Source organism: Ostreiculturibacter nitratireducens (genome assembly GCF_032670585.1).
In the GTDB taxonomy this organism is placed as follows: domain Bacteria; phylum Pseudomonadota; class Alphaproteobacteria; order Rhodobacterales; family Rhodobacteraceae; genus Ostreiculturibacter; species Ostreiculturibacter nitratireducens.
In genome coordinates, this window is record NZ_JAVQHL010000006.1 from 1 (window position 1) to 45,235 (window position 45,235).

General features: G+C 65.8%; 34 protein-coding genes and 2 pseudogenes. 22 read left to right on the forward strand and 14 right to left on the reverse strand.

All coding sequences use genetic code 11. The features are described from left to right. Both ABCN56_RS19070 and ABCN56_RS19075 read left to right on the forward strand, forming a co-directional pair. Positions 1-127, forward strand: a pseudogene (locus ABCN56_RS19070) (acyl-CoA dehydrogenase); the annotation flags it as partial. Continuing rightward, positions 124-1,284 carry a CaiB/BaiF CoA transferase family protein gene (locus ABCN56_RS19075; protein ID WP_343082463.1) on the forward strand — a complete coding sequence of 387 codons (1,161 nt, stop codon included), beginning with the start codon at positions 124-126 and terminating at the stop codon, positions 1,282-1,284. The pseudogene ABCN56_RS19070 and the gene ABCN56_RS19075, both read left to right, overlap by 4 nt. 27 nt (positions 1,285-1,311) lie before the next feature. Here the strand turns inward: ABCN56_RS19075 and ABCN56_RS19080 are convergent, their stop codons facing one another. Both ABCN56_RS19080 and ABCN56_RS19085 read right to left on the reverse strand, forming a co-directional pair. Then, entirely contained in the window at positions 1,312-2,361 is a 1,050-nt protein-coding gene (locus ABCN56_RS19080) for a permease (protein ID WP_343082431.1), read from the reverse strand. A 55-nt stretch (positions 2,362-2,416) separates the two neighbouring features. Further along, entirely contained in the window at positions 2,417-2,734 is a 318-nt protein-coding gene (locus ABCN56_RS19085; protein ID WP_343082432.1) for an ArsR/SmtB family transcription factor, read from the reverse strand. A 390-nt stretch (positions 2,735-3,124) separates the two neighbouring features. Between ABCN56_RS19085 and ABCN56_RS19090 the strand changes: the two genes are divergently transcribed. Continuing rightward, a complete protein-coding gene (locus ABCN56_RS19090) occupies positions 3,125-5,152 on the forward strand; it encodes an oxidoreductase (RefSeq protein ID WP_343082433.1) in 2,028 nt (675 codons plus the stop codon). Positions 5,153-5,261: 109 nt separating this feature from the next. On the opposite strand, the gene ABCN56_RS19095 is transcribed toward ABCN56_RS19090, so the two are convergent. Then, on the reverse strand, positions 5,262-5,738 hold the full coding sequence (locus ABCN56_RS19095) for an RrF2 family transcriptional regulator (protein ID WP_343082434.1): 477 nt from the start codon (positions 5,736-5,738) through the stop codon (positions 5,262-5,264). A 93-nt stretch (positions 5,739-5,831) separates the two neighbouring features. Between ABCN56_RS19095 and ABCN56_RS19100 the strand changes: the two genes are divergently transcribed. From ABCN56_RS19100 to ABCN56_RS19160, 13 genes are all read left to right on the forward strand, one after another. Further along, a complete protein-coding gene (locus tag ABCN56_RS19100) occupies positions 5,832-6,296 on the forward strand; it encodes a DUF2946 family protein (protein WP_343082435.1) in 465 nt (154 codons plus the stop codon). After that, entirely contained in the window at positions 6,296-8,545 is a 2,250-nt protein-coding gene (locus ABCN56_RS19105; RefSeq protein ID WP_343082436.1) for a 4Fe-4S binding protein, read from the forward strand. The genes ABCN56_RS19100 and ABCN56_RS19105 overlap by 1 nt, the downstream gene beginning before the upstream one ends. Before the next feature lie 11 nt (positions 8,546-8,556). Beyond that, complete coding sequence (gene nosZ / locus ABCN56_RS19110; RefSeq protein WP_343082437.1) at positions 8,557-10,482, forward strand: TAT-dependent nitrous-oxide reductase; 1,926 nt, start codon at positions 8,557-8,559, stop codon at positions 10,480-10,482. Continuing rightward, positions 10,482-11,813: a nitrous oxide reductase family maturation protein NosD gene (locus tag ABCN56_RS19115; RefSeq protein WP_343082464.1), complete on the forward strand. Its 1,332-nt coding sequence runs from the start codon at positions 10,482-10,484 to the stop codon at positions 11,811-11,813. The genes nosZ and ABCN56_RS19115 overlap by 1 nt, the downstream gene beginning before the upstream one ends. Beyond that, a complete protein-coding gene (locus ABCN56_RS19120) occupies positions 11,779-12,675 on the forward strand; it encodes an ABC transporter ATP-binding protein (RefSeq protein WP_343082438.1) in 897 nt (298 codons plus the stop codon). The genes ABCN56_RS19115 and ABCN56_RS19120 overlap by 35 nt, the downstream gene beginning before the upstream one ends. Beyond that, complete coding sequence (locus ABCN56_RS19125) at positions 12,672-13,493, forward strand: ABC transporter permease (protein ID WP_343082439.1); 822 nt, start codon at positions 12,672-12,674, stop codon at positions 13,491-13,493. Before ABCN56_RS19120 ends, ABCN56_RS19125 begins: the two co-directional genes overlap by 4 nt. After that, positions 13,490-14,056 (forward strand): nitrous oxide reductase accessory protein NosL, encoded by a 567-nt coding sequence (locus ABCN56_RS19130; RefSeq protein ID WP_343082440.1) that lies wholly within the window; start codon positions 13,490-13,492, stop codon positions 14,054-14,056. Before ABCN56_RS19125 ends, ABCN56_RS19130 begins: the two co-directional genes overlap by 4 nt. 3 nt (positions 14,057-14,059) lie before the next feature. Continuing rightward, positions 14,060-14,968 carry an FAD:protein FMN transferase gene (locus tag ABCN56_RS19135; protein ID WP_343082441.1) on the forward strand — a complete coding sequence of 303 codons (909 nt, stop codon included), beginning with the start codon at positions 14,060-14,062 and terminating at the stop codon, positions 14,966-14,968. A gap of 315 nt (positions 14,969-15,283) precedes the next feature. After that, positions 15,284-15,883 carry a TetR/AcrR family transcriptional regulator gene (locus ABCN56_RS19140; protein ID WP_343082442.1) on the forward strand — a complete coding sequence of 200 codons (600 nt, stop codon included), beginning with the start codon at positions 15,284-15,286 and terminating at the stop codon, positions 15,881-15,883. Between the two features lie 4 nt (positions 15,884-15,887). Beyond that, positions 15,888-17,036 (forward strand): efflux RND transporter periplasmic adaptor subunit, encoded by a 1,149-nt coding sequence (locus ABCN56_RS19145; protein ID WP_343082443.1) that lies wholly within the window; start codon positions 15,888-15,890, stop codon positions 17,034-17,036. Continuing rightward, the gene (locus tag ABCN56_RS19150) at positions 17,033-18,166 is read left to right on the forward strand and encodes an ABC transporter permease (protein ID WP_343082444.1); all 1,134 of its coding nucleotides are present in this window, start codon (positions 17,033-17,035) and stop codon (positions 18,164-18,166) included. Before ABCN56_RS19145 ends, ABCN56_RS19150 begins: the two co-directional genes overlap by 4 nt. A 2-nt stretch (positions 18,167-18,168) precedes the next feature. Then, entirely contained in the window at positions 18,169-18,861 is a 693-nt protein-coding gene (locus ABCN56_RS19155) for an ABC transporter ATP-binding protein (RefSeq protein WP_343082445.1), read from the forward strand. Between the two features lie 9 nt (positions 18,862-18,870). Then, the gene (locus tag ABCN56_RS19160) at positions 18,871-19,242 is read left to right on the forward strand and encodes a hypothetical protein (RefSeq protein WP_343082446.1); all 372 of its coding nucleotides are present in this window, start codon (positions 18,871-18,873) and stop codon (positions 19,240-19,242) included. Positions 19,243-19,456: 214 nt separating this feature from the next. On the opposite strand, the gene ABCN56_RS19165 is transcribed toward ABCN56_RS19160, so the two are convergent. The 5 genes from ABCN56_RS19165 to ABCN56_RS19185 form a co-directional block, all read right to left on the reverse strand. Continuing rightward, positions 19,457-20,128, reverse strand: a complete 672-nt coding sequence (locus tag ABCN56_RS19165; RefSeq protein ID WP_343082447.1) for a TetR/AcrR family transcriptional regulator — start codon at positions 20,126-20,128, stop codon at positions 19,457-19,459. A 216-nt stretch (positions 20,129-20,344) separates the two neighbouring features. After that, positions 20,345-21,898 (reverse strand): trimethylamine methyltransferase family protein, encoded by a 1,554-nt coding sequence (locus ABCN56_RS19170; RefSeq protein ID WP_343082448.1) that lies wholly within the window; start codon positions 21,896-21,898, stop codon positions 20,345-20,347. Then, on the reverse strand, positions 21,895-24,303 hold the full coding sequence (locus ABCN56_RS19175; protein ID WP_343082449.1) for a GcvT family protein: 2,409 nt from the start codon (positions 24,301-24,303) through the stop codon (positions 21,895-21,897). Before ABCN56_RS19175 ends, ABCN56_RS19170 begins: the two co-directional genes overlap by 4 nt. Before the next feature lie 490 nt (positions 24,304-24,793). Beyond that, a complete protein-coding gene (locus ABCN56_RS19180; protein WP_343082450.1) occupies positions 24,794-27,175 on the reverse strand; it encodes a YbcC family protein in 2,382 nt (793 codons plus the stop codon). A gap of 21 nt (positions 27,176-27,196) precedes the next feature. Then, positions 27,197-28,747 carry a proton-conducting transporter transmembrane domain-containing protein gene (locus ABCN56_RS19185; RefSeq protein WP_425466129.1) on the reverse strand — a complete coding sequence of 517 codons (1,551 nt, stop codon included), beginning with the start codon at positions 28,745-28,747 and terminating at the stop codon, positions 27,197-27,199. A 99-nt stretch (positions 28,748-28,846) separates the two neighbouring features. Between ABCN56_RS19185 and ABCN56_RS19190 the strand changes: the two genes are divergently transcribed. Further along, positions 28,847-29,719, forward strand: coding sequence for a LysR family transcriptional regulator (locus ABCN56_RS19190; protein WP_343082452.1), 873 nt, complete (start codon positions 28,847-28,849; stop codon positions 29,717-29,719). 835 nt (positions 29,720-30,554) lie between these two features. Here ABCN56_RS19190 and ABCN56_RS19195 read toward each other — a convergent pair. Beyond that, the gene (locus ABCN56_RS19195) at positions 30,555-31,481 is read right to left on the reverse strand and encodes a LysR substrate-binding domain-containing protein (RefSeq protein WP_343082453.1); all 927 of its coding nucleotides are present in this window, start codon (positions 31,479-31,481) and stop codon (positions 30,555-30,557) included. A gap of 159 nt (positions 31,482-31,640) precedes the next feature. Between ABCN56_RS19195 and ABCN56_RS19200 the strand changes: the two genes are divergently transcribed. After that, the gene (locus tag ABCN56_RS19200) at positions 31,641-32,957 is read left to right on the forward strand and encodes an NAD(P)/FAD-dependent oxidoreductase (protein WP_343082454.1); all 1,317 of its coding nucleotides are present in this window, start codon (positions 31,641-31,643) and stop codon (positions 32,955-32,957) included. Between the two features lie 11 nt (positions 32,958-32,968). Beyond that, positions 32,969-33,841, forward strand: coding sequence for a dihydrodipicolinate synthase family protein (locus ABCN56_RS19205; protein WP_343082455.1), 873 nt, complete (start codon positions 32,969-32,971; stop codon positions 33,839-33,841). Between the two features lie 482 nt (positions 33,842-34,323). Here ABCN56_RS19205 and ABCN56_RS19210 read toward each other — a convergent pair whose 3' ends face one another. Genes ABCN56_RS19210 through ABCN56_RS19230 form a run of 5 tightly spaced genes read right to left on the reverse strand, consistent with a single transcriptional unit; the run spans position 34,324 to position 41,034 of the window. Continuing rightward, positions 34,324-36,288, reverse strand: a complete 1,965-nt coding sequence (locus tag ABCN56_RS19210; RefSeq protein WP_343082456.1) for an oxidoreductase — start codon at positions 36,286-36,288, stop codon at positions 34,324-34,326. 27 nt (positions 36,289-36,315) lie between these two features. Further along, entirely contained in the window at positions 36,316-36,657 is a 342-nt protein-coding gene (locus ABCN56_RS19215; protein ID WP_343082457.1) for a cupin domain-containing protein, read from the reverse strand. A 4-nt stretch (positions 36,658-36,661) separates the two neighbouring features. Beyond that, a complete protein-coding gene (locus ABCN56_RS19220) occupies positions 36,662-38,110 on the reverse strand; it encodes a carnitine 3-dehydrogenase (RefSeq protein ID WP_343082458.1) in 1,449 nt (482 codons plus the stop codon). A gap of 1 nt (position 38,111) precedes the next feature. Beyond that, on the reverse strand, positions 38,112-40,205 hold the full coding sequence (locus ABCN56_RS19225; protein ID WP_343082459.1) for an acetate--CoA ligase family protein: 2,094 nt from the start codon (positions 40,203-40,205) through the stop codon (positions 38,112-38,114). Positions 40,206-40,209: 4 nt separating this feature from the next. After that, positions 40,210-41,034, reverse strand: coding sequence for an enoyl-CoA hydratase-related protein (locus ABCN56_RS19230; protein WP_343082460.1), 825 nt, complete (start codon positions 41,032-41,034; stop codon positions 40,210-40,212). Between the two features lie 124 nt (positions 41,035-41,158). Here ABCN56_RS19230 and ABCN56_RS19235 point away from each other — a divergent pair, with 124 nt between their 5' ends. From ABCN56_RS19235 to ABCN56_RS19245, 3 genes and pseudogenes are all read left to right on the forward strand, one after another. Further along, positions 41,159-42,103, forward strand: a complete 945-nt coding sequence (locus ABCN56_RS19235; protein WP_343082461.1) for a LysR substrate-binding domain-containing protein — start codon at positions 41,159-41,161, stop codon at positions 42,101-42,103. Between the two features lie 92 nt (positions 42,104-42,195). Further along, positions 42,196-43,372: pseudogene (locus ABCN56_RS19240) on the forward strand (IS3 family transposase). Positions 43,373-43,535: 163 nt separating this feature from the next. After that, positions 43,536-44,933: a phenylacetate--CoA ligase family protein gene (locus ABCN56_RS19245; protein ID WP_343082462.1), complete on the forward strand. Its 1,398-nt coding sequence runs from the start codon at positions 43,536-43,538 to the stop codon at positions 44,931-44,933. The last annotated feature ends 302 nt before the right edge of the window (positions 44,934-45,235 follow it).

Here is a 45,235-nt window from a genome sequence, read left to right on the forward strand (position 1 = left end):
CCAGGAGGACTTCCAGGTCATGCGCCACATGGCCAACCTCGAGACCGTCAACACCTACGAGGGCACGCACGACGTCCACGCCCTCATCCTCGGTCGAGCGATAACCGGCCTCCAGGCGTTCTTCTGATGGCTCCGCTTTCCGGACTGAAGGTTCTCGATCTGGCGCGCATCCTGGCCGGTCCTTGGGCCGGACAGACGCTGGCGGATCTGGGCGCCACGGTGATCAAGGTCGAGGCCCCGGGGGGCGATGACACGCGCACCTGGGGCCCGCCGTTCATCGAACGGGAAGAAGACCGGTCGGCCGCGTATTTCTACGCCTGCAACAGGGGAAAGAAGTCCGTGGCGGTGGACCTGGCGACAGCCGAAGGTCAGGAATTCGTCACGGGGCTCGCCGCCGAAGCGGACGTCCTGATCGAGAATTTCAAGGTCGGCGGACTGACGAAATACGGGCTCGACTACCCTACCCTCTCCAAACTGAACCCGGGCCTCGTCTATTGCTCGATCACCGGATTCGGCCAGGACGGTCCCTACGCTGACCGGCCGGGATACGATTACCTGATCCAGGGCATGTCCGGGCTGATGTCCATCACCGGCGCCCCGGACGGAGAGCCGCAGCGCGTCGGAGTCGCCGTCACCGATATCTTTTCGGGCCTCTACGCCGTCATCGGCATTCAGGCGGCGCTGGCGGAACGGGCGCGGACCGGCCGCGGGCAGCATGTCGACATCTCGCTTCTCGACAGCGCGACCGGCATCCTGGCGAACCAGGCGATGAACTATTTCGCCACCGGTGCGGCGCCCGTCCGCACGGGCAACGCGCATCCCAATATCGTGCCCTATCAGGTCTTTCCGGTCGCGGACGGCGACATGATCATCGCTGCGGGAAACGACGCGCAGTACCGGCGCCTGTGCGATGTGCTCGAAAGACCGGACCTGGCCGCGGATCCGCGCTACGCCTCGAATGCCGACCGCGTGGCCCGGCGCGACGAGCTTGTGGAACAGCTGGCGGCCGCGACACGGCACTGGCCCCGCGATGCGCTCATCGCCGCGCTCCAGGACGTCAAGGTTCCGGTCGGCCCGATCAATACGATCGCCCAGGTCTTCGACGACCAACAGATCGCGGCCCGAGGGCTGAGGATCCGGCCCCAAGGTGTCGACGGTGTGCGGTCGCCGCTCCGGTTTTCGGACAGTCAACTGATCCTCGAACGCACCGCCCCCAAGCTTGACGAGCATGGCGCCGAAGTGCGGGCGGCAGGCTTCGGCGAGACCGGGCAGCCCCAGGATTGACTGCAGCGGGCAGTCAACGCGATCCGCTCAGACGAACTGCCAGAGCTGGAACAGAAGCCCCGCCGCGAAGGCCCCCGAGAGCGAGAGCGCGATGTAAAGCGCAAAGACCGGCGGCCGTGCCAGAGCCCATACAGCCATGGCCGCGGGGATTGACGTGACGCCGCCCGCGACGAGGAAGGCCATGCCGGCACCCGGCGCCATGCCCTGCTCGATCAACCCGCCGACAAGCGGCAGCGCGGCGTAGCCGTTCAGATAGGCCGGGACGCCCACCAGCGTCGCCATGGCGATCGGCATCAGGCCGGTGCCGCCCAGCACGGCGGTGACCGTCTCGGCCGGGATCCAGGCCAGCATCAGGCTTTCGATGAGAAAGGCGAGCGTGAGCCACTTGGCAAGGAACAGCGTTGTCGTCCGGGCGGTCTTGGCGAACCTGGCGCGCCGTTCTGAATCGGTCCAGAAGCGCCAGGCCACGGGCTTCGGCGCGCGCACCCTGGCCCCGCCACAGCCGCCGTTCCCCACGCCCTCACGCAGTGGATCTGAGAGCGCCCCGCCACGTGCTAAGACATGCACCACGGTGCCGCCGAACACGCCCAGCCCGATGGCAGCGAGGGTCTTCGCCACGGCGAACTCGAGGTCGAGCACGCCCATTGTCAGCACGAACATCGAGGGGTCCATGATCGGCGACGCGAGCCAGAAGGCCATGACCGCCGACAGCGGCACGCCCATCGCCAGAAGCGCCGCGATCAACGGGATCACCCCGCAGGAGCAGAAGGGCGAGAGCCCGCCCGCCAGCGCCCCCAAGGCGATCATCAGCAGCGGCGCGCCGGTGAAGGCCTTGGCGATCAGGTTGTCCGCGCCCGTAGCGCCAGCCCAGGCGGCAATGGCGATCGAGAGCACGAGGTAGGGCGCGGTGTGCAGAAGCGCGGCGCCGGCGAAGCGCGCACTCTCGATCGCTTGCTGCAGGTCGAAGAGGGCGAGCAAGGCTAGGATGAGGGCCGAGGTCAGCCAGACGCGCTGATCCTTCCAGAGATTTCGCAGGATTGACCGCGGACCGAGGCTGGATACTGTCGTGTCGGTCATAACCAAACCTCCAGATTCGTGGTTGTTTCGGGGCGAGAGAAAGCTTGAGCGCGTCTCATGCCGCATCCTCCGATGGACGTGTTCCGATCCCGGCGCAGCATTCCGAGGTAAGGAAGCTCACGACGCGGTTCATGGCCGGGTAGTCTACCTTGTTGAAGACCTCGCGCCCCTGCTTCTCCTGCAGGACGAGCCCCGCATCGACCAGCGTCGAGAGGTGATGCGCCAGCGTCGAAGGGGCGAGCCCGAGATACTCGCCTATGTCGCTCACCCTCAATCCCTCGTCCCCGGCCTTCACCAACAGACGGAAGATCGACAGGCGGGCGTCGTGGCCGAGAGCGGCAAGTGCGCGGGCGTTGGGACTGGTCGTGGTCATGGGTACAAAATAACTACAAATCTGGTTTTGTCGAGTCATTTCTCCGCGAACTGGAACCGCAGTAGAGTCCCGTCGGAAGCTGCCACCGGCGGAACGATCGCCGGCGCCTCGACCGGCACTCCCACCGCCGTGGCGAGGGCCGCGCCTTCAGGCGAAGGCAAAGGTTGCCAAAACCCGCCCGCGCCGAGGAAACGCCGCTCGCCCAAGAGGCGGCGGGCCCGCCAGCCGGGCAGCCGTTGACCGTGCCTGGCGAGCAGACTCCCGGCTCGGGTCCGAGCGGAGTCTTACCGTCGCAACTTGACCGACCCATGTCGCACCGGCGCCTCCGGGCGCGGCGAACGCGCGCCAAACTCCACCAAGGCGTCAATGCGTCACCGCCCCGGAGCATCCATGGACCCCCTCCTCGAACCCTTTCAACTCCGCCACCTGACGATCCGGAACCGGATAATCAGCACGGCGCACGCGCCGAACTTCGTCGAGGACGGCCACCCGCGCGACCGCTATCGGCTCTACCATGAGGAGAAGGCGAAGGGCGGAATCGGGATGACGATGATCGGCGGCTCGACCAATATCGCCCCCGACAGCCCTTCGGTCTTCGGCCAGCTCTACGCGGGCGACGACAGCATAATCCCGTGGTTCCAGAAGCTGACCGAAGGCGTGAAATCCCACGGCGCGGCGGTGATGTGCCAGATCACCCACATGGGTCGTCGCACAGCCTGGGATGATGGCTACTGGCTGCCGGTCATCGGTCCTTCGGGGCGGCGGGAACGGGCGCATCGCGCCTTCCCCAAGGCGATGGAGGCGGAAGACATTGCCCGCGTCATCGACGATTTCGCCGCCGCCGCGCGGCGCTGCCAGGAGGGCGGCTTCGACGGGATCGAAATCCTGTCGCATTCTCACCTGCTGGGCCAGTTCCTCTCGCCATTGGTCAACGACCGGAAGGACGAATACGGCGGGCCTCTCGAAAACCGGCTCCGGCTCACGGTCGAGGTTCTGCGCGCAGTGCGAGCGGCGGTCGGGCCAGAGATCATCGTCGGACTGCGCCTCACCGGGGACGAGTTGTCCGAAGGCGGGCTTTCCGCGGACGATTGCGTCGCGGCGGCGCGGATGCTGGCGGAGGCGGGCGCAGTCGATTTCCTGAACGTGCTCGCAGGCGCTCCCTATGATGATCTGGGACTTGCCGGATGGGTGCCGCCGATGGGCATGCCGTCGGCGCCGCACCTGCCCATCGCGGGCCGAATCCGCCAGGCGACCGGACTTCCGGTCTTCCATGCCGGCGGCATCGCCGACATCGCCACCGCGCGGCACGCCGTGGCCGAGGGCCATGTCGACCTCGTCGGCATGACGCGCGCCCAAATGGCCGACCCGCACCTGGTCGCAAAACTCATGCGCGGCGATGACGAGCGCATCCGCCCCTGCGTCGGGCTTGGCTACTGTGTCGACCGCGTCAACCAGGGCAAGCCCGCCGTCTGCGGCCACAATGCCGCGACGGGACGCGAAGCGGTGCTGCCCCACGTGATCGGCAAAGCCGAAACACGGCGCAAGGTTGTAGTCGTCGGCGGCGGTCCCGGCGGGCTAGAAGCCGCGCGGGTAGCGGCGTCGCGTGGCCATGATGTCGTGCTTTTCGAGGCCGCCGACCGCCTCGGCGGCCAGCTGTTGCTCGCCGCCGAGGGCCGGGTGCGGCGTCAGGTTTTGGGCATTGCCGACTGGCTCATCGCCGAGGTCGCGCGGCTTGGCGTCGACGTCCGGCTCAACAGCTATGCCGAGGCCGAAGACGTGCTGGCCGAAGCGCCCGAAGCCGTCATCGTCGCGACCGGCGGCTGGCCTGAAGGCCCGGCGATCCCGGGCGGCGGTCTCACGGTGTCCAGCTGGGACATCCTTTCGGGCGCTGCCCGGCCGGAGGGTGAGGTGCTCCTGACGGACGAGGCGGGCGACCACCCCGCGGCGGTCACCGCCGATCATCTGGCCGAGGCCGGATGCGCCGTCGAATGGGTGACGCCGGACCGCACCCCGCTCCACGATCTCGGACCGACGACCTCGGCCGTGGCGCTTCGCCAACTCGCGCGGGACGGGGTGCGCTTCACCTGCCTCCACGAGCTGATCGCCGTTTCCGCCGAGGGCGCCCGCCGCCGCGCGACGCTTCGCCATGTGTTGACCGGAAAGACAGAGACCCGGCTGGTCGATCATGTCGTCGTCGAACAGGGCGTGGTCCCGAACGACGCTCTCTTTCATGCACTTAAGCCGGAAGCGTCCAACCTCGGCCAGCTTGACCATGCGGCCCTTATCGCCGGGCGCGATCCGTTCGTCCGCTGCAACCCGAAGGGCCGCTATCTCCTCGGCCGGATCGGCGATGCCGTGGCCGGCCGCAACATCCACGCTGCCGTCCTCGATGCGCTCCGCACCTGCAAGGAAATATGACGCGTCGCCGGAGCACCCCCGCCGAAGCTGCCCACCAACCGGGACAGCCCTGTCCCACCCCCGTCGAAGCCCGGACCAGCCGGCCGGAGATTCTTCGGGGGGACGGCGTTCAGGCTGACGCGGGTTTGGGAAGGATCGGACCGCGACGGGGCTGCACCTCCTCAGAATGGGCTGCGACGAACAGCCCCGGACGCACCAGCATATCCGCGAGCGTGTAGCGGTCGAAGACAGCGACGAAGGCCTGAAGCGCTTCGTTTGCCACCGGGGGAAGACGGCAAGCCCGGCTGAGAATGCACTGGTTTCCCGGCAGGAAGCATTCGAACAACCCGAAGTCGGGTTCGGTGAGGCGAATCACCGCACCCAGATTGATGTCTTCCGGTTCGCGACCCAATGCAATGCCACCAGTGCGGCCGCGGCTGGCCCTCAGATAGCCCGCACGCGACAGCGTGAGCACGACCTTCTTCGCATGGCTTAGCGATATCCCGAAGCGCTCCGCCGCCTCCTCGATGGTAAGGCGGTCCGTCCTCTCGCTGGCCGTCAGGAGAAGGATTCGCAGGGCGAAGTCTGTGAACTTGGTCAGGCGCATACGTTAGGTTGCCTCCGGAAGGTGCGCCGGAAGTTGGCGCTATTCTGGCCAGATGGACCACCCTTTGCCCGTGTGTCGAACGGTCCGGTCTCGATGCCAATCTGGGGCGAAAAAAGATCATTTTGTTTGACCCATATCAAGGTGGCCGACGCGGAGAAAGAACAGTTTCCGCGCATGTATCGCAGAATCTGCCATCTCCTGACCTTCCTGCTCCTCGCGTCGAGCCTGACGCTGTCGGGGCTGGCCGAGGCCGTGGCCGGCGTGGAGATGAATGCGTTCGCAAACTCGACCACGAAGGTGGTCCTCTGTTCGGGCGACGGGGCAATCACGATTACGATCGACGATCAGGGCAACCCCGTTGAGGATGAGCCGCAGCATGAGTGCAGAACCTGTGCGTTCTGTCTTTCGCTCGGCGCCGCCGCCCTGACGCCAGGCGAGGCACACCCGTCCGTTCCCGCTTCATTCCGCCATTACGTCTGGCCCGCACGGCGCCCGATGTTGCACGTCCGCACCTGGTCCTCACATCCGGCGCGGGCTCCCCCGAGAAAGTCTGATTGATGTTCCTGTCCAAGTCTCCTCGACTGCCTGACCTGCCGAGCTGGCGCCACGTCCTCCCCTCCGTCTGGCTCTTCGCAATTGCCCTCGTGATCGCCCTCTGCCCGCCGCCGGCTGCGGCACAAGGGCGCGAACCCGAAATCCTGCATTTTCTTGATGAGGTTCCGGCCGGACAGCTCGTCGCCGGGGCCGAAGGCTATGGTCCGATCCGGGAAGACGTGCCGGTCGCGCCCGTCCTCAAGGGGCGCGACGTCATAGGCTGGGCCTTCATCACCACCGATTTCGTCGGCACCACAGGCTATTCGGGCAAGCCGATCCACACGATGGTGGCGGTGGACAGCGACGCCAGGATCATCGGCGTCAACCTCGTCAAGCATTCGGAACCCATCGTCCTGATCGGCATTCCCGATGCGAAGATGAAGGCGTTGGCGGCGGACTACGTGGGTCTGGACCTGGTGGCCGAAGCGCAGAGCGGCGGCACGGCGCACGAGCTCGATATCATTTCGGGCGCGACGGTCACGGTGATGGTGATCGACGATTCCGTCGTCCGGTCCGGGTTGAAAGTGGCCCGGGCGCTGGGGCTCGGGGGCCTTGCGCAAGAGGCGGCCGCGAGCGGCCCGACCTTCGAGATCGACCCCGAAGCACAGGCGGCCGCCGACTGGATGACACTTGAAGGCGACGGGACCCTGCGCCGCCTTTCTCTGGACGTGGGGCAGGTAAACGCGGCCTTCGCGGCGATGGACGACAGCCGGGGCGCCGAAAGGCCCCTGAGCGAGGCGCCCGAAACCACCTTCATCGAGATGCAGACGGCGCTGGTTTCGGTGCCCGCGATCGGCAAGGCCCTTCTGGGCGAGGCCGAGTACGCGAACCTCGCCAACTGGCTTGGCGAAGGCGAACACGCGATCCTGGTGGTCGGGCGCGGGCTCTATTCCTTCAAGGGATCGGGCTACGTGCGCGGCGGCATCTTTGACCGCATCGTTCTGATCCAGGACGACGTGTCCGTGCGCTTCCGGGACCGCGGGCACAAGCGGGTCGTCTCACTGGCGGCCGAGGGCGCACCCGCCTTCACCGAGGCCGATCTGTTCAAGATCCCGGCCGATGCGGGTTTCGATCCCTCGCAACCGTTCAGGCTGCAACTCCTCGTCCAGCGCGAGGTCGGCGCGATCGAGAAGCTCTTCACCACCTTCGACCTGGCCTACCAGCTGCCGCAAAGCTATCTCCGCGCCGTCGCCCAGCCCCAGGCTGCGGAGGCCCCCGGTGCCGCGGTCGCGGTGGCCGAACAGGAGGAGGGCGCAGCCCAGCAGGCCCTGTGGCGGCGCATCTGGGAGGACAAGACCACCCAGATCTCCGGCCTGGCCGCGATGCTCCTGGTCCTGACGGCGGTGTTCTTCTTCCAGGGCTACGCAACACGGAACGAGAAGTTCCTGTTCTGGTTCCGCATCGGGTTCCTGTCCGTGACGCTGGTCTTCCTGGGCTGGTACGCCAACGCGCAGCTTTCCGTCGTGAACCTGATGGCGCTGTTCGGCGCGCTGGTTTCGGGGTTCAGCTGGCAGGCATTCCTGCTGGACCCGCTGACCTTCATCCTCTGGTTCTCCGTCGCCGCGGCGCTCCTGTTCTGGGGACGCGGGGCGTATTGCGGCTGGCTCTGCCCCTTCGGCGCCTTGCAGGAACTCCTGAACCGCTTCGCCAAGGCCCTGCGCATTCCGCAGTGGACGCTGCCCTGGGGGCTGCACGAACGGCTCTGGCCGGTGAAGTACATGATCTTCCTCGGCCTCTTCGGCGTATCGCTGATGAGCATCGAGCAGGCGGAACACCTGGCCGAAGTCGAACCGTTCAAGACGGCGATCGTCCTGAAATTCGTGCGCGCCTGGCCCTTCGTCGCCTACGCGGCGGCTCTCCTGATCGCGGGACTGTTCGTCGAGCGCTTCTATTGCCGCTACCTCTGCCCGCTGGGTGCGGCGCTGGCCATTCCCGCGCGGCTGAGAATGTTCGACTGGCTCAAACGCTACCGTGAGTGCGGAAACCCGTGCCAGACCTGTTCGAACCAATGCATGGTCCAGGCCATTCATCCCACGGGCGAGATCAACCCGAACGAGTGCCTGAACTGCCTGCATTGCCAAGTGCTCTACCAGTCCAAATCCATTTGCCCCGTCGTCATCAAGAAGATGAAGCGGCGCGAAGCGGTTGCCGCCGGCCCAATCCGTGATGTCGGCGCGCATCCGAACCTGACCAAACCACAACCCTCCAACTGAAAGGAAATCCCATGTCACAGGGACAGAAAACTGGGATCAGCCGCCGGGGTCTTCTCGGGGCAACAGCGGGCGGCGCGGCGCTGGCCGGCGCTCTCGGCGGTGGGCGTCTTGCGCTGACCGGCGGGGCCGTCGGGGCCGCGACACTGGCCGGCACGTCGGTCGCCCGCGCAGCCGAGGCGGCGGCCGTCGCACCCGGCCAGCTTGACGAATACTATGGCTTCTGGTCGTCCGGCCAGACCGGCGAGATGCGCATTCTCGGCATCCCGTCGATGCGGGAGCTGATGCGCGTGCCGGTGTTCAACATCTGCTCGGCCACCGGCTGGGGGATCACCAATGAATCGAAGAAGATCCTCACCGAGGGCCTGACCGAGAAGACGAAGGAATACCTCGCCGCGAACGGCCTGGAATTCCCGCGCAACGGCGACCTGCACCACGTCCACATGTCCTTCACCGAGGGCAAGTACGACGGCCGCTTCCTCTTCATGAACGACAAGGCCAACACCCGCGTCGCGCGCGTGCGCTGCGACGTGATGAAGCCCGACAAGATCATCGAGATCCCGAACGCCAAGGGCATTCACGGTCTGCGTCCGCAGAAATGGCCGCGCACCAACTACGTCTTTGCCAACGGCGAGGATGAGGTGCCGATCGTGAACGACGGCCAGGTGCTCGACGATCCGTCGCAGTACGTGAACTTCTACACCGCCATCAACGCGGACGACATGACCATCGCCTGGCAGGTGATGGTGACGGGCAACCTCGACAACACCGACGCCGACTACGACGGCAAATACGCCTTCTCCACCTCCTACAACTCGGAGATGGGGATGAACCTCGCCGACATGACGGCAGCCGACATGGACCACGTGGTCGTCTTCAACATCGCCGAGATCGAGAAGGGCATCGAGGCGGGCGACTTCCAGGAACTGAACGGCGTGAAGGTGATCGACGGGCGCAAGGGCTCGGAGAAGAACTACGTCCGCTACATTCCGATCCCGAACAACCCGCACGGCTGCAACATGGCGCCGGACCGGGTGCACCTGTGCATCGGGGGCAAGCTCTCGCCGACTGTCAGCGTGATCGACGTCAGGAAGCTCGACGCGGTGTTCTACGAGGGCGCCGAGCCGCGCTCGGCCGTGGTGGCCGAACCCGAGCTCGGGCTTGGGCCGCTTCACACCTGTTTCGACGGGCAGGGCAACGCCTACACGACGCTCTTCCTCGACAGCCAGGTGGTGAAGTGGAACCTCGACAAGGCCGTCGCCGGCGAGGACCCGATCCTGTCGAAGACCGACGTCCACTACCAGCCGGGCCACAACTCGACGGCGGAGGGCGAGACGCTCGACGCGGCGGCGAAGTACTACATCTCGATGAACAAGTTCTCGAAGGACCGGTTCCTGAACGTCGGCCCCCTGAAGCCCGAGAACGAGCAGCTCTTCGTCATCGACGGCGACAACCTCGTGCTCGCGCATGACGGCCCGACCTTCGCCGAGCCGCACGACTCGATCCTCGTCCATGCCTCGAAGGTGAACCCGCTGTCGGTCTGGAACCGTCAGGACCCGATGTGGGCCGAGGCGCGCAAGCAGGCCGAGGCTGACGGGGTGGACCTCGACGACTGGCAGGATACGGTGATCCGCGACGGCAACAAGGTCAGGGTCTACATGTCGAGCCAGGCGCCGCAGTTCGCGCTCGAAAGCTTCACGGTGACGCAGGGCGACGAGGTCACGGTGATCGTCACGAACCTCGACGACATCGACGACCTGACCCACGGCTTCACCATGGGCAACCACGGCGTGGCGATGGAGGTCGGTCCGCAAGCGACCGCCTCGGTCACGTTCACCGCGGCGCAGCCCGGCGTCTACTGGTACTATTGCCAGTGGTTCTGCCACGCTCTCCACATGGAGATGCGCGGACGCATGTTCGTGGAACCGAAAGGCGCATGATGATGGCACGCCTGCCCCTGATCCTCGGCCTTCTTCTAGCCCTGCCTGCCGGGGCGGAGGAATTGCGCGTGGTGCCGGGGGCAGGCACCTTGCAGACGGCCATCGCCGGGGCTTCCCCCGGCGATGTGCTGATACTTGAAGGTGGGGCCTATCTCGGCGCCGTCACGATCGACCGCAGCCTGACGCTGGAAGGGCGACGCGGAGCCGAGATCGACGCACTTGGCCAAGGCACCGTCATCACCATCACGGCCGACGATGTGGTCGTCCGCGGGCTGACCGTGACGGGATCCGGCGAAAACGGCGAGGCGCTCGACGCCGGCATCAAGATCGTCAAGGGCGCTGATCGCGCCCTGATCGAGGGCAACCGGCTGGTCGAGAACCTGCACGGCGTGGACGTGCACGGCGGGCTCGATGCGGTCGTGCGGGGCAACTCGATCACCGGCACGCAGAACCCGCGCATGAACGACCGCGGCAACGGCATCTATGTCTGGAACTCCCCCGGCACGCTGGTCGAGGACAACGAGGTCCGCTACGGGCGGGACGGCATCTTCTCGAACGCGTCGAGGGACGGGACATACCGAAACAACCTGTTCCGCGATCTGCGCTTCGCGGTTCATTACATGTATACGAACAACTCCGAGGTCTCGGGGAACGTGAGCATCGGCAACCACCTGGGGTTTGCCCTGATGTTCTCGGACCGGATCGTCCTGAAGGACAACCTGAGCCTGGGCGACCGGGGCCAGGGGGTCATGCTGAACTATGCCAACAACGCGGATGTCGCGGGCAACCTCGTCCGGGGCGGGGCCGAGAAGTGCCTGTTCATCTACAACGCACACAAGAACCTGATCTGGAACAACCGGTTCGAAGGGTGCGACATCGGCATCCATTTCACCGCAGGTTCGGAACGCAACGTCCTGACGGAAAACGCCTTCATCGGGAACCGGACCCAAGTGAAATACGTCGGCACCCGCAACATCGAATGGAGCTTCGAAGGCAAGGGCAACTTCTGGTCCGACCACCCGGCCTTCGACCTGGACGGGGACGGGATTGCCGACAGCCAGTTCCGGCCTAATGACCTGATGGACCACATTCTCTGGTCGCAGCCAGCGGCCAGTCTTCTCCTTGGGGCGCCCGCCGTCCAGCTGATCCGCTGGAGCCAGGCGAACTTCCCCGCAACTCTTCCCGGCGGCGTGATCGACAGCCACCCGCTCATGACTCCAAATGTAATCCCAGTTCCCGCCGAACTCGCCGCCATGGAGGCGGAGGTCGCAGGGCGGTGGGACGAGGAAGGATACGATGACATCGACGTTGACGATATCGCGGCTCACTAAGTCCTATCAGGGCGTCAACGCCCTGTCGGACGTCTCGCTCGCGGTTGCCCCGGGCGAGCGGGTGGCGCTGCTGGGCCATAACGGCGCCGGGAAATCGACGATGATGAAGGTCATCCTCGGCCTGATCCCCTATGACTCCGGCGAGGTCTCGGTGACGGGAGCGGCGCCGGGAAGTGGCGAGGCGCGCCGGAAGGTCGCCTATCTGCCGGAAAACGTGGCCTTCCATCCCGCGCTGACGGGGCTGGAGCAGATCCGCCACTACCTCGCGCTGCGCGGCGAAAGCGCATCGCTGGCCATGGGACTGCTGGAACGCGTGGGCCTGGCCCATGCCGCCAAACGTCGGATAGGAACCTATTCCAAGGGCATGCGCCAACGCGTCGGCCTGGCGCAGGCGCTGATCGGGCAACCGCGCCTTCTGGTTCTCGACGAACCGACGAGCGGCCTTGACCCCGTTTCCCGGCGGGACTTCTACGCGCTTCTGGACGAACTCGTCGCCGAAGGCGCCGCGATCCTCTTGTCCTCCCACGCACTGACCGAGGTTGAGGCCCGGACCGACCGGATCGCGATCCTCTCCCGTGGGCGTCTGGTGGCCGAGGGGCCGCTGGCGGATTTGCGCCGGAAGGCGGCCCTGCCGGTGACGATGACCGTTACCGCGCGTAATGGCTACGCGCCCCAGATCGCCGCCGCGCTTCCGCGTGGCATCCAGGCGGGACCGACCCTGCGCCTGACCTGCGCGCAAGAGGAGAAACTCGCGGTCCTCGGCACGATCACCGGCTTTGGCGACAAGGTCGCTGACCTCGAGGTTCAGCCGCCGAGCCTCGAGGACATCTACACCCATTTCAGCCGGAGGGACGGGCAATGAACCGCATCCTGGCCACCACTGCATCCGAATTCCGGATCGCGCTGCGCAACCGATGGGTAGCGATCGCCGTCATCCTGATGGCGTTGTTCTCGCTGGTCCTGTCCGCCGCGGGTTCTGCCCCGACCGGGGCGGTGGGGGCCGACCGGCTTTCGGTGACAGTGGCCTCGCTCACATCGCTGTCGGTCTACCTCGTGCCGCTGGTGGCGCTTCTGATGTCCTTCGATGCCGTTGCCGGCGAGGTCGAACGCGGCACGCTGCCGCTGCTTCTCACCTATCCGGTGTCGCGCGGCGAAGTCCTTCTGGGCAAGCTCTTCGCGCATCTGGCGATCCTGGCGCTGGCCGTGGCCGTGGGCTACGGCATCGCGGCCGGGGCCGCGATCGCGGTCGACCCCGGCGCGGCCGGGGGACTGCCCGCGCTGTGGCGGCTGTCGTGGTCGTCCGTTCTTCTTGGCGCGACATTCCTCGGTGCAGGCTATGCCCTGTCGTCGCTTGCGCGACGGCCGTCGGGGGCAGCGGGATTGGCGATCGGACTGTGGCTCGGCCTTGTCGTCCTCTACGACATCGGCCTTCTCGCCGCGGTCGTGGCCGACGACGGCGGGGCTTTCACGACCGACGTCTTTCCGCTTGCACTGCTGGCCAACCCCGCCGATGCCTTTCGGCTGTTCAACCTGTCGGCCTCAGAGGCGACGGCCGCCGCCGCCGGCGTCGGAGGGGCAGCCGGGGTCATTCCGGTCTGGCAATCCATGCTGTCGGTCCTGATCTGGCCCTTCGCGGCCCTTGGGCTCGCCACCCTCGCCTTCCGGAGGGTCACGCCATGAAACGCGCGATCGCACTCATACTTCTTCTCGCCGCGTGCAAGGAGGAAGCCGCCCAGCTTCCCGACCCGGTGCCGCTGACGGCGGACGCTCTGGGCCACTACTGCCAGATGAACCTTCTGGAACATCCGGGCCCCAAGGCGCAGGTGCATCTTGAGGGCCTTCCTGGCGCGCCGCTGTTCTTCTCGCAGGTGCGCGACGCCGTCGCCTATGCCCGGATGCCGGAACAAAGCCACGCCATCGTCGGCATCTACGTAAACGACATGGGGGCTGCGCCGAGCTGGGAAGACACAGGCGCCGGCAACTGGATTGCCGCGGGCGAGGCCCACTACGTCGTCGGTTCGCGCCGCATCGGCGGCATGGGCGCGCCTGAAATGGTGCCATTCGCCGATCCCGATAAGGCCGCGGCTTTCGCCGCCGAACACGGGGGCAAGGTCATGCGATTGTCGGCGATTCCAGACGCCGAAGTGCTGACCCCTGTGAACCTTGAAAGCGATGCCGTCGCACCTGGCGATGGCGATTTCGAAGAACGCTTGCGCGCCCTGACGCGCGAGACCGGAGGTTAGACGATGCTCACTCGCCGACGTTTCCTGGCCATTTCCGCTGCCGCGGTGGGGATGGCGCCTGTTGCCCGCGCCGAGACTCTCCATGTCTGGCAGGGCACCGCCCTCGGCGCACGCGCGACGATCCGGCTGGCGCATCCCGAGGCCCAGGCGATCACCGCCCGTGCCATGGCCGAGATAGACCGGCTGGAGAATGTCTTCAGCCTCTATCGCGAGGGCTCGGCCCTGTCGCGCCTGAACGCCGAGGGGCGGCTTGCGGCCCCGCCATTCGAATTGCTGCAGTGCCTTTCGCTTGCCGGGACGGTGCATGAGGCGACGGGCGGGCTTTTCGATGCGACCGTTCAGCCGCTGTGGGCGCTTCACGCCGAAGCGGCCGTGGAGGGGCGTGCCCCCAGCGAAGACGAAGTTGCCGGAACGATGGCCCGGACCGGCTGGCGCGGCGTCGGATTGGACAGCGGCGCCATCACCCTTCGACCGGGAATGGCGATCACGCTGAACGGCATCGCCCAGGGCTACATTGCCGACCGGGTCGCGGCCCTGCTGTCAGGCGAGGGGCTGACGGACGTGCTCATAGACACGGGCGAGCTTCGCGCCCTCGGAGGGCAGCCCCAGGGTGGGGACTGGCCGGTGCAGTTGGCAGGCGGGGGCAGTCTCGGCCTAAGAGGCAGGGCGCTCGCGACCTCAGCGCCACTTGGCACGGTCTTTGACCGCGAAGGGCGGCTTGGGCATATACTCGACCCGCGCATCGGCCGCCCGGTTGCGCCGCGCTGGCAATCCGTCAGTGTTTCGGCCCCCTCCGCCGCCGTGGCAGACGCCTTGTCCACAGCGGCATGCCTGGCCGAAGACCGGAACCGTCTTTCCGAGATGATCTCCTTCTTCCAGTCGGCACGCCTTGAGGCCGCCGTCGAAGTCTGAGCGCTGCCTTCCAGCCTTGCTTTGGAAAGCCCCTTCAGACGGGCAAGCGACTTTCTCGACGTCCTCGGATGACCTTGCGAGGCCCCCTGCCCGCGGCGCGCACCTTTCTTGGAGGTTGCTCGCCCCTTCCTGTTGCCTTCGGGGTTAACGCGAGCGTGTGACCCGCTTCCGAAAAAAAACGCGCCACCCCTTCTGTCGACTTGGGAGGCGGCATGATCGTCGCTTGGCCGGTCGAACCGGTGACGCTTCAGGGCGATTGACTGTGCAGCGGCGGCCCGTTAAGTAAGTAAGCACTCACTTACTAGAGAATGAGTCGTGCGAAAACCAGCTGACATTCGAAAGGCCGAGATCGTTCGGACGGTTCTTGATCTGGCCGACCGGATAGGTCCGGACCGGGTTACAACGAATGCAGTCGCCCAGGCCATCGGCGTGACGCAGGCGGCACTGTTCCGGCACTTCCCGTCGAAGGCCGCACTGTGGGAGGCCGTCGCCGAACAGGTGTCCGATCAGTTGGGCGAGGCGTGGAATGTCGCGCTCCGTTCGACAGACGCGCCGGTTGAGCGGCTGCGGGCGCTCGTCGGCGCACAACTGGCCCAGATCAAATCCACGCCAGCAATGCCAATGCTCCTGTTTTCGCGAGAGCTGAACGTGGAGAACGACCAGCTTCGCCGGCTGTTCCGAGACCGTCTGGGTGCCTTCCACGCTGTTCTGGCAACGGAAATCGGACAAGCCCAGCAGCTTGGCGCGGTGCGGCGGGATATCGAACCTGCGGACGCCGCGGTGCTGCTGTCCTCTCTCGTTCAGGGAGTGGCGATCCGCTGGTCGCTTGGCTCGCGCGAGTTCGCGCTGGTCGAGGAAGGGTTGCGGCTTCTCGACGTGCAACTGCAGCTCCTGGTTGGCGAAACGAAGGAATAGAACGATGCGACGGGGCTTGATCTTTGGCGGCGCAGCCGTTGTGGCGATCGGGATTGGGGCACTGTTCCTGTCGGAGCGGCCGCTCGTGGTTTCGATCGTCGAGCCGGAGAGCGACACTGTGCTGCGGATCTACGGCCTCGGAACAGTCGAGGCCCGGATCCTCAGCAAGGTCGGGTTCGAAGTGGGCGCGATGCTGACCGAGTTGTCGGTCGATGACGGAGACGCGGTCGTCCGGGGGCAGGACCTGGCGGCGCTGCATCCCGCCGAGCAGGAGGCGCGGGTCGCCCGAGCCGAGGCGGCGCTCGCGGCAAACGCGGCGAACCTGGCGAAGGCGGAGGCCGCAGTGTTGCGGGCCCGCGCCGTGCTGGCTCAGCGCGAGGCCGCGAACAGGCGGCAGCAGGATCTGGTCAGGCAGGACGTCGCCTCGATCCAGCGCGCCGAAGAGGCGCAGCGGGACGTCGACGTGGCCCGCGCCGACCTCGCGGTCTCCGAGGCGGAGGTGGAAGTGATCCGCGCCCAGGGGGCCGATGCGGCGGCGGCGCTGAGGCTCGAGAAAACGCTGCTTGCTCATCACAGCCTGACCGCGCCCTACGATGCCCTGGTCGTGGCCCGCCACGCCGAGGCGGGGGCCGTGGTGAAGGCGGGCGATCCGATCTTCACGCTCATCGATCCAGAGACGATCTGGATTCAAGCCTATGTCGACGAGGAACGCGCAGGCCAGTTGGCACTTGGCCAGCCGGGCACGATCCGCCTCCGCTCGCGCCCGGGAGATGAATTCCACGGCACCGTCTCCCGGATCGGGCTGGAAAGCGACCGGGTGAACGAGGAACGCCGGGTCTGGCTGACCTGCGGCGATTGCCCTTCCGAGATGTTCCTGGGCGAGCAGGCCGAGGTGCGGATCACCACCGGCACCCGGGAGAGAGCGCTCATGGTGCCAGAGGTGGCGATCGCGGGCTTCGACGGCCATCTGGGCAAGGTCTGGACGGTGCAGGACGGGCGGCTGCACGAGGTCGAACTGACCTTCGGCGCTCGGGATGACCGCGGCCGGGTCGAGGTCACGGGCGGCCTGCCCGACGGCGCCACCGTGGTCGCAGCCCCGCCCAAGGGCGCGGATGAGGGACGTCTTGCCCGAATGGCAGAGCCCGCATCATGAACCTCGCGCTCAAGGACATCCGCCACGGGTTGTTCCGCTTCGTGCTGACCTGTTTCGGCCTTGGCCTCCTGATGACGGTCGTGCTGGCGATGATCGGCATCTACAATGGCCTGGTAGCGGACGCGCTGGCCATCGTGAAGGCCCCGGGCGCCGATGTCTGGGTGGTCGAATCCGGAACGCAGGGCCCCTTCGCCGAAGCCTCTTCCATTCCGGCGGACACGCGCGACGCGGTGGCACGCATGCCGGGCGTCGCGGCGGTGGGCGCGATCACCTATCAGACCGTCGAGGCAAGCCACGGGGGCGACACGCCCAGGCTCTACGTCATTGGCCACGAGCCCGGACGCCCGGGCGGGCCAAGGACCATCGCAGAGGGACGCGGGATCGGAGCCAGTCACTTCGAGATGGTGGCCGACCGCAAGGCCGGCCTTCGGATCGGTGACACCATCCGTCTCGGGCGCGACAGGTTCACCGTGGTCGGGCTGGTCGAGGAGGCGATGAATTCGGGCGGCGATCCGGCGGTCTACGTCACGCTCGCAGACGCCATCAAGCTCCAGACCGACCTCGACCCGGCGGCGGCGCGGGTGCAGGCCGCGCGCGGCGGCGCCCCGAAGTCAGGAGAGAACGTGGCCGCCGTGATCGCGCGGGTGGAGCCGGGCGCGGACGTCGAGCTTCTGACCGCAACCGTGCGCCAGTGGAAACACCTCGCGGCGCTGACGCAGGCCGAGCAGGAGAACCTTCTCGTCGCTTCCGTCGTGGACCGTGCCAGGCGGCAGATCGGCCTTTTCCTCGGAATCCTGCTGTCCGTCAGCGCCGTGGTGATCGCGCTGATCATCTACACGATGACGATGGAGAAGCTGAAGCAGATCGCCACGCTGAAACTGATCGGCGCGCCGGACCGCACCATCGTCGGGCTGATCGTGCAGCAGGCGCTGATCCTTGGAGCGTCTGGCTGGGGGATCGGCCTCGCGCTGATCCTCCTGGTGAAGGACAATTTCCCGCGCCGCGTGTTGCTGGAGCCGTTCAACGCCCTCGTGCTTGCAGGGATCATCGTCGTGGTTTGTCTCGCCGCGTCCGCCCTCGGAGTGCGCGCGGCCCTGAAGGTCGATCCGGCGACCGCCCTTGGGAGCTGAGCATGGCACTGGGTGACCTCCTGATCGACCTGCAGAGCGTCGCCAAGCACTACGGCGAAGGAGAGACCCGCGTCGACGCGCTGCGTGGGGTGGACCTTCAGGTCAGGGCCGGCGAGGTGATCGCGCTTCTGGGGCCGTCGGGGTCGGGCAAGACGACGCTGCTGAACATCATCGGCTGCATCCTCGATCCGTCGTCCGGCCGCGTGAAGCTGGAGAATGAACCTGTATTCGACGGACGCTGGCTCCGCCGTGATCTGCGAAAGCTGCGGCTGGACAAGATCGGCTTCATCTTCCAGGCGCATAACCTGCTGCCCTTCCTCACGGCCGAGGAAAACGTCTCGGTGGTCCTCGACCTGGCGGGCTGGCCGTTGGACAAGGGGCAGAAGCGGGCGCTGGAACTCCTCGATTACCTGGAGGTCGCCCATCGATCCCGGGAAAAACCCGCCCATCTGTCAGGCGGAGAGGCGCAGCGCGTGGCGATCGCCCGGGCGCTGGCGAACCGCCCCCGCATCATCCTGGCGGACGAACCCACGGCAGCCCTCGACAGCAAGCGCGCGCAGTTGGTGATGGACCTCCTGCGCAAGCTCGCCGAAGAGCAGGAGGCGTGCATCGTCACCGTCACCCATGACGAGAAGATATTCGACCGTTTCGACCGGCTGATCCATCTGCGCGATGGGCGGCTTCTGGATAGCTGAGAGGAACCCATGACACCTGCAACATCGCGTTCAATGAAGATCGCCGCCATCGTGGCGATTGTGTTCGGAGCCCTGACGGTCGTTTCGGGCGGCCGCGCCCTGTTCGGAGGGGCCGACATGGGCGATGTCGTGCCCTTCGTGCTGTGGTTCAACTTTGGCGCGGGCTTTGCCTATGTGCTGGCGGGGTTTGGCCTCTGGCGCGGAGCGGCATGGGGGCGAGTTCTGTCGCTGGGCATCCTGCTGGCCACCGCGGCCGTGTTCCTTGCCTTCCTCTGGCACGTCCTGCAGGGCGGTGCCTACGAGTTGCGGACGATGGGCGCCATGATCCTGCGCACCGCGGTCTGGACGGCCATTGCCGTCATAGCCTTGCGCGCGGCCTGACCCGCGAACCACCGGCGGGTTCATGCCTCTCCGCCGCTCAGCAGGACCGCTTCGACTACCGACCGATCCTGCGAAACCGTCCTACTGACTGCCGAAGTCTGTTTGTGACTCCTTCGGACCCGTCTCTCTTTCGGGGCGTTTCCTGGTCCTGCGACAGGCTCAGCAGGCATCCATCAGGGAGGACCGCTTTTCATTGGGGCCATCGATTATCGCCTCACGTCCCACTCTGCTGCCGGGCGTAAGCGTAGAACGCCGCCACCTCCTGCGGCCGCGGTTTCACGCCGGTGAAGGCATGGAGATAGCCTTCGACCCGCTCCAGCCGCTCCTCCAGCGGTTCGGCGAGATCGAGCGCGTAGTAGCCGATCTGCTGGTAATACAGAACCCGGGCGCGAACCTCGGCCTCGTAGGGGTCGTATCCGAACCGCTCGAACATCGCGGTGATCGCACGGGTGCGGGCCGCGTCGCTGCGGTCGATCACGCGGCGCACCGAACCGTCGCGGCGCGCCCATTCGCGCACTGCGAAGTCGAGCTGATAGTTGAAGCCGTCGGGCGCGATGAAGCACCGGAACAGGTTGCAGACGGCGGCGGTGATCGTATCCGCGGGCATGGTGCAGTGCTTCAGCAGAATGCCGGTGTTCGTCGCCTCCCAATCGGCGAGCAACTGTTCGAGCAGATCCTTGCGGCTCTTGAAGTACCAGTAGAAGCTGGAGCGGGAAACGCCGAGGCGGGTGCCGATCGTGAGAACCTTGACTTCGGACACACCGTCACTGACCAGCAGGTCCCGCGCGACATTGAGCCAATCCTCGCGGGTGGCCTTGACGTTGCCCGAAAGAGAGTCAGCGGAGTGCTCTGCGGCCGGCGCGACCGGTTTGACCTTGTCCGTCATTGCTGTTTGCCTTCCAGGGTCTTCCGCAGCCTGCGGGCCACGACATCGGACCGGCGCGGCGACAGCGAAAGGTGGCGAAGCCGGGAAGTTCCGCGGAAACGCCCCTTCCAGGCGAGATCGGCAACCGACTTGCGCAAAGATGGCGCGGCGATGCGATGGGCCGTTGCCGTGGGACCGAAGCTCGGACGGACGATCATGGACACCTCCGAAGGCCAGTCAGCTGTCCGGCGGTGCGCCGCCTTCGGCACTGCGCCGGGCGATGAATTCGTCGAGAGCGGCGACGCGGTCGGGCTGCACGGAGGCCGGCGGCTGATGCTCGTCGACGACACGCTGCCAGATGCCGGTCGCGCGCTCCGACGCGTCGAGCGCCCCGCGCTCGGTCCAGGTGCCGAAGTTCGACCAGTCGGCGACGACCGGTTCGTAGAAGGCGGAAGAATACCGCTCCATCGTATGGGCGCAGCCGAAGAAGTGGCCGCCGGGCTGGACTTCGGCCAGCGCGTCGAAGGCGATCTCGGCGTCCTCGGCGGGTGTCTCGGCGCAGAGTTCGGCGAAGATCTGGACCATCTCCATGTCGGTCATGAACTTTTCGTAGGAGACCGTCAGCCCGCCCTCGATCCAGCCCGCGGCGTGGATCACGACCGTGGCCCCGGCGAGCACGGCGCCCCAGGTGCTCATCTGCGTTTCGTGTGCCGCCTGCGCGTCGTTGATGTTGGCGGCGCAGCCCGCGGCATTGCGCCAGGGCAGGCCGAGAAGGCGGGCGAGCTGGCCCGAGCCTAGGCTCGCCTTGACCTGCTCGGGCGTGCCGAAGGCGGGCGCGCCCGATTTCATGTCGACGTTCGAGGCGAAGGCCCCGTACAGCACCGGCGCGCCGGGCCGGGCGAGCTGGGTCAGCGTGATCCCCGCGAGCGCCTCGGCATGACTGAGCGTCAGCGCGCCCGCGACCGTGACCGGCGCCATCGCCCCCATCAGGCAGAAGGGCGTCACGATCGAGGGCTGGCCGGCCCGCGCGAAGTCGGTCAACCCCTGCGCCATCGGCACGTCGATCTGGCGGGGCGAGTTGGTGTTGATGATCGTGTAGCAGTGCGGCGCGGCCCGGAACTCGTCCTCCGACAAACCGCGCACGATGCGCAGCATCTCGAAGCAGTCCGCCACCTGCTGCGTTCCGCGCGAGAATATGAAGGGGATCTTGTCCGACAGCGTCAGCTGCGCGCGGGTGAAGGCATAGTGGCGGACAGCGGCGTCCACGTCCTGCGGCTCCACGCCCGGGCTCAGCATCTGGATCGCGTCGAAATGCTGAACCATCTTCGTGAGTTCGATCACGTCACGGAGCTTGCCCGGCCGGCGGCCGCGCAAATGGTCCGTAACGTTCGGCGCGCCGGCGCCCGACTGGAAACTGAGGGTACCGAGTTCCATCAGAAGGTCGCGCTTGGGAACAGCGCCATGCAGCGTGAAGGACCGGGGTGCGGAAGTCAGCGCGGCCTCGACGATGTCGCGGCCGATGAAGACCATCCGGCTGCCCTCGTCGATCCGTGCTCCCGCCGCCTTGTAGAGCGCGCGAGCCTCGGGAAGCAGGACCTTGATGCCGAGTTCCTCCAGCACCCGAAGCGCGGTGTCGTGGATCGCGGCAACCCGGTCGTCGGTGAAGACCGGGACGGGCGGGAACGGATTGCGCAGACTGTGGTAGTTCACCGGCCGCGCGGGAGCGTCTCCGGCCGGGGCCCCGCCCCGTCGGCGGCGCGTGCGGACGCCCGTCTCGTTCTGCATAGTCATCCGCGCATCGCCTTTCCTTCCGGGTCATAGGGGGATGGCGCGATGACCGCCGCCCTGCGCTCCTGTCCGACGACATGGACGGTGAGTTCCGTGCCCACAGAAGCAACGCCGCGATCGACCATCGCCATGGCGAGCGACTTGCCCACCGTGTGCCCGTATCCGCCTGAAGTGACGAAGCCCACCCGCTTGCCGTCCTTCCAGATCGGCTCGTACCCGCTCGCATCGGCGTCCGTCGCAGCGACGTCGAGCGTCACGAGCACCTGATCCGGCCCGCCGCCGTCTCGTTCCTTCAGCGCAGCCTTCCGGCCCACGAATCCGCCCTTGTCCCAGGCGATCCAGCGGTCCATTCCGGTCTGACCGGGCGTATAGCCCTGGGTGAATTCGCGCGACCAGATGCCGAAACTCTTTTCCAGCCTGAGGCTCAGGAGCGCGTTGAAGCCGTACTCGCGGATTCCGGACCCCTCGCCTGCTTCCAGCAACGCCCGGCGCAGCGCGATGTGTTCGGCGGCGGAGCAGTGGATCTCGTAGCCGAGTTCGCCCGCGACCGAGAGTCGGCCAACCTTCGCGCGGATCAGGCCGATGTCGTAGGTCCCGCAGCCCATGAAGGGCAGATCGCCGATCGGACCGTCAGTCAGCTTTTCCATCACCTTGCGGGAATTCGGGCCGGCGAGGCTGAAACCGACCACGGCGTCGGAGATGTCGCGGAGGTCCACGCCATCCATCATGTGGTCATGGAACCAGCGCATATGCCACTCGCGCAGGTAGTAGCTGCCCATGATCCACCAGGTGCCATCGCCCCAGTTGAAGACCGTCAGGTCGCCCTTGAGGCGACCGGTCTCGCTCAGCATCGGGGCCAGCCGGGCGCGGCCCGGCGCCGGCAGCTTCGAGGCCATGACATGGTCGAGCCATGCCTCGGCCCCGGGCCCCGACACCTCAAAGCGCGAGAAGCCCGAGATATCCAGAAGCCCCACCGCCTCGCGCACGGCCCTGCATTCCTCGGCCACGATGCCGAAGGCATTCGAACGCTTGAGCGTCGGCTTTTCCACAAAATCCGGCGAGGGCGCGAAGTAAAGAGGGACTTCCAGCCCGAAACTCACGCCCCAGCGGCAGCCGGCCCCGGTCATCGCATCGTGCGCGGGCGCCATCTTCAAAGGCCGTCCGGCGGGGAGCTGTTCGTTCGGATAGGTCATCACGAAACGGCGGGTGTAGAACTGCCCCGTCGTCTCCTTGATGTACTGCCTGTTCTCGGCAAACGGGCCATAGCGGGCGACGTCCATGCCGAAGACGTCAGCCTCCGGCTCGCCATGGATCATCCATTCGGCAAGCGACTTGCCCACGCCGCCGCCCTGGAGGAAGCCCGCCATGACCGCGCAGGCGCACCAATAGCCGCGCTTGCCGCGCACCGGCCCGACGAGCGGGTTGCCGTCGGGCGAGAAGGTGAAGGCACCATTGACCCAGTTGCGGACGCCCGCCCTCTGCAGCACCGGGTAACGTTCGAACCCGAGTGTCAGTTCCCTCGCGATCCGATCCGGTTCCTCCTGCAGAAGCTCGATGCCGTAGTTCCACGGCGCCCCGTCCATCATCCAGTGCTTGTGGTCGATCTCGTAGATGCCAAGCAACATCCCCTTCTGGTCCTGCCGCATGTAGGTGAAGCCCTCGAGATCGACGACGAGCGGCAATTCGCGGTCGAGCGCGGCAACCTCCGGGATCGTCTCGGTCAGAAGGTAGTGATGCGCGAGCGGCGAGACTGGCAGTTCGATCCCCGCCATGCGGCCGACCTGCTTGGCCCAGAGACCGGCGGCGTTGACCACGTGTTCGCAGGTGATCGTGCCCTTTTCGGTCACGACCCGCCAGCCGTCGTCCGTCTGGTGCAGTTCCAGCACACGGTTGTGCTCGATGATCTCGGCGCCGTTCTTCCTGGCCGCCCCGGCATAGGCGTGCACCGTGCCGGTCGTATCGACATAGCCTTCGCGTTCCGCCCACATTCCGCCGAGGATGCCCTCCGTCGACATGACGGGGCAGAGCTTGCCCGCCTCCTCGGCCGAAATCAGGTGCACGTCCTCGATCCCGATCGACTGGAAGATGCGGTAGGCCGATTGCAGCCATTCCCAGCGGTCGGGGGTGCCCGCGAGCGTCATGCCGCCCGTCATATGCATGCCGACCGACTGGCCCGACTCCTTCTCGATCTGCGACAGAAGGTCGATCGTATAGGCCTGGAGCGCCGCGATGTTGGGATCGGCGTTCAGCGCGTGAAAACCGCCTGCGGCGTGCCAGCTCGAACCCGCAGTCAGGACCGACCGCTCGATCAGGCAGACGTCCGACCAGCCGAACTTGGCCAGATGATAGAGAACCGAGCAGCCGACCACGCCACCGCCGATCACCACGACACGGTAATGAGATTTCACGTCCACACCTCCCGCAACGGATTTTCGTCAAAAGCTACATATTGGCCGTCGGGACGTCTAGACAGTTTTGTCCAGTCGCCGGCAAGCTGCCGCCTGAACCGGTCGCGGTGCATCCGGATCTCTTCGGCATCTACCGTCAGAAGGTGAAGGCGCTGTCCCGGTCGTTCGATCGGGACGACACGCTCCGAAGCGGTGGATACCCGCTGCGGCATGACCGGGAAGGTCTTCGATTACCCCAACACAAACGGCAACCCCCCGGAGTTTCACGTCAACTCGGGGCGATGCTGCCGCTGCGCGGCGGGGTTCATTTGGCCGCGTATCGGTCTGGATCAGGACAGGCCCATCGGCGGTGGCCGCTCGCGAACGTGCCGAAACGGTCCGCGTCAATCGCCTCGCGCGCCGTCGGCGCGATGCCAAGCCGGGCAAGGGGCGGAAGCGATCGCCGCCGCCTTGCCTTGCATCGCGCCAGACACGACCCTTACGAGCAGGGTCATGCCGCAAGATCGGTTGCTTCGCCGCCCCCTTCCCAGATCAGGCCAGGGCGGTAGCGGGCCGTGACGCGCCCGTCCCGCAGTGCGAAAAGGTGCAGCCAGCCGTGGTCGAACAACTCGCGCACCGTATCGTGCTTGCGAAGCACCCCGGCAATCGCTTCGGCAGGCGCCTCAACCATCACCGAGAGGCGCAGTGGATCATGCGCCGGCGCGACGCCATCATGGACGGTCTGCCAAGGCAGACCGGGGCGCAGAAGGCCACCGTTCCCCTCGACCACGCCAATCCCGCCCACGACGTTGTGGATCAGCTTGTTGCCGCCGCCGAAGACGCGCGGGGCGACGGTCGAGCCGTAGTATTGCAGGCTGATCCAGCTGGCCACGACGACCGGCGCGGTCAGGATCAGTTCCAGCGTGGCAAAGCCCTTGTCCGCCGTCCAGTCGTAGCTGTGGAGGAAGGCGCGGCCCTTCAGGTCGCGGCCCGCCGTGGCGGTGCGTGGGGCGGCGATGAAGGCGGCACAGCCCGCGAGGCCCCATTCGGGGCGCACCTCTGCCCAGTCGACCGCGCGGCGGAACAGGCTGTCGCCGGTCGCGCCGGGCAGGCGCCGGGCCCGTTCGGCCCGCGCGATACTGCCCGCAGCGGCAAGCCAATCCTTCGCTCGGTCAAGGTCGGTGGCATGGCCCGACGCCGCCGAGTCGGGATAAAGGGTGACCTCATCAGTGACCGTGTCATGGAGGCCCGCGACGAACAGCGTGTCCTCGGGCAGATGGATGCCCTGCGCAGGCAGGCCCGCACGCGTCTCTGGGTCGTTCAACAGCGATGCAAGCAGCCGGGATGACACTTCGCCCGTCTGCCCGCTGCAGGCCCCACAATGATAGGCGCTTTCGTGCGGATTGTTGGTGACTTGGGCACCGTGGCCGACCAGCAGCACCAGCCGCGCGTGACCGGCTGTCATGCTCATCGCGCGAAGAACGGCCGCGGCGGTCTGTGCCTTCTGGTCGGCGGTCAGCCCCCCTTCGATCTGTGGCGGCGGCGCGGGTTTCAGCCCTCGCGGACCAAGCGCGAGTGCGTCGCGCACAAGCTTCACGCCATAGGCAGGCCCCGCCGCCTCGACAAAGGCAAAGGACGAAACGGCGGCCTGCCGGAACCGCCCCCAGGCCCGGGTGGCGCGGGCGGCGATGCGGGTGGATGCCTCGGACGCCGCGTCCGTATGGCTGGTCGAGACCAGCGCGGGGTTCAGCAGCGCAGGCAGATGCGCCTGCATCTCGTCGCTGCCTTGCGGGCGGTGGGCCACCGGCAGGCCGAAGAACCCGGCGAAGCCAAAGGTATCGATCCCCCCATCCTGCGCCTCAAGCGCGCGGCGCATCACCTCGGACCGTACGTCGATGCAAAAGGCTGCCTGAAGATCGGGCCGGTCGGCGCGCGGCGCAGACCCTGTAAGGGCGGCGGCCAACCGGCGCTGATGGGCGCGTTCTGCAGCATCCTGCAGAATGGCGTCGATCACCTGGTCGGGCGTGGGGCTGACCGGGGCCGCATGGGCGGCGATGGTCGCCTGCCATTCCCCGGTTACCTGCGGGCAATGCGCCAAGAGCGCCTCCTCCCAGATCAGGCGGATCGCCAGCAGGTCGGTCAGCGTCGTGTCGCTGCCGCCTGCAAGCTCGGCCCGCCAAAGAAGCCAGCGCGCGTGCTGCGGCCAGCCACCCAGGTCGACCAGCAGCCGGTGAAAGGCGGTCTCGGCCGCCTCTGCGCTCAGCCCCAGCCGTTCGGCCGCCCGCAGCACGGCGCGGTCGGCGGTGTCGGGCGCCTCGGCCACATGGGCGCAGAAGCCCCCGAGCCCCGCGATCTCCGGCGTCAGGTCATGGGTCGCCCATTCCCGCCAGGCGGCGAAAGCGCCGTGCCCCGGCCGCGGCGTCCAAAGCGCCTGCCCGCGGTCGAAATGCCCCGCGGCCCACAGGCCGAAACTGCGCGCGATGACGGCGGCCCAGTCGGTGCCGGTCGCTGATGCCACCAGCGCGGCGACGGTCGGCAGCGCCGCGGGCGACGGGCTTTCGGCGTGAAGCCTTGCCTTCAGCATCGCAAGGTCAATGGGTTTGAGCGGCGAGGACGAGGCGATCAGGGCAGCGGCGAGGTCGTCGTCTGTGATCTCGCCCGCCGCGACCCTGGTGGCGATCTCGGCCCGCGGCCGCGTCAGACGCACGCCAGCCACCCGGCAAAGGCGCGCCGCCGCGTGGGCAAGATCCTCGCCCGTGTGACCGAGGAAGGGGTTCACCGCCACGGTCGCATCCAGCGGGAAGGCTGGCGGGATCGCGCGCGATGCGGCTTCGGCGGCGTGCAGGAGCCCCGTCACCCGGGCCGGCGCGATCTGCGTGTGTTTCAGAAACATGGGCGTCGTCTCCTATCGGGATCAGGTTCTGGTCGAGGCGCGGAAACCGCCGGTCATCCGGTCGAACATCGCGTTCAGGTAAAGGCCATTGGCCAGATGCACCCTCAGGCCGGCGGTCGAGGGATGGTGCGCCCAAAGCGGGAAAAGGGCCTGCGCTACCGCCACCACTCCAAAGGACAGGACAGCAAGCACGATCAGCGCCCATTCCAAGGGTCCGGGGACCGGGGCGGCGGGCAGCGAAGGCCCCCAGACGGCGTTTGCGACGACCTGGAAGCCGAAGTGGGCGAGCGCCGCAGCGAGCGAGGCCCGCACGGTACGCCGGGTCAGCGCGCCCGGCGCCGCATCGGCCAGCCCCTGGGCAATCAGATAGGACACACCGAAGATCAGCATCGCGCCAAGCGCCAGCGCCTGCGGCGACTTCTCTCCCACAGCCAGGGTGAAGGCCATGGCGACCGAAGTGTAGAGCGCAAGCGCAAGCGCAAAGGACCGCGCCACGGCCCCCAGCCCCGGCACGGCGACCGGCCCGGGCTTGCGAATGGCGTTGACCGCCCGGACCGCGTTGCCCGAGGCGAGGAAGGCATGCGCCTTGTAAAGCGAATGCGCTGCGATATGCAGCAGCGCCAGCGCCCAAAGGCCCAGCCCGCACTGCAGCAGCATGAACCCCATCTGTGCGACCGTGGACCAGGCGAGCGCCGTCTTGACCGCGCTTTGCGTCAGCATTACCACGCCGCCGAACAGCGCCGTCAGCCCGCCCAGCATCACCAGCGCGGCCATCGCCCCGGGGCTTTGCTGAACAAGGCCCGAAAGCGTGATCAGAAGCACGCCGCCCGAGTTGATGATGCCTGCGTGCAGCAGAGCCGAAACCGGCGTCGGCGCCTCCATCACCTCGGTCAGCCAGCCGTGCAGCGGGAAGGCCGCGGTCTTGAGCGCCGCCGCCAGCACCACGAGGACCACCGCCCCTTGCGCCGCGGCCGGAAATGCCTGCGCCGAAGCCGCGTTCAGCATGGCGATGTCGAGCGAGCCGTAGGCCTGCCACAGGAGTGCCCCTGCAAGCACAAGCGCCACATCGCCCGCGCCCCAGACGCGGGTGAATTTCGTCGCCGCGCGCCGCGCCTCGGCCCGATCGGGGTAAAACAGAAGAAGCTGCCGCAAGAGGAGGCCCGTCGCGACAAAGCCCGCGACCAGAACCGGCAGGCTACCCGCCTGCACCAGCACCAGAACCGCCGCGACGGCGGCCAATGCAAGCCCGTGGAAAGCGCCTTCGCGCCCCTCGCCGTCAAGATAGCGCCGCGCATAGCGCACGACGACCCAGCCGACGAAGGACACCAGAAGTGCGAGCGTCAGGCTGATGGCATCAAGCCGAAAGGACAGCAGCCCGACCGCCACGGGCCCCTGCGACCCGACGAACAGGAACTGCACCAGCCCCGCCAGGGCAAGGCTCATGCCGGCCAGCGCCGCCGCCTCGGCAAATGCGGGCAGGCGGCCCGGGCGTCTCCCGGGACGCCTCAGGAACAGGGCAGAAGCTGCGAGGAGGATGAAAGGGACGAAAAGGCTCAGCGGAAGGGTTGACATGGCTGGCACCGGGTCTGGGACGATTGCCCGTGATCTATCGATTGAAAAGCATCCAAAAAATTACATATATTATGCGTAATCGTTCACCCCGATAGAACAATGTCCCAGTTGAACCTGCACCACCTTCGTCTGTTCCGGGCCGTGGCCAGCGACGGCACGCTGACCGGGGCCGCGCGGCGGCTGAACCTGTCGCAATCGGCGCTGTCGACGCAGTTACGCACGCTCGAAGCATCGCTGGGCCATGACCTGTTCGAGCGGCGGGGACGCGGTCTCGTGCTTACCGAGGCAGGGCGGATTGCGCTCGACCATGCCGAAACGATCTTCCGCACAGCCGAGGACCTGACCGCGACGCTCCGAGAGACCGGTCGCACGCGGCGTGCGCTGCGGGTGGGCGCCCTTGGCACGCTGTCTCGGAACTTCCAGATGCAGTTCCTGCGCCCGCTGCTGGGGCGCGAGGATGTCGAGGTCATCCTTCGCTCGGGCTCTCAGGACGAACTGTTGCGCGGGCTGGAAGGGCTTGCGCTGGACGTTGTTCTGACGAACCTTGCACCCGCTCGGGACGCGGCCAGCCCCTGGCTGATCCACCGGATCGACGAACAGCCCGTGGGCCTGATCGGAACACCCGCCCGTGTGGGAGTGTCGGCACGGCCTCTCTCGGAACTGCTCTCAACTGAACCCCTGATCCTTCCCACGCGCGAAACCGCCCTTCGCGCGGCCTTCGATGCGCTTGCTGCGCGGCTTGGCATGACCCCGATCGTCGCCGCAGAGGTCGATGACATGGCGATGATCCGACTGCTGGCTCGGGCGGACGCGGGTCTTGCCATCATTCCGCCAATCGTGGTGCGCGACGAACTCGCCGCCGGCCTGCTTGTCGAGGCCGCGACGCTGAACGGCATAAGCGAGACGTTCGTCGCAGTCACGCTACAGCGGCGTTTCCCCAATCCCCTGCTTTCCGAGGTGCTGGGGCGTTGAGGGTGATGCAGTTATGGCCATACCGGGCCGCTTTTCCGGCCACGCCTACCGTAGCGCCAAGACCTGTCATGCACAAAGATCGAAACCGAACAACTCGATCGGGGCAGGCCATCCATCTTGACCGCCAATCAACCCTTTCTGGCTTGGCACCGGACAACGGCGGGCAACGGATTTGGGAAGCCTTTGGGAACGGGTAACTTGCTACAGACAAAAGATTTATCACCGATCTTCCGTTTGAGGCGACCCGTGCCTAGAGTGCCGGAAGATCCACGATGAAGCTTGGGGGGCTTTTGCCTGGGCTCATATTTGGCGCATTGTTCATGAGCGGCTTTCCACGGCGCAACCAACAGCCCACAACGTATCTCTTACCGATCTCCCGCACGCCGGTTAGCCCGCCCAGGCAAACACCGCGCGCCCGTCTATCGAACCCTCCCCCGTCCCTGCACCGGCAGCAGCCTCCACCCTGACGGGAAAGTGTTATGTAATCGACGGCGATACGATACAGATCGGCGAAGTCAGATTGCGCATGGCTGGTATCGACGCACCCGAGCTTGAGCACCCGTGAGAGTCACCTTTGAGCGTGGCCTAATACGTGAGTGACTACGACAGTTGACGACCGTCCGCGTGACGGGCGGAATTGTGGAACCCAGCCGAACGTCCAGGTTTCTTGCCTGCCGAAGGAGCCGCGAATGGCGCTTCTCTCTGTTTGGCGTCGGCGTCGAGTTCGGCCCTCACCGGTCATTCGCATAAGGCGTGGAGTTGCAGTGCAGCGTTCCCGAACCCGCCGTTTGCGCGTTGCGCAGGCTTCTTGTGTCGTCAATGACGACTGTGCGGACTAACGCCCTTGCCCTTCGCGCAGGGCCGCCGTCCGCAACATGAACCACGCGACCAGAGTTCCCAGTTCCTCGGTCAGCGCCGCTCCGGGTGCGGCGATCAGGAAAAAGGCGCTTCCGGTCCTGATCTCGACCGGCAGCGGGCGCACGAGCAGGCCGTTCTGCACCAGCAGCGCCGAGGACAGGCTCCAGCCAAGGGCGAGGCCCTCTCCGGCAAGCGCGGCCTGAAGCGTCAGCTGGTAGTCATTGAACATCATGTCCGGCTGGGTTTCTTCCGTTTGAACGCCGACGCGGGCAAGCCATTCGGCCCAGTTCATGCGTTTGCGGAAGCGGTCGAATGCGTGTAGCTGCCGATGCCCCGTCAGATCGAACACGGTGTCGATCGGCGGTTTGTCGGCCAGATAGGTCGGAGAGCAGACCGGAAAGACGACCTCGTCGCACAGATACCAGCTGTTCGGGCGCTGAAAACCCCGGTCGCGGATCCAGATCGTCATGTCGATCTCGGAATCGGGTTCGATGTCGCGGTCGGTTGTGACGACCTTGATCTTCAGGCTCGGGTGGTCTTGCTGCAACTGGTATAGCTGCGGCATCAGCCAATGTGCCGCGACGGAGGTCGAAGCGGCAAAGGTCAGATAGCGGGTGCCTGCCGAGGCCAACGTCCTGAGGCTGTCTTCCATGCGCCGGAAGCCGAAGCGCACGCCGTCGTAAAGCAGCCGGCCAGCCTCGGTCAGCTGCACGCCGCGGTTTTCACGGATGAACAGCTGCGCCCCGCAATGACGTTCCAGTGCCTTGATCGATTGCGACACGCTGGGTTGCGTCACGTTCAGTTCCACCGCCGCATTCTTGAAATTCAGATGCCGCGCAGCCGCCTCGAAGACGAAGAGTGAGTGCGGAGAGGGGATCAGCGATCGCAGCTTTGACATAACCATGATTTATGTCAGCGGTATTCTTTCCCGTCTACAGCGATGCCCCACGTTGTGGTTGTCTCTGTCGGGTACGATGTTCCGGGGGGTGAGCCCTGCGGCAGTCGATGGATGGCAAAAGCGACGATGGCTCAATCCTTGCGCGGTGCGCCCCAGGCGCGCATCATGATCGACCCTCCGGTGCAAGAGCCGACAGACTCAGGCTGGTACGTCACCTCGGGGCCAGACCTGCCGCTGGTGCCGCATCGGGGTGAAACGCGGTGCGAGTGCCTCGTAATCGGGGCAGGTTGGATGGGTCTGCATGCCGCTCGGCGCTACGCCGAACTTTCCCCCGACCGTTCCGTCGTGCTGGTCGATGCCGGGCGCATCGGGAACAACGCGTCCGGCCGGTGCATGGGCTTTGCCATCGATCTGGCGCACAATCCGCGCAAGCATGATTTCGTGGAGGACATCCAGGGGAACAGGGATGAACTGCTGACCAACCTCGATGGCAACGCCTACCTGCGGTCGGCGGTCGAGGAACTGGGTGTCGATTGCGACTGGGATCCGCAGGGCAAGTATCACAGCGCGGCCACGGATCACGGCGTGGTGGATCTGGTCAGTTTTTCCAGGGCGCTGGACGTAATGGGCCAGAAATATCGTTGGGTCGAGCGTGACGAGATGCAGGCCATGACCGGCAGCAAGCACTATATCAAGGCGCTGCACCACCCCGGAACGATCCTGATCCAGCCGGCCAAGTATCTGAAGAACCTGACCCGTATCCTGCCGAAGAACGTGACGGTCCACGAGAACACCGTGATCAGCACCGCAAGTTTCGGAGACCGGGAGCATGTGTTCGAAACCCCTTCGGGCGTGATCCGCGCGAAGCAGGTCATCATCTGTGCCGCGGGCTACCTCACGCGCTTCGGCTTCTACGGCCAGACCGCCATTCCGGTTTATACCTTCGCCAGTATGACCCGGCCCTTGACCGAAAGCGAGCTGGCCCGGGCGGGAAGTCAGGCGGCCTATGGCCTGATCCCGGCCAACAGCTTTGGCACCACCGTGCGGCGCACAGCCGACAACCGCCTGTTCCTGCGGAATGTCTATTCCTACGCCCCGAACTTCAAGACGACGCGGCTTGACGTCGAGCGTGCGCGCGAACAGCAGAAGATCGCGTTCCAGCGCCGCTGGCCGGAGCTTGCCCCGATGGGCTTCGAGATCAGCTGGGGCGGTCTGCTGACGCTGGCGCAGAACGGCGGGATGGTCTTTGGCGAACTCGCCGCTAACGTCTATGGCGCGGCGTTCTGCAACGGCACCGGCGTCTCGCGCGGGACCGCTTTCGGCAAGGCTGTGGCGGAACTGGCGCTTGGCCGGTCCTCGCCCGTCATCGACCTCCTCAAGCGCCGCACCCCGCCGTCGCGCGCCTATCCCGAAATCATCACCTCCAGCGGCGTGCGCCTCGTCACCGGCTGGCGCTTCAGACGCGCCGGGCACGAAGTCTGAAAGGAACCGAAATGGCCGATCTCAAGGGCGTCAACCTAGCCATGCAGACCCCCTTCGACGGCGAAGGGGCAATCGACTTCGCCACCTATGAAAAGCTGATCGAGGACTATATCGCCGCCGGCGTGCAGGGGCTGGTCTTAGGTGCAGGAACCGGCCAGCATCCCTACCTGACAGAGGCCGAATGCACCCGCCTCTACGAGACCGGCATCCGCCAGGTGGCCGGCCGGGTCAACGTGATCTGCCAGACTTCGGCCTTGAACATGGACGAGGTGATCCGCCGGTCGCAACATGCCGAGAGGGCCGGGGCCGATGCGCTGATGATCCTGCCGCCCTATCTGGAAGGGCCCGCGGATGATGACGGTCTTTACGACTTCTACCGCGAACTCGACGCGGCGGTTGGGATCGACATCGTCGGCTACAATATCCCTCAGGCGACCGGGATCGCGGTCTCGGTCCCCTTGCTCGAAAGGCTGAAGGGGCTCAGGAACTATCGCTGGATCAAGGACAGCGCGGGTGATTTCACCACCCACCAGGAATACCTCCAGACCGGCATCGACGTGCTGAACGGCTGCGACACCACCACGTTCGCGGCCCTGATGGCAGGGACAAAGGGCGTCATTTGGGGCGCGGCCAACTACATGCCGCGCGAAGCCGCGGAACTTTTCAGCCTGATCACCGCTCGTGAATTCGAAGCGGCGCTGGTCCTGTGGCAAAAGATGCTCCCGTCGCTCCTGTTCATCTGGCGCAACCCATATGTGCCTGCCGTCCTGCGGGCTGCCCAATTGCGCGGATTTGGCACCGGCAACGTGCGCCGCCCCCTCCACAGGCTGACGGCTGCCCAGGACGCCGCCCTGCAAAAGGCGCTGGAGCCGCTCATGGGCTGATACTCTGCCGTGGCTGCCGCTGGCTGCCTTCAATCCGCGGCGCTCCGGCACCCCGAAAACGCCAAGGACGGCCCAATTCTGCCGTTCAGGATCCGATCCAGCGCCGCGGCGCGGCGTCGCCAGAGCGGCCATCTGCGCGTCGCGCAGCATTTCTGATCAGTGGAGGTCGGCTCAGCGGGACGAAGTCAACGTTCACCGCAGCCATTCCAACGGCAGTTGTCGACGCCTTCCCAACGTCGACCTTTGGAGGCGCGGGGCGGGAAACCGTCTTTCGCCGCGGAACGCTCGAATAGCCGAATTCAGGCAAACTCTACGCGCCATGTGGGCTTGCAGAAGCCGTTCCGGGCCATTCTGAGAAGCTGATGCATTGCCCGATGTGGCGCCGTGACGAGTGCAGCCGCCACAATGCAGAGGCGGCCGTCGCCAGTTACTCATGTGCAGCAAAAGAAACTCGAAAGAAATTCTGCGCCTTTCTTGCTGGTTCAGATCGACCAGGCCGCCCGCAAGCCTTCCAGAACGGCCTCCTCGCAACTGCGCGGCATCTGACAATCGCCGATGGCAATCAACTGGCCTTCGAAATCGCCCAGCCCATCCTGAAGTGCAGTATCCGGGGAGTGTCCCTGAGCCAGGACCAGCGTGGCGACGTCCTCAATGATCATCGCCTCGCCACTGGCCGTATGCTGCAGATACACATTGTCCTCGTCGCGGCCGAATAGCCGGGCATACGGAATGATCTCGACGCCAAGCGCGTGCAGACGCGCGGCGTTGGCGTCGCGCACGTACGATTGCAGCAGTTCACCGGCAAAGAGACCGTTGACCGCCAGGCGTACGTGGCACCCCCTCTCGGCGAGGAGTTCAGCAATGCCCATGCCGATCCAGTCACCCTTCCAGTCCGCAACCACGACGGAACCGCCGGTATTGACGCCACCCTGCAGGACTTGCCAGGCATCAACAACCTGGCCCTTGCCGTCGTAGTGGAACTGCGAGGGCCAAAGCGGCGTGGCGCCGGTGGCGAGGATCACAACTTCGGGTGAAGCTTTCTCGATCAGTTCCCGGTCGACACGACTCCGGGTGAGGACCTGCGCTCCGGACTGCTCAAGTTCGTTCTGCAGATTGGTGATGATGCCGCCGAATTCGCCGCGGCGTGGCAAGAGCTGGGCCAGCCGCGCCTGGCCGCCAAGCTGCGCTTCGGCCTCATGAAGCGTCACTTCGTGGCCGCGCAAAGCCGCCACAGCCGCAGTCTTCATTCCACCGGGACCTCCGCCGATGACCATGACCTTTCGGCGCGTGGAGGCCGGGCGAAGCGTGCCAAAGCTCAGTTCACGCCCTGATTCCGGATGCTGGATGCAGGAGATCGCGTGCCCCTTGTGGAAGTGTCCGATGCAGGCCTGGTTGCAGCCGATGCACGCGCGAATGTCGTCGAACCTTCCGGCCTGCGCCTTGGCGGGCATCTGCGGATCACAGATCAGCGCGCGCGTCATGCCGCACATGTCTGCAGCCCCCGAGGCCACGATCCGCTCGGCTTCCTGGGGCTGGTTGATCCGTCCGGTCACGATGACGGGGACTGCCACCGCCTTTTTCACCCGCGCGGCGAACGGTGCGACATAGCCAGGTTCCAAGTACATCGGCGGAACGATATGAACCGCGCCGCCGAGGGACGCGGACGATCCGGCCACGACCGAAACATAGTCGATCTTGTCGGCCAGGGATCTGATGGCATCCAGCGAGATGTCTGGAGTCAGTCCGCCTTCATGCATCTCGTCGCCGGAAATGCGCAAACCGACGACGAATTCGGGTGAAGTGGCGGCGCGTGCCGCCTCGATGGCCTCCTGCAGAAAGCGCCGCCGGTTCTCGTCGCTGCCGCCATAGTCATCCTCGCGCCGGTTGACGGCGGGGTTGAGGAACTGCGCCGGAAGGTATCCGTGGCTGGCCACGATTTCGACCCCGTCGACCCCGGCGCGCTGCAGGCGTGCGGCGGTGGCACCATAACCCGCGACGATCTCGCGGATCACACCCAAAGTCAGGGCACGCGGAATGACGTGGAAGCGTTCGCTGGGCGAAACCGACGGCGCCCAGGCGACTGGCGCGGTGCCGTCCAGGCTTTCGGTCATTTCGCGCCCCGGATGGAACAGCTGGACAAACAGCGTCGCCCCTTCCGCATGGACCGCATCGGCCAGTTTAGCGAAGCCTTCGATGCAGCCTTCATCCGCCCCCATCAGGACGTGGTTGGTATAGCGCGCGCTTTCATGAACGCCCGTCACCTGACACACGATCAGCCCGACACCTCCTGCAGCGCGCGCGCGGTGATAGGCCACCAGCCGGTCGTTGACGGTGCCATCGGTCGGCATGGTCGTGTCGTGACCGGTCGAAACGATGCGGTTCCTCACCGTGACCCCGCCGATCGACAGCGGCTGGAACAGGTTGGGAAAGGCGGGTTGCGCGGTCATGGGACCTCCGAAGGGGCGGGGCGTTGTTCAGCCGGCGTTCCAGTTCACGGGATAGAGCGCGTAGAACACTTTCGCGCCGTCGCCCTCGTAGCGCAGCGGGGTATTCTTGGGCAGCCAGATCACGTCGCCGGGCCCCATATCGTACGTGCGACCACCGATCACCAGACGGAACGCACCCTCAAGCACGACGATCAGCTCGTCATAGAGGATTGTCCATTCGATCGAGCACGCGTCGAAGGTGGCCACCCCTGCGCCCATACTGGTGCTGGTCTCCGTTCCGACAAGGCGGGCAATCCGTGCCACGCCGGGCGGGCCGCCATAGGGTTCAAAGGTCATGTCGGCGGCACGGAACAAGCTGACTTCGTTCATTTCGCTATCCTTTTGTCTGTTCGCCGATCGCGCGCCCGGCCCCGTCAGGGCGCGGCAGGTGGGCATGGGCATGCTCCAGCCTCTCCAGGGCCGCCGCGACATGCGGGAGTGGCTCGCAAACCTTGCGGGTGGTCAGGTCGACATGGAGGATCATCATCTCGACCGTTGCCGCCAACGCACCTGCCGGTCCCTCGAAGCGGTGAAAGAGGTGCGTCTTCTTGCCCGTGCCGCGAAGCACCTGGGTCCGAACGACGATCTCGTCGCCGGCGTGCAGTTCCGCCAGATAGCGCACATGCGTTTCCGCGGTGAAGTGGCTGTTGCCGCCTGCGATGTATTCGGCCGTCACGCCGCAGCTTTCGGTCAGCGCATCCGCCGCATTCGAAGCCACTTCGACGTAATGTGCCTCGTTCATATGGCCATTGGCGTCGATCCAGCTGGGTGGGATCACCCGCCTGGCGGTGACGCGCAGGTCGCCGCCCTGCGGAATCGAAAGCTCCGCCTCTTGCTCGCGGATCGGGCGGCCCGCGCCGACATTGCGCTGTTTGAGCGCCCGGATGAGCGCCACGAGATTGGCATCGCGGGCCCGCTCCATTTCGGGAATGGTCAGATGGCCGGATTGGGCATCGGACTGCGCGGCAATGCGATCCACCAGCGCCGCGTCGAGATCCGGAACGTCCGTCAGATGCGTCAGAGGCTGGGCCAGGGACGGGCCGAACTGCGCCAGGAAATGCCGCATCCCCGCCGCGCCGCCCGCCAAACGATATGTCTCGAATTGCCCCATCTGCGCCCAGCGAAGGCCGAATCCGTAGAGGATCGCCTCGTCGATCTCCTGCGTCGTGGCGATTCCGTCCCGGATCATCCACAGGGTTTCGCGCCAGACCGCTTCCTGCAGACGGTTGCCGATGAAGCCTTCGACCTCGCTCCGCATCACCAGTGGATGCATTCCGATCCCGCGCATGATCTTGGCCGCCCGCGCTTTCAGCTCTTGCGGGGTTTGGTCCGAGCCGACGATTTCGACCAGCGGCACAAGGTAGACCGGGTTGAAGGGATGGGCGACGATCAGCCGTTCGGGGCGCTCGCAGAGTGCCTGCAATTGGCTCGGCTTGTATCCCGAGGTTGACGAGGCCAGAACGGCGCCGTCCGCCAGATGCGGTTCGATTTCGGCGTAGAGCGCCCGCTTTATCTCCAGCCGCTCGGGCGCGCTTTCCTGCGCCCAATTGGCGCCCGCGACGGCCTCGCCAACCGATGCCGCAATGTGAAGCCGGCCCTCGCGTGGCAAGGGTCGGTCGTAGAGCGCCGGTAGGCTCGCGCGTGCGTTACGCAGAACCTCTTCGAGCCTGCGCGCGGCGCCATCCGGTGCCGGGTCATACACGGCGACGTCATGTCCGTTGAGCAGGAAGCGCGCGGCCCATCCGCTGCCAATGACGCCGCCGCCGATGATCGCGACCTTCATGTCAAGCGGCGTCCTGCTGCACATTCGGGACGGGCACCACCAACGCATCCACGGCAACGGCGCCGGTTTGGGTGACGACAACGGGATTGACGTCGATCTCGGCCACATGGCCGGCAAGCCCCGCGCAGGCCGCCGAGAAGGCGCTGAGCGCCCTTGCTGCTGCCCGCATGTCGCGCGGCGCATCGCCGCGCACTCCGTCGATCAGCCGAGCGACCTTCAGCCTTCGGATCAGCGCCTCGGCCCTGTCCGGTCCGAAGGGCGCACGGGCGAACTGACGTTCGTCGAACAGTTCGACCAGCGTGCCGCCGGCGGAAACCATCACGAGCGGGCCGAAGTCCGGATCCATCACGCAGCCGAAGGCCAGTTCCACGCCCCTGTCCACCATCTTCTGCACGATCACGCGCGGCCCGAGGCGGCTGGAAAGATCGGCATAAGCGGCTTGAAGCGCGTCGTGGCCGTTCAGGTCCAGGATCACGCCGCCGAGGTCGCTCTTGTGGTCGATGCCAGGCTCGGCGGTCTTCAGCACCAGCGGGAAGCCCAGCGTGCCAGCCGCCTCCCCCAGCGCGTCGGCAGAGGTGCAGATCACGCCTTGCGCCGCAGGCACGCCGAAGTCAGCCAGAAGCGCAAGGGCGGCGTGTTCGTCCATTGGAGCCTGAAGCCGCGCGCCCCATTTCGTGACGGTATCGGCGTCGGGTTCGATGGGGATGTCCCGTACTTGGCTGCGTCGGTTGTCAGACCAGCTCTGAAAGTTGCGCACCGCCGCCATCATGGTTTCGGCACCATTCAGGCAGGGCACCCCAAGGTCCACCAACGCTTCGCCGAGCGCACGGTTATGGGTCTGGCCGAAGCTGGAATAGAAGAAGCAGGGCTTGTCCGTCAGAGATGCGAGCGTCATGGCCTGCGCCAGGACCCCATCTTCGTAGACGTAGTCGTCGCGCATGTCGGCCTCGAGCCCCAGCATGGAAACCTCTGGGGCGGCGGCCAGGATCTTCAGGCCGCGCTCGAAGACCTTGGGGAATTCGTCGGTGAGGTCGGCTGCGCAATCGAGCGGGTTGGAGGGATCAAGCTCCGGCGGAAGGGCGGTGCGCAAGGCAGCCCGAGTGGCAGCGCTGAGTTGCGCGAGCGGTGTGCCGGTCTCAGTCGCCAGATCGACCTGCATTTCCCGCAATCCACCGCTGTCGGTGACAAGCCCGGCGCCGCCGGGCCCCGGGATCCGCCCGGTCGAGCACAGCAGCGCCGTGTTCATCAACTCGTCCACGGATGAGACCGCGATCGCTCCGCACTCCTCGAAAACCGCCGCGTAAGCCGCGTTCGACCCTGCGAGCGCGCCGGTATGCGACCGCGCGAGGCAGGCGCTTTCCTCGGTGCGCCCGACCTTGCAGATCACAACCGGCACGCCACGGTCGCGCGCCGCCTTGAGGCTCTCGATCAATCCTTGCGGGTTGCGCGCGGTTTCCATGAAGACGGCGATCGCCCGTGTCGTCTCGCGGCTCGCGGCATAGGTGATGTACTCGTCGATCGTCGCGCCGATTTCCTGACCGGGCGAGGCCATCAGGTCGAACCGGTAGCGTGGATCGTTCATGCCAAGCACCGTGAATACGCTTCCGGAATGGGCGATCAGGGAAATGCCGCCGGGCTTAAGGTGATCGGCGGGATAGAAGCTCGCAACGGCGCCGGAGCGGGTATTGATGAACCCCATGCCGGAGCCGCCGCAGACCGGCAGGTCAGCCTCGCGCGCGATATCCTTCAGCCGCTGCAGGATTGGCGCGCCATCGGCGGTTTCGCCGTGGCAGGAATCGAAGATCACCGCCGAACGCGCGCCCTTGTCTATCGCGTCGGTGAGGCCGCGCTCCAGATTTGGGCCGCCGATACCCAGAACGGCGATGTCGGGCGCTTGGTCGAGTTCGGAGATATGCGTGAAGGCCGGGCGACCGAGGATCTCGCCGCCGCGCGGATTGACGAAGTCGATCTGCCCCTGGAAGCCGCCGCTCAGGACGGCATGGGCCAAACGGGCGCCGAAAGAGCCGGGCCGCGCGGAGGCGCCGACCACGGCCATGGAGCGGCCCTCGAACATCGCGGAAAGCCTGTGCGTCATGGTCTCAGCCCTTGAACTTGGGATCGCGTTTTTCGGCGAAGGCGACGGAGCCTTCGGTGAAGTCGTCCGACTTGATCATCCGCTCATAGAGCGGCATGTCACTTTTCCCGACCCAGGCTCGGCGCACCGCGGCGTGGCTTTCCTCGACCGACGCGTGTCCGTATTTCCGCATGAACTCCTTCAGCGCGCCTGCCACGAGCGGCGCGCCCTGCGCGATCGTTGCCGCGACCTCGCGCGCATGATCCATCAGTCGGTCGACGGGAACGACATCGCGCACGAGGCCCCAGTGCTTCGCCTCGTCGGCATACATCTTGCGCCCGGTCAGGATCATCTCCATCGCCACGTTGTAGGGGATGCGGTGATGCAGTTTCTGGATCGCACCGCCGTCCGGAAGGAAGCCGCGCTGCATTTCGGGGAGCCAGAAATAGGCGTCCTCGGCACAGACGATCACGTCCCCGCCCAAGGCCAGCTCGAAGCCGCCACCGATCGCGCCGCCGGCCACCGCGACGACGACCGGCTTGTAGAGGCCGAAGAACTCCGGCAGCCCGCCGAGGCCACCCGGGCCGAGGTCGAAACCCTTCTCGGGATCCGCGCTTTCGCCGGCGGCAAAGGCCTTCAGGTCCCAGCCCGCGGAAAAGATGTTCTTGGCATTGCCGGCGCTGGAGAGAATGGCGACCCTCAGATCGGGGTTGTCGTTCAGCTCCTTGAAGGCACCATACATCGCGCGGCTCAGCGACAGGTCGATCGCGTTGACCGGCGGCCGGTTCATCGCCACCTCCATCACGTGCCCACTGATCGTCACCTGCACCTGGTCAGATTCGACGTTCATCCCGATACCCTCATGTTCTGCGGCGAGGCGGTTACAGCATCTCGCGAGATTTGGTTGATTTCTGGCTGGTTATTCGCCGAATGGAATCGCGAATTGATTCATCGAATCATGAAGGGAATTCATGATGCGCTACTGGAAGCGGATCCCGCCGCTGAAGTCGCTGCTTGCGCTCGAGGCGGCCGCGCGCCATGCGAGCTTCACGCGCGCAGCCGATGAGCTCAACGTGAGCCAGTCGGCCATCAGCCATGCCATAACCACGGCCGAAACCTTTCTCGGAACGCAGTTGATCGACCGCACGAGCCGGCCGATCAGCCTGACGCCCGAAGGCAAGGCCTATGTCGCCACGCTGGCGAGCTGTTTCACGCAACTCGCGGCCGAGGCCGAGACGCTGCGGCGCCGGAAGGTCAGGAATGTCCTGACCATTTCGTGCAACCTCGCCTATGGCAACTACTGGCTCTTGCCGCGGCTCAAGGGCTTTCATGCGGCGCATCCGGATCTCCAGGTGAACATGGTCACTACCTACCAGGGACTGGCCTCGCTGGACGAAGGCATTGATGTCGCGATCCGTTTCGGACGCGGCGACTGGCCGGGATGCACGTCCCGGCTGCTGTTCAGCGAGCGCATCGTCCCGGTTGCCTCGCCGGACTACGTGGAGCGGAACGCGCCGGTCCGGCAACCGGCCGACCTGCTCGACCATGTCTTGCTGCACGCGCTTTCCGTCGAAAAGTCCTGGTACGACTGGCAGCAGTGGTTCGCCCATTTCGGCGTGCCGATTCACGGGGTGCTTCCCGGTCCCACTTTCGACAACCATCTCCTGATGATGCAGGCGGCATTGAGTGGCCGTGGTGTTGCGCTCGGCTGGATCGGGACGGCTTCCGATTTCCTGTGTCAACGGCTGCTGGTCAAGGTTCTGGACGCACCGATCGTCCTGCAAGAAGGCCTGCACGCTGTGGTACGCCCTCAGCGGGACGAGCGGGTCGAGCGGTTTCTCGATTGGATCACCGACCAGGCGATTGCGGAAAAAGACGCTCTCGAAGAGCCGTTTCGGGTCGGGCCGCAAGACACATGAACGGCAACACTTCTCTGGCGCATTGCCGCTGACCTGAGCCCCGTATCTTCCTCCAATTTGAGGCAGAGTCCGCTCCAACCAGGAGATGGACAATGAAGCGATCAAGGTTCAGCGCGGAGCAGATCATCGGCATCCTGAATGAGCAGGAAGCCGGGATGGCGACGATTGATGTCTGCCGAAGGCACGGCGTCAGCTCGGCGGCGTTCCGAAAATGGAAGTCCAGGTATGGCGGGCTTGAGGTGCCGGAGGCCAAACGTCTGAAGGTGCTCGAGGACAAGAACGCCAAGCTGGAGAAGCTCTTGGCCGAGGCGATGCTGGACAACGCGATCCTGAAGGATGTCGCGGCAAAAGAATGGTAGCACCCTGCGTCAGGCGGCAGGCCGTGGCGCAAGTCGTGGATATCCACGGGGTGAAACAGCGCCGGGCGTGCAAGACCCCGGCTCTGGATCGGTCGAGCGCGCGCTGTGGCAGTGTCCGCCCGGACGATGCCGAGGCGCGAACCGCCATGAAGGCCACAGCGGCAGAGCGGCGTCTTTTCGGCTACCGGCGCATCCACATCATGCTTGAGCGCAGGGGATCGTGACAGACCTCAACAAGCCGAGGCGGCTCTACCGCGAGGAGAACCTTCAGGTGCGCCGCAGAGGCGGCCGGAAGCGTGCGCTTGGAGCACGCGGGCCGATGCTGCTGCCGGATGCCCCCAACATCCGCTGGAGCCTGGACTTCGTCAGCGACGCGCTGACCGATGGGCGTCGGTTCGGGGTTCTGGCCGAGGTCGATGACTTCAGCCGAGAATGTCTGGCGCTCGTGGCGGATGCATCGCTGTCCGGACATCGCGTCATCCGGGAACTCGACACCGTGATCGCTCGACGAGGACGCCCGGCCATGGTGGCTTCGGACAACGGTACGGAACTGACCTCCATGGCAGTCCTGTCCTGGTGCCAGCGTACAGGCGTCGAACGGCATTACATCGCACCCGGCAAACCCACGCAGAACGGTTTCGTGGACAGCTGCAACGGCAAGTTCCGGGATGAACTCCTCAACGAGACGTTTAGCTACCTAGCCCATGCCCGCGACCTGATCGCGGCCTGGGTGACCGACTACAACACCCATCGCCCCCATTCGGCATTGGGCTATCAGACCCCCGCCGGGTATGCGCTGCGCCTGACCACCGCGATCGCCCGCCCCGCTGCGCGAGATGCGAGAGGAGATCAAGAAAAAGACAATCCGGAAACGCCGCTTGCAGCACCAAGCCGCTGCCGCCTAGCCTGAAACCGAAACCGAACCAGAGCCTCCGTTACAGAACAGCCCACAATCTCCGAAAAACTCTGACGACGGACACTCCTTGGTGCAGTTGCCAATCAACGAGTTCTTCGACGTCGGATAGAAAGAAAGAGGATCGTCAGCGGATATGCGTTTCAGCCTTCCTAGAGCGTTGGGATATCTGGTCGGCGGACTGTGGACGGCCCGGGGCGGACGCAAGCGCATTGAAGCCAGGCAACTCCGCAATCTGCGGCGTCTCGTGGAAAAGGTGCGGCGCGACTCCCCCCTGTTTCGCCGGCTCTACGCGGATCTGCGACCATCAAGCGAGATCGAAATCGGCGACTTGCCGGTGACCCGCAAACCCGATCTCATAAGGGAATTCGACGACTGGCTCACAATTCGGTCTCTACCCCTCGCGAGGGCGCGCGAGCATCTCCGGGACATCCGGAACGTTGGCGTGCCGATCGACGATGTTGCGGTCTTTCAGACCTCCGGCACATCGGGCGAACCCGCAGTCATCGTCCTGTCCTCATCATTCGTAGAATATGCCTATGGAATTATGATGGCGCGCTTCGAACGGTACCATTGGAGGCTCATCCGGGACGTCCGCAAGCTCGGCGTGAGGGTGACGATCACCGGCGGGAATGGTCATTTCGCCGGAAACGGGTTCAACAAGCTGGTGCAACGGCTGAACCCGCGACTGGCGCGGGGTTTGGGTCTGACCTTCATCGAGGCCGAGCAGCCGATCGATCGGCTCGTTGACAGACTGAATGCGATCGCGAACGTCGCCTGGATCGTGACCTACCCCAGCATGCTGGCCATCCTCGTCAGGGAAAAGGAGGCCGGACGGTTGCGGATCGAGCCCGCGCTCTTCAGTACCGGTGGCGAGACACTCACGGACGATCTTCGCGAGCGGGTCAGGCGGGCCTTCCCCTCGCTGAAATACGGCATTGCCGATACCTATGGGTGCACAGAGTGCCTGGTGCTTTCGTTCGAGTGCAGCCACGGGCGGAAGCATGTGAACGAAGACTGGGTGATCCTCGAAGCGGTCGATGAGGCGATGCAGCCCGTTCCCGATGGCACGTTGTCGGCGACAGTGCTCTTGACGGTGCTCGCCAACGAGGTTCAGCCTTTCATCCGATACGATCTCGGTGACTGTGTTCGGTTCTACGAGGATGCCTGCCTCTGCGGGTCGCCGTTTAGAAGTTTTCAGGTGGAGGGGCGCCAGGCGACGCTCGTCCGTGTGGGCGAGGTGACGCTGTCGCCGCTCGTCTTCGATCTGGAGCACGACCATGCCCAGCGTATCCAGCTGGTCCAGAGCAGCGAGAGAGATTTCGAAGTGCGAATACAGCTGGCCGATGTGGCGGCAGCGGAGCTTGTCTTTCAGGAGGTCATCGAGTCGGTGAAACGAGTGTTTCGCGATAACGGCCTGGAGGATGTCGCGGTGCGAGAAAGCGAAGCACTTCCCGAATTCACCGCAGGCGGCAAATTCCACGAAGTTGTGCCTTTGCGAAGCGCCGACGCAGGAGAAATTACATTATCGGGTCGTCGCCAGTCGGCGTCCGAGTAAGAACATGAGGGCCCCACAACCCCGCTCCCCTGGGGATCTCCGGCTCCGTCACAAAGCCGACCTTTGCCGGTGAGTTCAAGACAGGCAAGAGGGGCTCACGGCGGCCGATCTCCGCGTCGCGGCACACGGGCGGGAGGCAAGCAAGGCTCTTCGTCGCTCACGGCCCGGAGTTGCCTGGCCTGCCCCGATCGGGTGGTCCGGTTTCAGTCTTAGTGCATGACAGGTCTGGGCGCTACGGTTGGGGTGGCCGGCGAAGCGGGTCCGGATGGCGGAGCCGGCCACTGCACGACCTCTGGGGCCGG

Bases quoted from the DNA above. Each gene is read 5' to 3' on its own strand.
- ABCN56_RS19230 (WP_343082460.1), bottom strand. From the start codon at position 41,034: ATGAACGTCGAATCTGACCAGGTGCAGGTGACGATCAGTGGGCACGTG.
- ABCN56_RS19160 (WP_343082446.1), top strand. From the start codon at position 18,871: ATGACACCTGCAACATCGCGTTCAATGAAGATCGCCGCCATCGTGGCG.
- ABCN56_RS19190 (WP_343082452.1), top strand. From the start codon at position 28,847: ATGTCCCAGTTGAACCTGCACCACCTTCGTCTGTTCCGGGCCGTGGCC.
- ABCN56_RS19080 (WP_343082431.1), bottom strand. From the start codon at position 2,361: ATGACCGACACGACAGTATCCAGCCTCGGTCCGCGGTCAATCCTGCGA.
- ABCN56_RS19135 (WP_343082441.1), top strand. From the start codon at position 14,060: ATGCTCACTCGCCGACGTTTCCTGGCCATTTCCGCTGCCGCGGTGGGG.
- ABCN56_RS19195 (WP_343082453.1), bottom strand. From the start codon at position 31,481: ATGGTTATGTCAAAGCTGCGATCGCTGATCCCCTCTCCGCACTCACTC.
- ABCN56_RS19095 (WP_343082434.1), bottom strand. From the start codon at position 5,738: ATGCGCCTGACCAAGTTCACAGACTTCGCCCTGCGAATCCTTCTCCTG.
- ABCN56_RS19105 (WP_343082436.1), top strand. From the start codon at position 6,296: ATGTTCCTGTCCAAGTCTCCTCGACTGCCTGACCTGCCGAGCTGGCGC.
- ABCN56_RS19210 (WP_343082456.1), bottom strand. From the start codon at position 36,288: ATGACCGCGCAACCCGCCTTTCCCAACCTGTTCCAGCCGCTGTCGATC.
- ABCN56_RS19170 (WP_343082448.1), bottom strand. From the start codon at position 21,898: ATGACTATGCAGAACGAGACGGGCGTCCGCACGCGCCGCCGACGGGGC.
- ABCN56_RS19200 (WP_343082454.1), top strand. From the start codon at position 31,641: ATGATCGACCCTCCGGTGCAAGAGCCGACAGACTCAGGCTGGTACGTC.
- ABCN56_RS19220 (WP_343082458.1), bottom strand. From the start codon at position 38,110: ATGAAGGTCGCGATCATCGGCGGCGGCGTCATTGGCAGCGGATGGGCC.
- nosZ (WP_343082437.1), top strand. From the start codon at position 8,557: ATGTCACAGGGACAGAAAACTGGGATCAGCCGCCGGGGTCTTCTCGGG.
- ABCN56_RS19120 (WP_343082438.1), top strand. From the start codon at position 11,779: ATGACATCGACGTTGACGATATCGCGGCTCACTAAGTCCTATCAGGGC.
- ABCN56_RS19150 (WP_343082444.1), top strand. From the start codon at position 17,033: ATGAACCTCGCGCTCAAGGACATCCGCCACGGGTTGTTCCGCTTCGTG.
- ABCN56_RS19155 (WP_343082445.1), top strand. From the start codon at position 18,169: ATGGCACTGGGTGACCTCCTGATCGACCTGCAGAGCGTCGCCAAGCAC.
- ABCN56_RS19180 (WP_343082450.1), bottom strand. From the start codon at position 27,175: ATGTTTCTGAAACACACGCAGATCGCGCCGGCCCGGGTGACGGGGCTC.
- ABCN56_RS19125 (WP_343082439.1), top strand. From the start codon at position 12,672: ATGAACCGCATCCTGGCCACCACTGCATCCGAATTCCGGATCGCGCTG.
- ABCN56_RS19100 (WP_343082435.1), top strand. From the start codon at position 5,832: ATGCCAATCTGGGGCGAAAAAAGATCATTTTGTTTGACCCATATCAAG.
- ABCN56_RS19090 (WP_343082433.1), top strand. From the start codon at position 3,125: ATGGACCCCCTCCTCGAACCCTTTCAACTCCGCCACCTGACGATCCGG.
- ABCN56_RS19145 (WP_343082443.1), top strand. From the start codon at position 15,888: ATGCGACGGGGCTTGATCTTTGGCGGCGCAGCCGTTGTGGCGATCGGG.
- ABCN56_RS19215 (WP_343082457.1), bottom strand. From the start codon at position 36,657: ATGAACGAAGTCAGCTTGTTCCGTGCCGCCGACATGACCTTTGAACCC.
- ABCN56_RS19130 (WP_343082440.1), top strand. From the start codon at position 13,490: ATGAAACGCGCGATCGCACTCATACTTCTTCTCGCCGCGTGCAAGGAG.
- ABCN56_RS19185 (WP_425466129.1), bottom strand. From the start codon at position 28,747: ATGTCAACCCTTCCGCTGAGCCTTTTCGTCCCTTTCATCCTCCTCGCA.
- ABCN56_RS19115 (WP_343082464.1), top strand. From the start codon at position 10,482: ATGATGGCACGCCTGCCCCTGATCCTCGGCCTTCTTCTAGCCCTGCCT.
- ABCN56_RS19085 (WP_343082432.1), bottom strand. From the start codon at position 2,734: ATGACCACGACCAGTCCCAACGCCCGCGCACTTGCCGCTCTCGGCCAC.
- ABCN56_RS19235 (WP_343082461.1), top strand. From the start codon at position 41,159: ATGCGCTACTGGAAGCGGATCCCGCCGCTGAAGTCGCTGCTTGCGCTC.
- ABCN56_RS19225 (WP_343082459.1), bottom strand. From the start codon at position 40,205: ATGACGCACAGGCTTTCCGCGATGTTCGAGGGCCGCTCCATGGCCGTG.
- ABCN56_RS19165 (WP_343082447.1), bottom strand. From the start codon at position 20,128: ATGACGGACAAGGTCAAACCGGTCGCGCCGGCCGCAGAGCACTCCGCT.
- ABCN56_RS19205 (WP_343082455.1), top strand. From the start codon at position 32,969: ATGGCCGATCTCAAGGGCGTCAACCTAGCCATGCAGACCCCCTTCGAC.